Source organism: Cupriavidus sp. 8B (genome assembly GCF_054589115.1).
On the sequence record NZ_BAAILO010000288.1, the window covers coordinates 15,238 to 61,653 of the forward strand.

Consider the following 46,416-nt stretch of genomic DNA (forward strand, 5'->3'; position numbering starts at 1 on the left):
GGACAAGGCCGTGTTCTCGGTCAGCGCCATGATCGGGGCTCTGGTGGTGTCTCGGGTGATGGCCGACGAAAAGCGCTCCGACGCAGTGCTGGCGGCGGCGAAGCGGGAGTTGCTCGCTTTGCAGCAAAAGGAATGAGCCACGCCGCCGCGATCAGGACGGCCCATGGGTTACTACGGGTTACTTGAGCGCCTGGCCATGGGTGCGCTCATAGACGGTGGTTAGCGTAGCGACCCTGACTCCTGCCTCGAATACTTCGAAGTCGCACTGGCACAAGGTGCCAAGCTGTTGACGCTGCACGGGCGAAACCGTTAAGGCTTCCCGCACCCGTGCACTCTGCCCAAAATAGCGGATGGTGAGCCATGCTGGACTTGTTGCCGCTTCTGCTTCTCCCCGAGAGTACTTGTCGCATAGTTGGGCCACCGCGAGGCACTGTGCAATGTCGTCGTCATGCCATGTCGTCACTGGCAGCATTCCGCTACGCCATGGCATGTAGCTGTTTGACGGTAGCTCGCCATCCAGGACAACATGCGCGCGACCTACGATAGCCCCTGCCTGCCTGAGTTCGGCCAACCATCGCTGCTGCCGACCGTCCCCGTGCTTCAGACGTGCGTCGACGTCGCATCTGCCCTCATACAATGGCCTGCCAACGTGGGCTGTCAGCATGACCGGGCTGAGTGCGCCGCACGTCGACTCCATCACAACACTTAGCAACAGCTCCGCCATACCCGGCTGTCCAAGGGTTGCGCGTGGCGCCTGCCCTTGTTGTGCGATTCGCAATGTTTCCCTAGACGCTCGTGGACCGGACGACGTGGAATCCATTTCTCCCTCCTGCCCTGTTGCAGGCGCCGCCAAGGCGCTTACTGGTCTCGACTATAGCGAAGAGTTATCTAGAAGAGCGATATTGGGGAAAATAGGGAAAAATCTGACACGGATTCGTCGTGAACGGGGGCGCTTCAGAAACGGACAATATTGCACGCTAAGCTTTCGGGAGCCCGGCCAGAAGCTGGCTACCGGGTGGCAAAGGCCTGATCCATCTGGCGCGCCCGCTTGACCTCATCGCTTTGCAGATAGATCGAGGTGGTGGCCACCGACGCGTGTCGAAGGTTATCGCGTCTTCAGGTCGTTGAACACCTTCATCCAGAACTTTGCCCTTTCGGTGGTCTCGATCCACAGGCCCAGGATGTCACGCGTGTCATCCCGCTCGGATTCAACCGGTCGATGCAACGAGGATCGCTGGCGCCAAGGCACGGCGTCTATCCGTGCGGCCCCGCGATACAGATCCGCTTAGGAACTACTCTGACACAAGGCTTGCCGGATCTGCCGTACCGCCTGCAGCAATTTCGGCCGCAGCTCCTCATGCAAGCGGGAGAGGGGGAAGTAGCTGGCAGCGCCGGCAAGACTGATCGCCATAAGCGGCAAGCCACGGCCCGGGGAGAACGGCACCGCGATACCGTGCACTTCCTTTACCCACCCTCCCGCTGAAGTCACGCATCCCGTGGATTGATACTCGGTTACGGATTCCTGGATGCCCCGCTCCACGACTGGCCATGTAGTCTCATCGAGTTCCTTGATCCGCTCCATCAGATCGGCGCGCTCGGCTGGGGTGGCGGCGGCGAGCAACGCCCGGCCGGCGGCGCTTGTCCCCAGCGGAATCCGGGAACCCACATCGAGGTTGAGGGTGATGATCGACGTGCTACGGCAGCATTCGAGGTACAGCGACGAGAGTCGGTCACGCGTGACTAACGCCACGACGGACCCAGTTTCCGCAGCCAGCAGCTGCATGTATGGACGTGCCACCTGGCGAACGTCGAGGTTGGCGAGCATGGAGCTGCCGAGCGCGCCGGTGGCCGTACCGAGACGATACTTGCCAGTTTCGGGCACCAGGTGGAGATAGCCGAGCCTCGTCAGCGTGTATGTTAGACGAGTAATCGTTGACTTCGGCAGGCCACAGCGCTCAGCAATCTCATGATTGGCAAGGAAGTTGTCGCCCGAATGGAAGCAACTCAATACTTCCAGCCCACGCGCCAGCGCCGTGACAAAATGCCTGTCCTGGCCTTCGCCGAGCGATGATTCCTCCTCAGGCTCATCGGCAATAGCGGGCGGCGCCATTCCTGGATTCTTCTGGATTGATTTCGGCATCGTGTTGATTGTCTTTCCGACCTGTTCTGTTTCCACCGGCTAACCGCGGACGATAGCATACTCGCCTAGGCTTGCGCCGCGTGGTTTTCCGCTTTGTGCTTCTCCGCCATGGATTCGACCAGCAGCGCCCGCTGGTATCCCGGCCTGGCTTTCAGCCGCGCGAGGTAGCGCGTGACGGATTCCGGAAACTCGTCCTGCAGACCGTTCATGGCGGCGAACTGAACGGCATAACCGACCGAGATGTCCGCCGCCGTGAAGCGATCCCCGCAGATGTACTCGTCGCTGGAGACGATCGCATCGACGCCCCGCAAACGCCCCAGGAAGAAGCGCTTGTAGTCCACGGCGGCCTGCGGCAGCTTGCGTTCCTCGGGTTCGAGGCGGGAGTACCGCATGAAAATCGCAATGGGAAACGTCAGCGTTGCTTCCCCAAAACTCAGGAAATTCAGGTACCGGCCGTACGCGGCCTCATCCGGGCGCACGCTGAGACGCCCCGATGCATGGACCTCCGCGAGGTACTGGCAGATGGCGCTCGACTCGGTCATCTTGACCGCGCCATCGATCATGCAGGGGACCGTCCCGAGCGGGTTGACGGCCAGATACGACTTGGCCAGGACGCGCGGTGGAAAGGGCAGCAACTGCAGCAAATAGGGAAGCTGCAGTTCTTCGAGCATCCATAGCGGCCGGAAGGACCGCGATCTCGCACAGTGATATAGCTCAATCATCGCTGACACTCACTCGGCCTCGAACGCCGAACGCGGGGTACCCTGCCCGGGCTTCTGGCCGTTGCCCGCCGATGCCCACTCGCGCAGCGTCGCCTTGGCCAGCTTGCCGATGCCGATTCGAGGCAGCTTTGCCACTACATGGATTTCTACCGGAATCTTGAACTGGGACAGGTTGCGCGTGCAATGCTCGCGGATGGTGTCATGCAATGCCTCAACCTGTTGACCCGAAAGCTCGGACGAATGGCCGACAAAGGCGACCACGGTCTCCCCCTGCATGTCGCACGGCTTGCCAACCACCGCCGCCTCCCGGACACCGAGCACTTTCAGGATGGCGGCTTCCACCTCGGCGGCCGAGACGTTCTCGCCGCGGACCTTGATGACGTCCTTGACCCGATCGGTGAACGCGTACCAGCCATCCTCATGAAGACGAACACGATCGCCGGTCTTGAGGTAGCCCTCGTCGTCGAATGCGGCCTCCGTGGCCGCGCTATCGCCATCGTATTCACTGAAGACCGACAACCCGCGGCGTCCCCTGACCAGCAGATGGCCCGCTTCACCGGGGCGCACTTGCCGCCCGTCATCGTCGACCACCTTGACATCGTAGTAGAGGCTCGGACGTCCAATGCCTCCCGTCAGGGAACCTTGCTCGGGGTTCGAAACCAGTACCTGGATCAGCACCTCGGTCATGCCCCACCCTGCGACCATCCCCACCTTGTAGTGCGCCGCCGCGGCGTGGTCGTGCGTGGAGGTTACCCAGAGGCGAAACGCATGCGCCGGCACCGGCTCGCTGCGCAATGCCGCGAGGGTGAAGTGAACATGAGAGCCGGCCGTGGCGTTGTGTTTCATGACCACCGGCCAGTACCGGCTGCGCGAAAAGCCCGGTTGCAGGACGATCGTCCCGCCCGCCCACATGGTCGAGAAGAAGCACCACGAGAGCCCGACCACATGGAACAACGGGAGAAACAGCACATGCGTGTCGTCCTCGCGAAGCCCCTGCTGCCGGGCATTCACTTCCGCCGCCCAGAGCACGTTGGCGTGGGTCCACACGACGCCCTTGGCCCGCGAGGTCGATCCGGTGGTGAACATCACCGAAGCGGGTGCGGACGGATCCGCTGGGCGTTGCGCAAGCGCGTCGCCCAGCAGCGCGGAAAAAGGCACCATCGATGCGACCGCCCTCTCCTGTGCGGGATCCACTGGCACGTGATCGACAACGGCAACCCATGACAGGCCGGGGCAGTGCTCCGCAAACAGCCCCGCGAACTTTGGCTGAGTGACGGCGCATACCGCTCCGGTGGCCTGTGCAAAGTACTCAAGTTCCGGTCCCGCGGAGAGCGGATTTGTCGCCACGCATACCGCCCCGGCCCAGGCGCAGGCGAAGCGCATCAGAATCGTCTCCGGACAGTTCTCCATATGCACGATCACGCGCTCACCCGGCTTCACGCCACGCTGCGCAAGGCCGCCCGCAAGCTTGCGGACCGTGTCCAGGAAACCGAGATAGGTATAGGTGCGCGACGTTCCTTCGAAAGGCTCCCATACCAGGAGAGGATGCTCACCGCGACGACGCGCAAGCTCAACGATCCAGCTCGCGATGTCATAGCCGTGGTAGGGATTTGCCAGGTCTGCAACCGATTGACCGACTGTCAGCGACGTCATCTTTGTCTCCTCGCGCCGGGCCTCGTGGATGACCGGCCTGGTCGCGCTAATGGTTTGCATCGCAGCTTGCAAGTCTGCACTGCAGTCCACTATACTGCCCCTCGGTTTGCATGACAAGTGAACGTTGGCGCAGATTTCGTTGAATCCAGCATTCTGCCGCCATCATAATGTTCTGCACTTCGGTTTATAGAACCGTTTTGTGCAGACAAAGGGGCTCAACCAACCTGAGGAACCGGATCCGTATGCGCCAGGCCGTCATCGTTTCAACCGCACGCACGCCCATCACCAAGTCACATCGTGGGGAGTTCAACCTGATGCACGGCCCGTCGCTGGCATCGCATGCGGTGCGCGCCGCCGTCGAGCGCGCGCGGATCGACCCCGAATCCATTGAAGACGCCATTCTTGGTTGCGGCTTTCCTGAAGGTATCGCGGGCAGGAATATCGCCCGGCAAACGGTCGTGCGCGCGGGCCTGCCGCTGGCTATTGCCGGCACCACGATCAACCGCTTCTGCGCCTCGGGATTGCAGGCGATCGCCACGGCTGCCGGCCAGATCGTGGTGGATGGCGCGTCGGCGGTCATCGCCGGCGGCGTCGAAAGCATCACCGGCATCCAGGCACACCCCGACGCGGAGAAGCACCTCGACCCCTGGGTCGTCCGGCACAAGCCGGATCTCTATCTGCCAATGATCGATACCGGCGATATCGTTGCCACACGCTACAAGATCTCGCGCGAAGCGCAGGACCAGTTCGCGGTGGAGAGCCAGCGCAAGACGGCAGCCGCGCAACTTGCCGGCCGATTCGCGGAAGAGATCGTGCCGGTGACGACCACGATGTCCGTCATGAACAAGGAAACCGGCGAAACCAGCGTCCGCGACGTTACCGCCAGTGCCGATACCTGCAATCGCCCGGGCACGACCTATGAATCGCTGGCCAGGCTCGCTCCCGTCAAGGGAGCGGATCGCTTTGTCACGGCCGGCAATTCCTCGCAGCTGTCGGATGGCGCGGCGGCATGCGTGCTGATGGAGGCCGGGGATGCCGAGCGCGCCAACCTCGATCCGCTCGGCGCTTTCAAGGGCATGGTCGTCGTCGGATGCGAGCCCGACGAAATGGGCATTGGCCCCGCGCTCGCCGTCCCCAGACTGCTTGCGCGGCATCGGCTGACCGTTGGGGACATTGGCCTGTGGGAACTCAATGAGGCGTTCGCCTCGCAGGCCATCTACTGCCAGCAGCGCATCGGCATTCCCGATGACCGCCTGAACGTCAATGGCGGCGCGATATCGCTTGGGCATCCGTATGGGATGACCGGGGCCCGCCTGGCCGGACACGTACTGATCGAGGGACGGCGACGCGGAATTCGTTATGCTGTGGTGACCATGTGCATCGCCGGCGGCATGGGCGCTGCCGCGCTGTTCGAAGTGTTCTGACGCCGGCCAGGCCAGACGGCACGCCAGACCACCACGCTGAATGACTCGACACACACCAGAGGGAGACAATCCATGCATGCACCCACTGTGCAATTCCTGCTCGATTTTGGCAGCCCCAATGCCTACCTGTCGCACAAGGTGATTCCGGCAATCGAAAGCCGAACCGGCGTCACCTTCGAATACGTCCCGATTCTCCTGGGCGGACTTTTTCGGCTGACGGGCAACCGCTCCCCCGCGGAAGCCTTCGCCGGCATCAAGAACAAGCAAGCATTTGCCCGGCTGGAAACGCAGCGATTTGTTGACCGCCACCATATTGTCGGCTACCGCTCCAACCCGCATTTCCCGGTCAACACGCTCCAGATCATGCGGGGCGCCGCGGCGGCCCTGATCGAAGGCGGGTTCGAGAAATACGTCGACGTGGTGTTCTCTGCGATGTGGGAACGCGGCCTCAAGATGGACGACCCGGCCGTGATCGAGGCGACGCTGAATGAAGCGGGTCTCGATGGCGCACGCATGCTCGCACGCATTGGCGACCAGGCGGTCAAGGATCTCCTGCTTGCCAATACCCAACAGGCCTTCGAGCGTGGGGCCTTCGGCTCGCCAACGTTCTTCGTCAACGACGAGATGTACTTCGGCAAGGACCAGTTGCGTGACGTCGAAGAGGAAATTCAACGCGTTCTGGCCAGATAACATTCGGAAATGATGTGCGCGCCGACCCCGACGGGGTCGGCGCGCAATACCTCTCGGCGCCTCAGCTCAGAGCCGGTTCACGCGACACCTGTCTCGCGACGCGCCGCAGATGGTAGGCAGCGTTGCCAAGGGTCTGCTCGATGGCCGTCAGCCGCCGGAAGAAATGCGAGATTCCCATTTCTTCCGTCATGCCCATCCCGCCGTGAATCTGGATGGCCTGCTGTCCGACGAATCGTGCGCCGATACCGACAAGCGCTTTCGCCGACGCGCAAGCCTGCGCGCGCCCGGCCTCGTCGTCGACAAACGCCAGTGCGCGCCAGACGGAAGACTTCGCCTGCTCGGCATGCACGAACATGTCGACGAGCTTGTGCTGCAGGGCCTGGAAGCTGCCGATGGGAACGCCGAACTGCTTTCGGGTGCGCGCGTATTCGGCGGTGTCCCGGATCATCGATTCCATAATGCCAACGGCCTCGGCGCACAGGCCAATGCGAGCAATGTCCAGCGCCAGTTCGAGATGCCTCAGCGTCTCGCGGCCATCGCCCAGCAACGCGCCGGCAGGCACCCTGACGTTGCTGAAAGTCGCCTCCGAAACCGCCGCGCCATCCACCGACGGATGGGTCACCAGTCCGACTCCCGGCGAGCCGGTCGGCACCATGAACAGCCGGAAGTCGTCACCCCGCCGCGCCAGCACGATCAATACATCGAAATTGCCCGCCAGAATGCCCTTCTTGCGGCCGTTGAGCACGTATCCGCCCTCGCCCTCCGCCTCGGAAAAAGTGGTATCGATCCTGGTCGGGTCGTAGGCGGAGCTGACCTCCTCATAGGCCACCGCAAAGCGCACCGAGCCATCAATGATTCGCGGGAGGATTTCCTGCTTCTGCAGCTCGCTTGCGCCGGCCTGGATCAGCGCGCCGGGAAACACGATCGAAGCCAGATAGGGTTCATTGAGAAGCGCCTTGCCGAACTCTTGCATCACCAAGGCGACGTCATTCCAGCCACCGCCCCCGCCGCCGTATCGCTCCTCGAATGGCAATGCAAACATGCCCTGCTCGGCAAGCGCTTGCCAATGCCTGGAATTCCCCGAGGTTGCCGCCGCCCGTTCCGCGAGGCTATATTCGCGGGTCAGATATCGCGAAACGGCGTCAATCACCAGTCGCTGGTCTTCAGTCAGGTCGAAGTTCATATTGACGCCTTACAGATTCAATTCGAGCTTGGCGAGGATGTTCTTCTGAATCTCCTCGGAACCGCCATAGATCGTGAGCTTGCGCAGGTTGAGATAGTTCGCGGTCTGGGCCGGCGCGTCATCGGGCAGCCATCCGCCGCCCGACCAGTCGAGCTCACGTGCCCCGCGAGGATAGGGCAGCGCGTCAAAGCCCAATACATCGAGATAGAGCTCCGATACCTGTTGCGCAAGCTGGCAACTGCGAATCCGGTAGAGCGACGCTTTCGTGCCCACATCCCCGCCCGCATCGGCTTCGGAGAGCGCACGAAGCAGCGTGTATTCGAGCGCGTCCACCTCGATCGTGATACGTGCCACCCGCTCGCAGAAGCTCAGATCATCGCCGAGCAAACCATCGGGGCCGGTGCGCGTCGATGCGCATTCGACCAGTCGCCGGAGATTGCGCCGGATTTGCCCGATCATCCCCGTGCTGAATCGCTCATGCCTGAGCAGGTATTTGGCACAATCCCACCCGTGATGCAACTCCCCTACCAGATTCGAAGCCGGAACACGCACCCCATCGAAGAAGACTTCGTTGACTTCGTGCTTTCCGTCGAGCGTGATAATCGGTCGCACGGTAATGCCTGGCGAGCGCATGTCGATCAGCAGGAAGGAAATGCCTTGCTGCTTCTTCGCATCGGAATCGGTCCTGACCAGACAAAACATCATGTCCGCATGCTGCGCGTATGTTGTCCATATCTTCTGGCCGTTGACGACAAACGTGTCGCCATCGAGCCGCGCGCTCGTCGACAGGCTCGCCAGATCCGAGCCCGCACCCGGCTCCGAATAGCCCTGGCACCACCAGTCGTCGCCGCTTCGGATACGCGGCAGATAGCGTGCCTTCTGCTCGGCTGTGCCAAACGCGAGCAGCACGGGCGCCACCATGCGAACGCCAAACGCAATCGGTTCGGGCGCTCCGGCGAGCGCGCATGCCTCGGCGAAGATATAGCTCTGCACCGGCGTCCATCCCGTTCCGCCGTACTCGACCGGCCAGTTCGGCGTACTCCAGCCCTGTGCTGCCAGGATCTTCGTCCAGCGCACAATGTCGTCCTTTGTCAGCGGCCGGTTCTCGACTACCTTCCGCCTGATGTCATCCGGCAGATTCGCGCGCAGAAACGCCTGGACCTCCGCGCGGTATGCCCGATCCTGCTTGCTATAGGTCAGCTCCATGGTGGGTTTACCAGGCCTCGATCCACGGACGCAGGTCGAGTTCGTGCGTCCACGCATCCCTCGGTTGCTGGTGCAACATCCAGTACATGTCCGCAATGTGCTCGGGGTTGAGAATGCCGTCGCGCTCCTTCAGTGCATAGCGCTCCGGGAACGTCTCCCGGATAAATTCCGTATCGATGGCCCCGTCGATCACCGGGTGCGCCACATGAATGCCTTTCGGTGCGAGTTCCTTTGCCATGGCCTGGGACAGCGCGCGCAGGCCGTGCTTGGCGCCGGAGAATGCCGCGTAGCCGGCACGGCCACGCAAGCTGGCCGTCGCCCCGGTAAAGAAGATCGACCCGCGTTCGCGCGGCACCATGACCCGGGCCGTTTCACGCCCCATCAGGAAACCGGCGAAGCAGGCCATCTCCCAGACCTTGAAGTACACGCGTGACGTTGTTTCGAGGATATCGAAGCGCACGTTGGCGCCGATATTGAAGACGGCGACCTCGATCGGCGCAATCTTGGTTTCGATCTCCTGGATCAACGCCACCATTTCCTCCTCCTTGCGGGCATCCGAGGAAAACGCGTGCGCGGCACCGCCTTCGCTCTCGATCTGCGCAACCAGCGGGGCGAGCTTTTCCGCATTGCGGCGCGTCATGCACGCAATATAGCCCTCCCGCGCAAACCGCCGCGCAATGGCGCCGCCGGTGGCATCCCCGGCACCGATCACGAGTACCGCCTTCTTTTCCGACATGCTAGTCTCCTATTGATTTTGCGGAACACTGTACTGCATTGCGGTTTAGTATGGTCCGGCAGATGGTCATCGTCAACTTCATTTTGCGGAAATTTTAGATCTACGTCGCCTGGTCGTCTTGTATTTGAGAACCGATACGCAGTAATATGGACCGCATAGCAGCACATAATTCAGGAGACAAAGGAGCCGGATGTGACGAAACAGCACGCGCAACCTTCCAGCACGATGAACCGGATCCACGAGGTCATCAGCCCGTGGGTGCATGCCCAGCCGGAAGCCCTGGCACTTCAGGACAGCCGGATCAGGCTGACCTATGCGGAACTGTCCCAGGCGATCGACGCGGTTGCGGAACGTCTGCGAAACCTCGGTGTACGCCCCGGAGATCGCGTCATGCTGGTTGCCGAGAATTGCGTCGCGCTGGCGGTGATGGTGCTCGCCTGCAGCGCCTGCGATGCATGGGCGGTCGTCGTCAATCCTCGCCTGTCACCCAGGGAGATCGACAACTTCCTGGAACATTCGGATGCGCGCAGAGCGTTCTACGCCGCAAATGTCTCGCGCGAAGCGCTGGACCATGGCCAGCGTGTACAGGCGACCATGGAGACGTTCCCCTACCTTGGGGAACTCGCGGTTGGCCCGCTGAACCCGACGGCAACTGTCGAACCGGTAAGCAGCGATCCCCGACAGCAAGTGGCGGCGATGATCTACACATCGGGAACGTCAGGCAGCCCGAAGGGCGTCATGCTCACGCATGCGAACTTCCTCTACATGGCGTCACTTGCGACGACGCTTCGTCGCCTGAGTCCCCAGGACGTCGTCTACGGCATCCTGCCGATGGCTCACGTGGTGGGACTCTCTTCGCAACTGCTGGGATCGGTGTCGTGCGGATGCACGCTGTTGCTGGAAGAACGATTCTCGCCAGAGGTTCTCCACACCGCGATCTGCGCGAAGGGCGTCACAGTCTTTCTTGGGGTGCCTGCCATGTTCGCGCGCCTGTTGGACTGGTGCGCGAAGACAGGCGCGTCGCTCGCCGGGCATCGGCTCAGGGTCATTGGCGCTTCCGGCTCGCCGTTAATGCCGGACCTCAAACACGCCGTGGAATCCGCTTTGGGCATACCGCTGCAGAACGGCTATGGCTTGACGGAGTTGTCGCCGACCGTCGCGCAGACCCCGCTGGACGCGCCGCGCACTGACTGCGCTGCGGGCATGCCGATTCCCGGACTGGAGATTCGCATCGTGGATAACCTTGGCAATGACGTCCAGCCACGCGAAACGGGCGAGCTATGGGTCCGCGGCCCCAACCTCATGAAGGGCTACTACAAGGCGCCGGATCTGACGCGCGCCGCTGTCAATGCGCAAGGCTGGTTCAACACAGGCGACATGGCGCGCCTGGCCGATGATGGCGCGCTGTTCATCGTCGGCAGGACCAAGGAGTTGATTATCCGCTCGGGCTTCAACGTCTATCCGGTGGAAGTCGAACAAGTCCTGAACAGCCATCCGTCCATTGTCCAGTCGGCGGTTGTCGGCCGGCAGGTCGAAGGCAACGAGGAAGTCGTCGCGTTCATCGAGCTGGCTTCCGACATGCCCGTCAGCCGCGATGCGTTGATGAGCTTTCTGCGTGCCCGCCTGTCGCCGTACAAGGTGCCGGCGGAAATCCGCGTCATGCGCCCGCTACCGGCCGCGCCGACGGGAAAACTGCTCAAGGGCGAAATCAAGAAGCTGGCCGCGGTGGCGACGGACGCGCGGCAAGTCACGCTTAGCTAAGTGCGTTCGCTCGCCTCGCATTACATAAAGCAATCATGGAGACATGCAGTGATCAGGAAAACGTGTATCAACGGACTGGGCGTCGCGGTTCTCGGACTCCTTTCGCATCCCCTGCTGGCCGCTGACCAGAACTACCCCACCAAGCCGATCCGCCTGGTCGTCCCGTTCTCCGCGGGGGGCGCGCTCGATACGACGGCAAGAGTGTTGGCGGAGCGCATGTCCTCCCATATGGGCCAGGCGGTCGTGGTGGACAACCGAACCGGCGCCGGCGGCATTATCGGCGTGGACAACGTGGCAAAGGCGGCCCCCGATGGCTATACGCTGTCCATCTCCCAAAGCTCCCAGTTGCTGGTCAATCAGTTCCTCTACAAGAAGCTGCCCTATAACCCGAATCGGGACTTCACGCTTGTGGCCAAGATTGCGGACTCGCCGCTGGTACTGCTGGTAGGCGAAAAGGTCCCGGCCAAGGACGCCAAGGAACTCCGCGCCTACCTGAAGGCCAACCAGGGAAAGCTCTCCTACGGCTCCTGGGGCGTCGGAACCGTCGGCCATCTGAGCGCCAACAAGCTCAATGAAGTCACCGGCGCGCAAATGACGCACGTCTCCTATCGGGGCGAGGTACCAATGGTGCAGGACCTGATCGCCGGCAACGTTCAACTTGCCTTCGCGACGGGATTGCAAGCGAACATGTTCCTGCCGAGCGGAAAGCTGAAAGCCATCGGCGTCACCGGCACGTCCCGCCTGCCGACCTTGCCCAATGTGCCCACTCTCGGGGAGCAAGGCTTCGACAGCGATGTATTCAAGACCGTGGGCTGGTCCGCCATTGCCGCACCTGCCGGCACGCCCAAGCAGGTGATTCAACGCGTGGCGGACGAGGTCAAGCTGGCAACGAATCTCCCCGACGTCAGGAAGCGAATCGGCGATCTCGGCTTTGTCGCCAACTACGCAGGTCCGGAGGAATTTACCGCCATGTATCAGAAACAGCTGCCGATATGGCAATCAGTCGTGAAGGAGTCCGGTGCGTCCCTTGACTGAGTGGCGTTCGCTTTGCGCATCAAAATGCGCCTGGATCATCCGCGATCGCAGAAAGGACTGATGCGCTCTGCCAGAGAGAACTTCATGCGCGTGGCGACGACAACGATGCGTAGCCGCGGCATCCGGGCGATTACCGTCGGAGAGATCACCGGCAAGCTGGGACTCTCGCGGAGTTCGTTCTATCTACGCTTCGACTCCCGGTCGCATCTGATCGAAGAGGTGTTGCTCGCATACTTCGACGGTTTACGATCCGATGCCGCGGCGAGCGTGCTGGGAGTACCGATCGGACTTGCGCGACTGGTGCGGATTCTCGAGTTCTGGATTCGTGACCATGTGGCGCAACGCGGCGGTTGCCTGATCCTGAGCGGCGCCACCGAATGTGCGACATATGGCGCCGATCCCATCCGACAGGCCGTGCACCGCGTCACGACAAACTGGCGGACCTATTTGGCCGAGCAACTCAGGGATTCGGTGGCGACCCGGCAGATTCCGGATACCGTCGATATCGAGCAGTTGACCTTCGAGATCTTCAGCTTCGTGCTCGGCATTCAACACGACTGCGTCTTCCTCGGCGAACCGGTTTCGTTTCGCGGGCGCTTGTTCCAGCGGATTCTGGAACGAAACGGTGTGGTCCTGTGCAAGAAGCTGGCGCTTCGAATCTAAACCGCCATCGGGCATGCCGTGCCGATGCCTTGTGGCAGGTAGTGACAATATCTTGCAATCATGACTGAACTCCTTTGGGTCGAACTCGGCCATCGGCCTGCGCGAGGCTGCATCCCGCAGTTTGACGATCAACAAGGGGAAAAAGGCCCCGTCACCAAGGTGGCGGGGCCTTTGCGTTGCAGGCCGCCGAGGCAGCACAACGAGCATATGATGCATGCACGCGAGCATTCCACAAGACTGCCTGCACCACTGCGCAAGAAAGCCTTTGTCACATACCGTTGGACTGTCTTTAGAACTTGTGGCGAATACCTGCGGCGACACCGAGCATATTGCTTTGGCCGCTGGCTAGCGTGTAGCTATTGCCAAGGGAAAGGCTGTTCGCGTAGCCGATCATCGCAGAATCCAGTCCCAGACCCGCATTCTTTGAATATGCCGTGGTCAGGTAGACATCAGTCCGTTTGGAAAGCGTGTAGTCCGCGATAAACGCAACTTGCCATGGGTTCGGCACCGACTTGCTGGCGAAGAAGCTCTTGACGTTGTCGTAGTTGTACTCAAGCGTCAGGCCGAGCGCCGGCGTCACCTGGTAGTTGGCACCGATCCAGTAGAAGTCGTCGCGCTCGATCAGGCTGCCATTCTGGTCCTTGTTCTGGCCCCAGCGATAGCCGCCCATGATCTTTGCCGGGCCGAACGCATAGTTTGCCGCGACCGTCGCCTTCTTGAAGCTGCCGCTGCCGAGGGCAGCAGCAGTTAACGGGTTGGAAATGGTCGGGTTGAACTGGTCGTAAGCAACGGCCACACCGACAGGGCCGGAAATGTAGGTCAGAGCCGCGCCATAGGCGGTGTCGCGGCGGAACTGGCCCGGTACTTCGCCGTTGCCGCCGAGGAGCGGGCCGTTGGCCACCGTCGTCGGCAACGCCAGGCCGGTACCGAAGGACCAGTGCGCCAGTGCGGACACCGGCCCGAACTGGCCGGAGTATTTGATGGTGTTGTCCTCGCGGAAGTTCGCGCCGGTCAGCATCACGATCGGTTCATATTGCGTGGCAAAGGAGGCCGGCACGAAGTTCGCGATGCTCTCGAACATCGAAGTGTACTGACGGCCGAAGGTCACTTGGCCAAACTGCGTGCTCTGCACGCCTACATAGGCCTGGCGACCGAACAGGCGGCCGCCTTGCTGCGACGTGCCGCTATCCAGGTTAAAGCCGCTTTCCAGAACGAAAACGGATTTCACCCCATTGCCAAGATCCTCCGCGCCGCGCAAGCCCCAACGCGAACCGGACAGGCCGCCGGAGTTCATGCGGTAGACATTGTTGGATGGGCCCGCATTGAACTTGTTGGCTGCGCTGGGAACGGCGCCGACATGGTTGGCGAACTCAACGTTCATATCCGCCACGCCATACAGCGTCACACTGCTCTGTCCGTGTGCGCTGCCGGCGCAGATTGCGCCCGCAGCGATGAGTGCATGATTAAGCTTGCTCAGTTTGCTGAATGATCTCATTGGCTCTTCTCCTCTAGTTCATTTTTGTACACCTGTCACGAACGATGTCATCAGCCACGCGTGTCGTGGCCATGGCAAAGAACATCCCAGGCTTTTTTAACGGCTTCCCCCAACAGCAACTGCACCGACAAACTGCTCGACCTCACCTCTGAAGCTGTTGCAGCAGCTCGCTCGTCTCGCGTTTGAACCGGCCCAAGCCGGATGCTGGTACGAAATCCGCTTTGCACTCGATCACCGCGACCGCGATGACCTTCGTACGCTGCATCGCCCACCTACCTGGTGCTCGCGGGTTCACGCCGCAGCGCCTGGCCGCGTCGTCCGAATAAGCTCCGCATGTTCAAAGAGTTGTCTCCTCGCTTCGAGCTTCTCGGCCAGGAAGTCCGTTCCCTTGAGTTCGATCTTGACGCCGGGCGGGATCATTCCGATCACAGTCGGGGTGCCGCCCCGACCGAGTATCGCGAACGCCTGTTCGGTGGTCTGCTTCAGGCCGATCGCCGCGAAGGCATGATGCACGCCGCCACGGGGCTCTACGCTTCGTTGGCTAACCTCAGGAGGGAGTTTGCTTGCTTCTGGATCATGACGGACTCCTTTATCGAGAAATGCTCGGAGTCCGTTCGATGGTGGAAACTTCAACTTCAGCTTGAGTCCGTCTCTAGAAAATGCTGGTCGCCTCATACAGCATATGCTGTCATTTCCCCCCAAAGGCTTTAGTCTGGCTTACGCAGGAATCCTTGGTTGCCACCGTTACGATTGGGTGCGAAGCCATTGGCTTGAAGCGTTTCTTCCACGGTGTCGTAGAAGACCCCAAGCTTCAAGATCTCTCGCGTCTGCTTCGCTGTCGCTATGGGGCGACCGAATTCGCCGGCGATACGCACCAATTGCTTGATCTGCTCGACGGAGCTCATCTTTCCCGTGCGGGTCTGGTTCCAAAGTACATCCTCGATGCCGCACCGCACGTGCAGGCCCAAGGCCATGCCGATCATATTCACGGGCAGCACATTTAGCACCGAACTCTCCACCGTAATCACGGCTCCGTCCGGCGCAGCACGCAGGAAGTTTGCCAGGTTGTAGATGTTCGCTTGATCCATGCCGCCGCTGATAGCCACCCAGTTCATCACCAGTGGCCCCTTGTAAACGCCGCGGCGAATCATCCGCTCAATTGTTTCAAAGCTATTGATGTTGTAGCACTGAAACTCACTTTGGATTCCAGCGGCTGTCAAACGTCGGATGTGCTCCTCGGCCCAGCTGGGATTCGAGGGCACGATCATGTCCCTGTAGGTGTTGTAGAGGTGCGGGAATCCCCGCGAAACTCCCTTGAAGTCATCCAGCCCAGCATGCTCCGTCACATTCATCTGCGTGGTGTTGACGGTCACCGTCACCTGGTCGGGCTTCGGATCGAGTTCCGCCAGCATATGCCGCGTATCATCGCTAAGCCATTTGGCACCCTGGCCTTCTTCCGGCGCGAAGCTGATAGAGCCCCCCACTTGGATGACCATTTCTGGCACGGCGGCGCGCACCCCGGCGATCAGCTCATTGAACATGGACAAGCGCTTGCTGCCCCTGCCGTCGGGCTCACGCACATGCAGATGCAGCACTCTCGCACCGGCTTCGTAGCAATCCACCGCCTTCTGGATCTGCTCCTCCATGGTGATAGGGATATCTTCCGGGAAGTCTGAGGGAATCCAGCCCGGCGCATAGGGAGCGGCTGTGATGATCAGCGGCTGCTGGTTCTCGGGATACAGGTGGCCGTCAAGGAAGTTCATGATGATGGATCTCCAAGTTGAAATGCGAATACAACGTGTGAATCATCTGTCCTCGCGCCACTTCCCGCTTTACATTGGATGTCTCGAACTTGACTCTTCATGACAACAACGCGGCGCCCTGTCCGGTGAGCCACCGTCAAGGCACATACGCCCGTCAACCTGGAAGACGACGTACGCGAGCAAAAATGGAAGGGAGCCACCTTCCCTCCCCGACACGCCGTGCCCGAAGTACTGTGCGCGCAAGCTTGTCTGCATGATGCTTGCGCTGCAAGCGACCGGCCAATCTTGCGATTACCCACATCCTTCGATCCGGTTTCCGTTAACTTTCCATGACCTTGGACTGAGACTGGACGGAATGCAGAAGAACCGGCTGGTGGACGATGAACCTGGTTGGATGGCGAGGTTGCCGACAGCAACTTCCGGGACTTTCGGCTTCACAAGCGCTTCCGGACCTTGCTTGGCCGACTATGGCGGCGAATGGGTGAAATTATTCCCTTCGCTTGCGAGGATTGGGCCAGCACTAATGCTGAAAAGTGGCACAGGTTCAAGTCAAGGGCTGCATCGTGTCGAATTGCGTGATTCGAAGGGCCGTCCCGTTGAGGCACTACTCGAAATCCGGTATCGTCGGATCAAGGTCTTGCCGCCCATCGGTGAGCAAAGGCGCTATCCCGAGCTGCGACGGAATTGTCGCGATAAGGGTGCGTAGGCGGTCGAAACTTGGCGGGATTGGTCTTGCTCATGCGTCCAGCGCGAAGAATTGCTGAGCGGCGGACGCAGTGCCCCTCTCTGGCGGTGCTGCCATCGATGATCACCGTCACGGGGGCGCCGTTCTGGTCAATCGCCTTGTCGAAGAAGCGCCGTGCGGCGGCGTAGTCCCGGGTGGCACGCAACAGAAAATCAACCGTATCGCCATGCTTGTCCACCGCGCGATAACGATATTCCCTAGCAGGCCGCAAGGCCGCGCACGACACATTTCATTCTTCGACTTTGATCCCTGCGTCGTTGGCGATCGTCGTCCAGACTTGCAGATCGTGCTTGACGACCTCGGCCAACTGCGCGGAGGACTTTACCGGGGGCGGCTCGAAGTTCAGTTTCTTCATCAGGTCCGCGATCTCCGGCAAGGCCTGCACCTTGTTGACCTCATCGGACAGCCGCTTCACGATCGCCGGATTAGTTCCGGCCGGCGCGAACATGCCGAACCATCCCACCGTATTGAACTTGTAGCCCTGTTCCGCCAACGTCTTGACGTTGGGAAGCTGGGGAGACCGCACGTTGCCCACAATGGCAATGCCGCGCACCTTCCCGGAACGCAGGAAAGGAACCGCCACGCTGGGATCGGTCCAGCCGATCTTCAGCACACCCGAGGAAAGCTCGGTGAGTAGTTGACTGGATGTCCGATATGCGACGTGTTCGGTCTTCATGCCGGTCTGATTCTTCAGCCACTCCATCGTCAAATGCGCGGACGACCCGGTGGCCCAGCTGCCATAGCTGTACTTATCCGGATTCGCCTTCACATACTGGATGAGTCCAGGCAAATCGTGCACCGGCAGATCCGGGCTCACTAGCAGCAACACCCCACCCACAGCTGTCTGCGCGATCGGCACGAGGCTCTTTCTCGCCTCCTGGGAAATGGACTTCATGACGGCCGGCGCAACCACCATGTTGCTTGCCGTTGTGTAGAGAATCGTGTAGCCATCCGGTGCCGCCTTGAGGACGGCGTTAGTCCCGATCACCCCGCTGCCGCCCGGCCGGTTCTCCACGACCACAGCCTGCTTCAGCGATTCGGAAAGACGCTGCGCCATGACCCGCGCCAGCGCGTCGGTTCCCGATCCGGGAGACGACGGCACGATCATTTGAATCGGGCGCGCGGGCCAGGCTGCCTGTGCTTGCACCGGACCTGGCGCGCACAAGGCAATGATTGCCTCGGCGCACACCGTGACTGCGACCAGTTTTTTCAGTAATGACATTGTCGTCCCCATGTATTTTAACTATTAGCCAGCCTGCTACTTGTTGTCTGCCTCGCCAACCAACTGTGCGACAAGGAATTTCCACCGGCTCAGGCTATCGAGAGCACGGTCATAGTGGTGTCATTTTTCCGAAGCGCGGATCGGCGACCGCAAGGCGATCACCACCACCGCTACCGTTCGTAAGATCGCGGCGCTCTTCTGCGACACGGCTCGAGGGGAAGACTCAAATCACGAAAATGGACGAGCCGGTGGTCTTTCGAGCCTCCAGGTCCCGATGTGCCTGCACCGCATCCGCCAGGGCATAGCGCTGATTGATCTCGATGCGGATGCGGCCTGCCGCCACATGGCCGAACAGCTCATCGATCAGTTCGGCCTTTTCGGCAGGATCGGCGATATAGTCGGCCAGGCCCGGGCGGGTCAGGTACAGCGAGCCCTTGCGGGCCAGAATTTGCGGATCGAACGGCGGGATCGTGCCGGAAGCGGTGCCCACGCAGACCATTAGGCCCCGGCGCTTGAGGGAGTCCAGCGAGGACATGAAGGTGGCCTTGCCCACGCTGTCGAAGACCACGGACACACCCACTCCGTCCGTCAGCTCCCGCACGCGCTTGGCCACGTCCTCATGGCTGTAGTTGATCGTGTGATCGCAGCCGTGGGCGCGCGCCACTTCGGCCTTGGCATCGGTAGAAACCGTGCCGATCACCGTCAGCCCCAGCAGTTTGGCCCATTGCGAAACGATAAGGCCGACACCACCTGCCGCGGCATGCAGCAGCACGGCGTCGCCCGCCTTGAAGGGGTAGATCCGGCGCACCAGGTAGGCGGCGGACAGGCCCCGCATGGTCATGGCCGCCGCGGCTTCGCAACTGATTGCCTCAGGCAGCTTGATCAGCGGTGCGGCAGAGATCAGCCGCTCAGTGCTGTAGGCGCCCAGCGTGTTGATGAAGCCCGTATAGGTCACACGGTCGCCGACCGCCAGATGGGTTACCCCGGCACCGACGGCCTCGACTACGCCGGCGGCCTCGTTGCCGAGGCCGCTGGGCAGCGGAACCTGATAAGTACCGCCGCGGAAGTAGGTGTCAGCAAAATTCAGACCCACGGCCACGTGGCGGACGCGGACCTCTCCCGGGCCCGGTTCACCAACGCCAACGTCCTCAAAACGAAGGACCTCGGGCCCGCCCGTTTCATAAAATTTAACGACTTTCGCCATGTTGTCTCCTGTTCTGTATCAAATATCACAATTGCCACAGGCGGCTTGAGAATGCCGCCTGTGGCCTCTCCCGGTTGGCAGTAATGCTTAAGCCATCATCTGGCCTGGCGCCACTTCCCGCTTTACCTTGCACGCCCTGAACTTGCCTTTTCATGACAGTCATCCGCTGACGCAGGAGGGCTCTGTCGCTGTAAGCGTTCGGCGGAATGTAGCGGTCTTGAGAGGCGAGTGGAAATATCGCTATCGCGCGGTGGACAAGCATGGCGATACCGTTGATTTTCTGTTGCGTGCCAGGTCCTTCCGGGTGGCATCGAACTGATGCATATGATCGCCAGGGGTCAGCCCACGTAGAAGGCTGGCCAGCGCAGCGCATCCGTTCAGGGTTGCGCGACATCTTCGCGCAACCCCACATCAGCCTTATGAAGGTTTATGCACTGCTCGCCCGCTGAGGTGCTGTCTGTCGGTGCACGGCGCCGCGAGCAGCCCTGCTCTCCTTGGGGCTGCAGCCGAATTGCGCGTGATACCAGCGCGAGAATCCGCTTGGCGCGGAAAAACCAAGTAGGGTCGCCACCTCGGTCAACGGACGATCGCTCTCGATGACATGACGCGTCGCAAGTTCCATGCGGATGTCGTTGACGATCGACGAGAAGCTCTGCCCCTGTTCCGCCAGCCGGCGCTGGACCGTGCGGCACACCACGCCCAGATGCTCGGCAACCTGTTCGATGCTGCAGCGCCCACTGGGCAACAGAAGCAGGATCGTGCGCCGCACGTCCTCAAGCATTGTCGCCTGCTGCGACATGGCAGACGCGTCTATCAACTGCTGTGCATAGCGCACCATGGCCGGATCGGCCGACGGGTTGCGTGCATCGAGATCGGCCTTCGCGCAGATGATGCAGTTGAAGTCGTAGTCGAACTCGACGTGAGGGCCAAAAAACCGTTGGTGCACACTAAGGTCGCGCGGCGCTGGGTGCTCGAAGCATACGCGCCGCGGCTCCCAGTCGGGCTTGAGGAGCTGGCGTATCAACCGCACCATGACCCCTAGCGCCAGTTCAACCCTTTGGCGTGTTGGCTGATGTGCGTTCCCAGCTATTACCGCCTCGCGAATAATGACCACTTCGCCGCATTCCTCGACCGCCAGCGACAGCGCACCATTGAGCATCGCTTGGTAGCGCATCAGCATGCTAAGCGAGTCGCGCAGCGTTGCCTGGTCGCGGATCAGTAATCCTACCGCCCCAAGATTGGACAATAGGCGCGACTCGGCCATGCACAGACCGAAACTCTCGTTGCCTGACATGGTTGCGGACGCCTGGAGCAGGCGTCCGAAACGCTCGACTGGAATCATGAGGTCCGGCTCGCGCAGTACGCTCGGACTTATCCCTGCGTCAAAGAGCATCCGCACCGGATCCAGCCCGGCGGCACGAGCGACCTCGCTGAAATTGGTGAGGGCCGCAGCGCGGACAAGTAACGACATCGGGGGGAGCTGACGTAGAAGATCGACATAGAATGATAAGTGCCTGTCATGTATTGTCAAGCGGGAGAAGCCCGCGACGCCCAAACTCCCCATGATCGAACGGGCTAATCGGCAATGGGAGACAAACGTTCATGATTCAACGCCTCAATGCGGCACCCGCAGTGGTCCGCGCAACCTCTCTGGGCAACTCGATCCGGGTCGAGCCAGTCACTTGCACGATCGGTGCGGAGCTCAGCAACGTCAACCTGGGCGCGGCTGCCGAGGACGACCAACTGATGGCAGAAATCCGGGCCTTGCTCTTAAAGTATCGCGTGCTGTTCTTCCGCGACCAGGACATCACTCGCGCACAGCACGTGGCTTTTGCGCGCCGCTTTGGCGAGCTGGAGGACCATCCAGTCGTGGGCAGCCATCCCGATTACCCCGGACTGGTTCAGATCTACAAAACCCCGGACAGTCCTCCCGAACGCAACGAGAATTCCTGGCATACCGATGCCACCTGGCGCGAAAAGCCTCCGTTAGGCTGCGTGCTGCGCTGTATCGAATGCCCGCCTGTGGGTGGAGACACGATGTGGGTCAACATGGTCGAGGCGTACAACCAGTTGCCCGAGGATATCAAGACGAAGATCGCCCCGTTGCGCGCGCGCCACAGCATCGAGGCGAGCTTCGGCGCCGCGATGCCGATCGAGAAGCGTCTTGCACTGAAGGCTCAGTACCCCGACGCCGAGCACCCGGTTGTGCGCACCCATCCCGAAACCGGAGAGAAAGTGCTATTCGTCAACGGGAGTTTTACGACGCACTTCACCAATTACAATGTGCCGGCCAACGTGCGCTTCGGGCTCGACAAGGCGCCGGGCGCCAGCAATTTGCTTAACTACCTGGTCAGCCAGGCCACTATCCCCGAATACCAGGTGCGTTTTCGATGGAAGAAAAACAGTGTCGCGTTCTGGGACAACCGTTCAACCCAGCACTACGCAGTGATGGATTACCCGCCGTGCCACCGAAAGATGGAGCGCACCGCGATCATCGGTGACGCGCCTTACTGAAAGATCGATATGGCCTCTGCGACACCGACCGTTCTCATCATCCCTGGCCTGCGTGACCATGTGCCGGAACACTGGCAGACCCTGCTGGCGGCGAAGCTGCCTCGCGTAGTCAGCGTCGCCCCGCTTGAGCAAGACAAGCTGAGTTGCGCTGCCCGCGTCGACGCGATCGATCGCGCTCTGGCCACCATCGAGGGGCCGGTGATCATCGTGGCGCACAGCGCAGGCGCGATGATGGTCGCCCATTGGGCGGCGCGAGGCGCCACACGCGGGATCCTCGGCGCACTGCTTGCAGCGCCCGCGGACCTCGAGACGCCCATGCCGGCAGGCTATCCGACAACCGACACACTGAGCGACCACGGATGGCTGCCGATCCCTCGCGGCACATTGCCGTTTCCGAGCATCGTTGCGGCAAGCAGCAACGATGCTCTGACGCCTCTCGATCGCGCCCGTGACCTGGCGCAGGCGTGGGGCAGTCGCTTCGTCGAACTCGGCGAGGTCGGGCATCTGAATCCCGCTTCAGGTTATGGCGAGTGGCCGCAGGCCGAAGCGTTCATTCGCGAACTCTCGTGATCGACACCCGGTCGGGCGCCACCGGCCGGGAGAAACAAAGGGGCCTGGTGCAATTCCAGTCGACAGGCCCCACGGACGACCCGGCTGAGCTGGTATCCGCCAGAAGTCAGCCGGGACGAAAGCCCGCCCCCTCCCCCGATAAGAGGAACTCGCCGGATCGGCAATGCTGCATCCGCTGACCGATGATTGCGCAAAGCTCATCGGTGGTGCCGTGGGCGAGTTCGCTCAAAGTATCTTCTTATTTACTCCGGCTGGTAGTTAATGGACTTCAGCAGCGCGGACTGTTGCTGGTATGCCTGCTTCAGGTCCGCCATCAACTCTTCCGAGGTGGCACCCCCGCCCTGCTCCATGCCCATGTCCTTGACGCGGTTCTGCACTGCGGGTTGCTTGAAATATGCCTGCGTCACCTCGCGGATTTTTTGCTGGACTGCCGGAGCGACATCCGGGCGGGACCACACGGCGAACCAGCCTGCTTCCGCCAGTTGCGGGTAACCGAGCTCCTTGAAAGTAGGCACATCCGGCAATCCGGCAATCCGCGTCGGATAGTTCACCGCAATCGCTTTGATCTTTCCCGCTTTGATCAGCGGCAAAGAGGTAGTCACCCCATCGAACATCAGGGGCACATGGCCGCCCATCAGGTCGTTCAATGCCGGGGGAGAGCCTTTGTAGCCCACATGCCGCATTTGCACATGCGTGAGTTGCCCGAGCAGCATGCCCGAAGTGTGGCCCTTCAATCCCGCAGCGTAAGAAGCGAAAATGAGCCCGTCCTTTCGCGATTTGCCGTAGTCCACCAACTGCTTCAGGTTGGAGACGGGCACATCCTTGTTGGCAACCAGCACTAACCCCGTGCGACTGATCTGGGCCAGAGGCTTCAGGTCCTCAAAGGGTTTGTAATGGACCTTGTAGGCCAACGGAGCTTCGCTCACGACGCCGCCCTGGATGACCAGGAGGGTGTGGCCATCCTTGCCGGTGGACTGCAAATCGCTGATCGCCAGCGCGCCGGCGGCACCGGGCTTGTTTTCTACGATGACCGGCTTGCTCAATTTTTGCTGCAGGCCTTCCGCCAGCAACCGCGCCAACGCGTCGGCACTGCCGCCGGCAGGCCCCGCCACCACCAGACGGATCGGCTTGCTCGGCCAAGCCTCCTGGGCCTGAGCCATGGGCATCCCGCCGGCGACACCAACACCAATCGCCAAGGCGTAACCGCGCCACCAGAAATTATTGGTCTGCTTCTTCATGTCTATCCCTTTTGATTGCTACGCTTTGCGTGTTAGGAAAGGTTTGTCGCCGATGAGCTCGATGCCGCATTCAGCGCGGCGCAGCTCCCCGTGGGCGGCGTTTCATGCCACCGGCCATCGGCGTGAAAGGTGTTTTCATAGTTCTCGCGCTTGCCACTGCGCGAGGCTGACATTCCACATGCGCAGGACCTCCGGCACCCCTGTCTGCTCAAATCTGATTGCTTGCGCCAATGCTATTCCCTTGAAGTGCGCTGCAGCAGTGCTTTGCGATACATTCACCCTTTGTCTATTCTCGGATCGCACCGGGTCAACCTGCTTGGCCGATCACGACAAGTTGTTTGCAATTCGCGAAAACAGAGGGAAAACCCTGCCAAGACATAGTGAGCGCCATAGTCACCAGGCATGGCTCCTTTCAGGTCTGATGCTTACGTGCCGCGCCTGTGACGTCGAGCCATATGCGTACCTGCACCACTTGCTCACCGAGCTGCCGCAGCGTGCGCTGTGCTGATGTCTGCGCCACCGTGCACTTCCCTCATCAGCGTTATCCGGCAACACACCGTGCTGGAACGTTACGGGTAACCACCGACTCCTCGAGATGTGCTGAATCTGGCGCTTATGGTGATCCAGTGCTCCCTGTGTCAGCGGATGACTGTCATAAATGGCCAAGTTCATGGCGTGCAAGGTAAAGCGGGAAGTAGCGCCAGGCTAGATGATCCGCTGCGAGAAGTCCTTATCGAGGATCGTGTCGTCGAACGTGATGCAACCTTGCTCGTGGGCGTCGATCTGTTCACGCACGGGTCGGCAGGTTACCCGCGTTTGTCCGCGCAAGCAGACCCGTGAAGTTGGTTCCGCAATTGTGCGCCGATGCCCGACGAAATCGAGACGACGAGCCACGACGCGGCAGCTGACATCAGCAACCACGGCCTCTCATGCTGAGGTTCATCATGTTAGTGCCCGCCTTCGTTCCGTGTGTTCTGGTCATAGATCGATGATCTCCCGCGCGGTGAATCCGACTAGCGGTGTCAAGGTACAACGCATTCGCCGGCTGGGCCGCAGCGAACATCGGTTTTCCGTGAACACCCGATTCTGATCGAGGGGCAAAACGAGTCAACTTCAACGTCCCCACACAAGTCATTGAGATGCTTGAAATGAGCGTCGAATTCCAAAGCGGGCACAGCGAAACAAAGAAAGCGCCCCGCGATGCTGACGGCCAGCAGGAACCGCTGCCGGCCCTAGCCTAAAGGCCTTGCTTTACACCGGCCACACAACCGCATGCGCCACCATTAGCCATGAGTTTCGAGAATCATTAGAGGAGACAAAATTGAACCTGTATACGAGTAACGCGATGCCGGCTGAGTCGGCTGCGGCTACCACGGGTGCCCGACCCTACGCGTGGGTAGTATTTGCATTGATGTTTTGCCTGTTACTGTCTGACTACATGTCGCGGCAGGCGATCAATGCCTTGTTTCCACTCTTGAAAGTGCAGTGGCAGATTTCCGATACACAACTTGGTTCGATTAGCAGCGTGGTGCCGTTGACGGTAGGCGTGCTGACCCTCCCATTTTCCATAATCGCGGACCGCTGGGGACGTGTCAAAAGCATTGCACTGATGGTTGCGGTGTGGAGTGTTGCCACGCTCGGGTGCGCCATTGCCAGCACCTACCACGAGATGTTCGTCGCGCGCTTGTTCGTTGGTGTCGGCGAGGCTGCCTACGGAAGTGTCGGATTCGCTATGCTCGTGAGTATCTTCCCAAGGCATATGCGGTCTACCATTGCCGGCGGCTTTACGTCTGCCGCTGCTTTTGGTTCCGTGCTCGGTGTTTCGCTTTCCGGCATCATTGCGTCGCACTTTGGCTGGCGCTGGTCCATGGGTCTGATGGCGATCGTTGGCTTTGTGCTGGTGATCATGTACCACTTCGTGGTCACGGAAAAAAAGATCGCAAGTGCGCAACCGGACAATGCCAACGGAACTCTGGCGTACGGGCATGTGAAACTGACACCGCGTGCGTTTTTCTCTGGCCTGTTTCCGTCCCGTTCCGTCTTTTGTGCGTACCTCGGCTGCGCCCTGCAGATCTTCGTTCAGGGCACGCTTTTCGTGTGGCTGCCCAGCTACCTGAATCGCTATTGGGGCATGCCTGTCAGCCAAGCGGCCGTAATGGCGGCCGGCCTTGTCCTTGTCAGCGGCCTTGGCCAACTCATGTGCGGTGTGATGACCGATCGGATCAGCGGGGATTCGTCGCTTAAGAGGTGGAACATGGCCATTGGCTATTGCCTCGTGTTAGGCACTCTGCTGGGGATCGCGTTCCGCTTGCCACAGGGTAATCTGCAACTCGCGCTCCTTGCGCCCGGGGTATTCTTCCTTGCGAGCTCGTTCGGCACATGCAGCGCGATCATTGCTGGGGCCACACCGCCGGCTATTCATGGCTCGGCATTTGCCACACTGACGTTGTTTAACAATATACTAGGCCTCGCAGCAGGCCCCTTTATCACCGGTATGGTGGCGGACGCGGTTGGTCTTCAAGTCGCCTTGCGCTGGCTACCGCTCGCGGCAGTTCTGCCCTTCACCGTGTTCCTCATTGGCAGATGGTGTTCTGTCGCCGAAGCGCGACGCTGCTGAGCGCGCTGCCGGTGTGGCGACCCTCATGAATGTCCATGTAGCGGGCCTCCTGCCGCGGTTGTACTCTCCGCGGCGCGGCCGCTCAATTGCTGTCGGCATTCAATCCATCGTCCCCACGCCCCGCCATTGCGGGGACGATGCAGGATCCCGTCGATCGATTCAAGGTGGGTGAACGGGACGCTTACGAGTCTAGGATGCACGGCCTTTGAATGCCTCAGTTCCGAGTTGCACAAATGCTCGTACCGCTGGAGATATTTCCCGACGCCTATGCGCTAGCGCCAGGTGCACTGAGAGTTTAAAGTCGGCGATCTGTGTGTAGAAGATACCTGGCTGGGAGAAGTTCTGCATTGACTCTGGCACGATGGCCACTCCGTATCCCGCAGACGCGAGGCAAATTGCGGAGATGAAATCCTGGACGCGATACTCCAGATGCGGCGTGAACCCTCCGGCTTTACCCAGGGCGGATAACGCAGACCCGAATCCTTCCTCGTCTGCAAACTGAGGGACGATGAACGATTGATCGGCTAGCGCACGCGCTGGAACTGTCCCTCGCCTTGCAAGGGGATGGCTTCCTGTCATTGCAACCAGTAGACGTTCAGTCTGTACGACCTTCGCGATTACGCCAGCCGGATAGAGCCGTCTGGGCCTGACAATTCCCACATCAATCTGGCCATCGCTGAGCGCTTCGAGCTGCCTTGGAGTTTCCATTGGCACGACTTCGATCCGGACCATCTCATGTGATTTCCGAAACTCGCCCAGCATCATGGACAAAAGGCCGCTGCTTGCGCCAGATGCCACATAGCCGACACGGATGACGCCAGCCAGCCCTCGGGCAGCCAAGCGTCCCACCTGGTCGGCTCGCTCAATGTGCCGCAACGCAGCGACAGCCTCGGCATGGAACAGGTGCCCCGCGTCGGTAAGTGACACCGGCTTCCTTTTGTTGCGGTTCAAGAGCGTGACTCCCAAATCTTGCTCAAGGCGTTGGATCTGGGTGCTGAGCCCTGATTGTGCGACACCTAAGCGATCTGCCGCCTTCGCAAAGTGAAGTTCTTCCGCCACGGCGAGGAAGCACTGCAACTGGCGAACGTCAATCATCGTTTTAATCTCAATTTCGGAACAAAGATTACTGTTTTCTATCTGGATCATATCAAAGAATCCAGATGAAATAGCGCCATACAACATCCCGGAGAGCTATCGATGAATGCCCCGCTTCCTGCGGCAGTGCTTGCCAGCAATGACGAGTCCCGTTTCCAATTGTCTGCCCACCCAGATCACCATCGGATCCTGCATGTGACCGTTGAGCGCGATGCCCTTCTTGGGTTCCTGCATGACGTACGCAGGGTCGATGTTCAGAACCTCGAGTATGTTCCCTTCATGCGCTACGATCTCGCGGATGTACTCGCGAAGCATGTCGGCGAGGACTTCGCTACAACCATCAACGGCATTGTGAAGGATCGGCGGCACGGTGGCTTTACGGTAGGCCTCCAGGGACTGACGACGGACGCCGACGATTTCGTTCGCTTCGGCACCGCCATTGGGCACCTCTTGGGCCCCAGCAACCACGATGCAATGTCGGGCACTTACTATGCTCGCTTCGTGGTCAAGCACACGGACGATAGCGACTCCTATTTGCGCCAAGCCTATCGACTCTTCACGATGCACACCGACGGCACCTTCGTTACCGAAGCGACGGACTGGCTGTTGATGATGAAGTTTGCCGAACAGAATGCAATTGGCGGCGAGTCCCGATTCTTGCATCTGGACGATTGGGAGGGGCGTGACCGGTTTGTCAGTCACCGTCTCGGGACGCAGCCTTTCCTCTACAAGGCGCCGGGGTCCAAGAATGTCAGCGATGATGTCGAGCGCCCGCTCTTCTTCCAGAATGCGTTTGGGTTGTCGATGTCCTTCATCGATCAGTTCGTACAGCCTCGCAATCGCGAGGAGGCTGCATTCCTCAACGACCTGTCGACTTCCATGGAGGCGTCGCCGGGAACAAAGGAAGTGTCGCTGCCCGTCGGCGATCTGGTTGTCCTGAACAACTATTTCTACCTCCATGGACGCGCGCCGTTCGAGAAAAATGTGGCGCTGTTCCGTGAGTTGATGCGCCAGCGAGGCACGTTCGCCTGATTATCGATGTGATCCGGCGTGGCTGATAGTGACAACGGTTGGGCCTGATAGACGTTCCAAATCAAGATGACATCTCAAACAGAAGTTGCGGAAATCCAGGCCGTTCCGAGCGCCGGAATGCCCGCCAAGCCTGCCTATGGCGCCAACCGTCGGATTCACCGACGACTGCGCCCGATCCTCTCGCTTGCCGATTTTGAATTCGCGGCAAAGAGGGGGCTTCCGCGCCCGATCTTTGGCTATATTGCCGGCGCCGCGGAGGATGGAAAGTCGCTCGCCGCAAACAGGACGGCGTTCGACGAGGTCAAGTTTCGTCCCAAAGTCCTTGTCGACGTGTCGGGAAGGTCGCAAGCGACTGAGATCTTTGGGCAACGCTACGCTTCTCCCTTTGGCGTGGCGCCCGTTGGAATCAGTGCGATTGCCGCTTACCGCGGCGATGTGGTCCTCGCGCGAACGGCGCGGGAAGAGCAGATACCTGCAATCATGAGCGGCACGTCCTTGATTCCGATGGAAGCCGTTCACGCGGCCGCACCAGGCACGTGGTTTCAGGCATACCTGCCAGGTGACGCCACACGCAGGGACGCCCTGATTGAGCGGATTGAAGCGGCCGGGTTCGCTACACTCGTCCTTACGGTTGATATTCCCGTCTGGGCCAACCGGGAGAATAACGTCCGTACCGGCTTCTCCTTGCCTTTGCGACCATCTGTCCGTTTGGCATTCGATGGCATATCTCGGCCGCGCTGGCTGGCCGGGACGTTCGCCAGAACGCTCATTTCCAGTGGGATGCCGCATTTTGAGAATTCTTTTGCGTCTCGCGGCGCACCGATCTTGTCGGCCTCCGCTATTCGCGATACGACGGGGCGCGATCACCTGAGCTGGACGGATATCGAGCGAATCCGGCAAAGATGGCGCGGCAACTTGGTCATAAAAGGCATTTTGCATACATCCGACGCCGAACGCGCCGTCGCTTTGGGCGCGGACGGCATCATTGTCTCGAATCACGGTGGGCGCCAATTGGACGGTGCCGTGGAACCGCTTGCTGTTTTGCCGGAGATTTGTGAGGCTGTCGCACACAAGACAACCGTCATGATGGACAGCGGTGTGCGGCGAGGCGGTGATGTTCTGAAAGCGCTGGCACTAGGAGCCCGCTTCGTCTTCCTGGGGCGACCTTTTATTTACGCTGCGGCCATTGGGGGAGCCGAGGGCGTTCGCCACGCCATAACCCTCTTGCGCGATGAAGTCGATCGAAACATGGCCATGCTTGGCGCGAAAACCATCGCGGACGTGAACAACACCGTCATCGTCTAGGGCAACAGAACCGGCCGAATTGCGTCTGGGTAAGCCAACTCGCTCCAATGCGCAGGTGTGTGCGACGTTCCGACCGACCTTGCTGCCTATCGGAAGCGGGGAAGCTTAGCGATCGATTCAGGTCCGCCAGGTAATTCTCGTAGCTGTAGTTCCGTTGTGAATTCTGGTATCCAGGGTGGGAATGGGCATTCACCAGGGTCGGCATCACCGTCTTTCCTGAGAGGTCGACGCGTGCCGCGCCTTTTGGCAGCGTCATATCGCCCTTGTGGCCGACCCTGGTGATTTTCTCCCCCCTCCACGAGAAATGCCGATTTGACGATGGCGGCTCGACCGTCTCCCGGGATCAGCGTGGCGCCCTCGTATGTTCATTGCTTGGGCGCCTTGGTCCGCAAGCTTAATCTGCAAAGCAGAATGTCCCGGCAGGATCAGTCAGTGTAGGTCGCTTCCCGGCCAATTAAAGTCACCCGATGCGCCCCATTGCAGCATGATCGCAACTCGAGCAACAGCAGACCGGGGCAATCCGGCCCCGCCCCGAAGTCATCAGAACTTTTACTTGACCCCACCGGAGATTGCGCGGCCGACACCCGGATAGAACAACGAGGTAATGTTCGAAAAGTTCGAGCGTGAGTACAGTTTTACCTGCATCGCTGTCCTGCTCTGGCCGCAAGTCATCAAATTCACAGTCACTCGATACAGCTACGGCTCCGTCCTTCAGCGGTTCATCTCGGCATTGATTTTCAAGTCCCACCGGGCCATCGGCTTTCGAAGTGGGAGAACCCAACGCTACTATTTGGGATGATGGTTTGGACCGGAACAGTTCGCAACCCATTGTGAAGTCAACAAGTGTGGCAGCACGCTGAGCAGTGGATCGTGGTAAATCGGCACCGAGGCCAGCGGGTCTGCCGCGACTCACTGAGAACAAGCACTTGAAAAAACCCGCTCGCGAGTCGCCGCGGTGCATCCCGCTACCGCAGATTCTGTGTTTCCGGCAATGCAGTACGCAATTCGATGTGGATAGCGGCGGCAAAATCAGCGAATTCCACGGCCGGCTTCCTCTTATGCTGCATAGCATGAGCACGACCGATGCATCCTTGCGCGACGCAGCCACCATGGCGAACGACCACGCTAACCCTCGCCTGGAGGCAGCGCTCACGTATATTCACCGGCACTTGGGCGAGCCCCTTCCGCTGCCGCTGCTTGCAAGCCTTGCCCAACTGAGCGTTGGGCGTTTCGTGACTGTCTTCCGGCTTACAGTTGGCATGACCCCGCATCGCTACATCAGCTTGAAACGAATCCATCGCGCGCAGTGGCTGCTCGGGCAGGGCCACTCCCCGGCACTGACCGCCCACGAGTGTGGCTTCTATGACCAGAGCCACCTGACGCGCTGTCTGAAGAGCGTTTGCGGCATGACGCCACGGCAGTTCCAGACGGCGAGCGCTCCGCTCCCCGCCAATGCCGGCTGCAGCCTGCCCATGCCCCTGGCTCAGGTGGTCGATGGGAACAGCCGTTCTATCGGATAGTGCGTCTTTATGAAAGGCGACTTGATCACGATAAAACTGAAGTACTTCTCGATGCCGATATCGCGCTCCAGCAGGCTTTCCATCAGTTCCTGGTAGTGGTTCACGCCACGAGTTATGAACTTGAGCAAGTAGTCATAGCCGCCGCTGACAAGGTGGCATTCGATGATCTCGTCCACCGCGCACACCGCCTTCTCGAAGCGCGCAAAGTCCTCGCGATGGTGGTCCTCCAGCGTAATCTCCGTGAATACCGTGAGGATATCGCCCAGTTTGTCCATCCGGATCTGGGCGCTGTACCCGCCGATATAGCCGGCCTGCTCCAGCCGCTTGACGCGGATCAGGCACGGGCTGGCAGACAGACCCACCGCATCGGCGAGGTCTACGTTGGTCATGCGTCCGTTCTTTTGCAGTTGAGCGAGGATGCGTAGATCGAGTCGGTCAAGTTTGATGGGGGCGTACATGGGCTTTCAAGGCTGGAATGACTGAATCACATTGTCCCCGCATGGGTCGGCGAGAGCAATCCGGGTGTCGAAAATGTAGGCGCCGCATCGCCTTTCAGTACCCTTTCGCACGGTCCACCAGCCCGATTAGTGGCTCGCCCCGTTGCAGGCGGCGCAAATTGTCGAGTACGACCCTCGCCGCCGTACCTGGCTGCGTCATGCTTGCAATATGGGGCGTGAGCCAGACTTTAGGGTGGCGCCACAGCGGGTGGCCGGCAGGCAGCGGCTCGGGGTGCGTGACGTCGAGAATGGCATCGCCGATCTGCCCCGCATCCAGCGCGGCCAGCAGGTCGGCATCGTCCAGGTGCTGCCCGCGCCCGACATGCACCAGCCCTGCCCCATGTGGCAAGGCGTCAAACACGCGAGCGCTCAATACGCCACGTGTTTCGTCGGTCAGCGGCAGCAGGCAAACCAGGATATCGGTGCGCGCGAGGAACGCATCCAGGGTCTGCGGGCCGGCATAGCACTGCACCCCTTCCAGACTGCGCGGCGACCTTGCCCAGCCGGCGCAATCGAAGCCGAACAGCCGCAGCCGCTCCAGCACCGCCTGGCCCAGCGAGCCGAGGCCGAGCACGCCCACGCGGCGCTCGATTGCCGGACGCACCTGCAGGGGCTGCCACGCTTCCTGCGCCTGCTGCCGCCGGTACGCCGGCATGTCGCGATGCAGGGCAAGCACCGAGAACACGACGTACTCGACCATCCCGTCGACGATGCCGGGCTCGATCATCCGCACCAGCGGTACGTGCGCAGGCAGCGCATCCAGGTCGAACTGGTCGATGCCGGCCCCCGTCGAAAACAGTACCTGCAGGTTCGGGAACCGATCTGCAATGCGGTCCGGCGCCTCCCAGGCTGCCAGGTATCGGACCTTCTCGACATCGCCGATATCAGGCCAGATGCGGAAATCGATGCCAGGCGCCTCGCGCGCAAAGACCCGGGCCCAGTCCCGGCCGCGCGCGGGATCCGCTTTGTACAGAAATGTCGTGTCTTGATGCATCATCTTTATCCGAGGGCCTTGTCGGCCAGTGCAAAGTGAAGAAATGGTGCCGTTGGCGAAGCCGGGGAGCCGCGGGCCAGCACAGTCGCGTCGGCGACGTGCGCCAGGCCCAGGCAGCCCAGCCAGTCCTCGAATTCGCCATCGGCATGGACGTCCAGGCGCAGCACCCGTCCGGTCACCAGGCCGGCCAGGTGCGCGATCATGGCCTTGGCCGACATCGCACAGGGTGCGACCACGGGGCCAACCATCGCGCCGCGGCCGAAGCGCCGAATGATCGCGAAGCCGCGGGGCCCGTCGGGGTGATCGAGCACCACCGTGCCGATCGACTGGCGCAGCCAGGCCTGGATCAGCGACGGGCGTGCAACACCGCGGGCCCCCTCCTCCATCCCGACCAGCAGTTGCAGGTCATTGCGTCCGCCAGGCCGCAGGCGGCAGCCTTCAGGCAGCGCCATCAACGGCGCCGGCAACGCTTTACCCTCGTATTGATGCACCTCACCGATGCGCTCGAACCCCCTGCGCGCATAGAAGCGATGCAGCTTCCCGGGGGCGTGAAGCAGCACGGTGCGGTCTTCCAGGCCGGCACACAGCGCCTCCAGCAACATGCTGCCAATCCCTCGTTCGCGGAAAGCCGGGGCTACGATAAGCAGCCCGACCGACGCGTCGCGCTCGTCCCATAGCCAGCGCATGCCGACACCGACAACCGCCCCGCCGACTTCGGCGACGCGGCCCTCGCCCATCTGGAACAGCCGCTTCCAGTCGCTGGGGCGATGCGGCCAGCGTACATCTTCGGAAAGCGAAAGCGCGACTGGCAGATCGGACTGTGCCATCACGCGGATGGCGGGCGGTCCATCGCTTGCATGGAGTGGTAGCTGCGCGAAGTTCATTGCAGTAAGGGCCAGCGTCGGACGAAAACAGAGAGCCATGATGATGCGATGAACAGGCAAGGCCCGGATAGGAAAAATTTGCTGCGTCCGACGACGCACCGACGCTGTGCCAGGCCTAGGGTAATCCCGAGGATTGTTGCAGTGCACATGCACGCACTCAGTGCACATGGCAGGCAATGCCAAACCGCCCACGCGAAACCGCAGGTTTTACCGCCACGGCTTGCAATACCCCACAAAACCATCGGTCGCACATGCTTCAATGGCAGGGAGATGACACGCTGCGCGCCCGTGCTGCCACAGCAAGAGACTGCCCCGCGCCGCATGGTCATGAATTTCCACTTTCGCGATCCCCGAACTCCGGTCCCCATCAGGAACTATTGCAATGTCAGAGAAGAAGCTGCTCGACGGCCTCATCGGCCCTGCCGAATCCACCCGGATCATGAGCGCCCTGCACCATGGCGCCAGCAGGTGCGACGTCCTGAGGATCCTGGCTGCCGCCGGCATGCAGCTAGACCTTGCCGGCAGCCTAGCTGGCGCGGCCGTGTCGGCGCATGCGCAAACACGCCGAGGCGGTCGCATCCGCTTAGGCAGCGATAATGCGTCACCCGCGCGATCGACTTCCGCACGGTGCTGCCGAGCGCCAGTGCCGACGCGCCGCTCACGCAGTTCTTCAAGTCCGACGCGGCGTGGAACGAGTCGCGCTACAAGGACCCCAAGTTCGATGCGCTGCTGCTTGCCTCGCGCGCTAAAAATCGGCTACTCGTTCGCCGAGCATCTCTGGCTGCCGGCCTGAACCGAACTAGAAAGGAGACACCGTGAACCCCTTCATCTTGCGTCTGCTGGCGCGTCGCGTCGGACTGGCGCTGATCTCATTGCTGGCCGTCTCGGCCATCGTCTTCGCCATCACCGCGGTATTACCCGGCGATGCCGCGCAGGAACAGCTCGGCCAGGACGCCACACCCGAAGCCCTGGCCGCGCTGCGTACCCAGATGGGCCTCGATGTCCCCGCGCCGGTGCGCTATGCGCACTGGCTGGGCGGCATGGTGACCGGCAATGCCGGCGAGTCGCTGGTGACCCGCATGCCAGTGTCGGAGGCCATCGGCAGCCGGCTGCCCCAATCGCTGCTGTTGGCCGGCCTGACTGCGCTGATCTCGGTGCCGGTAGCACTCGGCCTCGGCATCTTGGCGGCGGTCTACCGCGGGACCTGGTTTGACCGCAGCGTCAGCCTGGGCGCGGTGGCGGTGGTCTCCGTGCCGGAGTTCCTGATCGCCACGCTGGCGGTCTTGCTGTTCGCGGTACAACTGCGCTGGCTGCCCGCGCTCGCCTATATCGGCAACGACGATTCGTGGGACAAGATCCTGCGTTCGCTGGCCATGCCCGTGCTGAGCCTGTGCTGCGTGATTGTCGCGCAGATGCTGCGCATGACCCGCGCCGCGGTGATCGACCAGCTCAACGCGCCTTATATCGAGATGGTGCGGCTCAAGGGCGCCACCTCCACCCGCATGGTGCTGTTCCACGCCCTGCCCAACGCCATCGGCCCGATCGCCAATGCCGTCGCGCTGAGCCTGTCTTACCTGCTTGGTGGCGTCATCATCATCGAAACCATCTTCAACTACCCGGGGATCGCCAAGCTGATGGTGGACAGTGTCGCCCAGCGCGACATGCCCGTGGTGCAGGTGTGCGCCATGATCTTCTGTGCTGCGTACCTCACTCTCGTCACGCTTGCCGATGTGTGCGGCATCGTCGCCAATCCGCGTCTGCGCCACCGCTGATGCCTTGAATGCCATGCAGGAGCCGCAATTCATGTCCACTACCTCCAACACGCAAGCCACCGCCGCCGTGAGCGCCCCCGAACCAGGCTGTCGCCGCCCGCGCCTGCCCCGCCTGGGCATCACCGGCTGGATCGGCTGCCTGATCCTCATCGGTTGGCTGCTCGCCGCCATTCTCGGCCCGATCCTGATCAACCATGACAGCACGCCCACGGGCGAGATCCAGGTCTTCGGCTCGATCAGCGCCCAGCACTGGCTTGGCACCGACTACCTGGGACGCGACATGCTGACGCGCGTGATCGTGGGCGCGCGCTATACCGTCTGCGTGGCGCTGGTCTCGACCCTGTGCGCCAGCGGCATCGGCATCACGCTGGCATTGCTCGCCACCGTCAGCGGCCGCTGGATCGATGCCGGCCTGAGCCGCGGCCTCGATACGCTCACGGCGATCCCCAGCAAGATGTTCGCGCTGATCATGGTCGCGGCCTTCGGCTCGTCGGTGTGGATGCTCGCCGTCACGGCGGCGATCATCTACGTCCCGGGTGCGTATCGCATCGCGCGCTCGCTGGCGGTCAACATCAATGCGATGGACTACGTGACGGTTGCCCGCACCCGCGGCGAAGGCACCGCCTACATCATGCGCCAGGAGATCCTGCCGAACATCCTCGGGCCCATGCTGACCGACCTGGGGCTGCGCTTCGTCTACGTCGTGCTGCTGCTCGCCAGCCTCAGCTTCCTGGGCCTGGGCATCCAGCCGCCCGATGCCGACTGGGGTTCGCTGGTGCGCGAGAACATCGGCGCGCTATCCGACGGCAGCATGGCCGTGGTGGCGCCGGCGCTGGCCATCGCCAGCCTGACCCTCGCCGTCAACCTCGTCATCGACAATCTGCCGGGTCGCTCGGCACGTACCGGAGTCAAATAATGGGCACGTCCGTAAAGGTCAGCAATCTGCGCATCACCGCAGGCCAGGCGACGTTGGTGGATGGTGTGGACTTCGAGATCGAACCCGGCAAGGTGCTGGCACTGATCGGCGAGTCCGGCTCGGGCAAGACCACCACCGCGCTGGCGCTGATGGGCTTTGCACGCCACGGCTGTGAGATCTCGGGCAGCATCCGCGTCGGCGCTACCGACGTGCTGCACCTGTCGCCAGGCGACCAGCGCCGGCTGCGCGGGCGCGAGATCACCTATATCGCACAGAGCGCGGCGGCCTCGTTCAACCCGTCGCGCACCATCATGGACCAGGTGGTCGAACCGGCGCTGATCCACCGGCTTATGGATCGCAAAGCCGCCGAGAAGAAGGCGGTCGCGCTGTTCCGCGAACTGGCGCTGCCCGATCCCGAGTCCATTGGCGAGCGCTATCCCCATCAGGTCTCCGGGGGCCAGTTGCAGCGCCTGATGGCGGCAATGGCCCTGATCACCGATCCCGACCTGGTGATCCTGGACGAGCCGACCACGGCGCTGGACGTCACCACGCAGGTCGAAGTGCTGCGCGTGTTCCGCCGCGCGGTGCAGGAGCGCCGCACCACCGCGGTCTATGTCAGCCACGACCTGGCCGTGGTGGCGCAGGTCGCGGATCATATCCTGGTGCTGCGCGACGGCAAGATGCGCGAGCTGGGCGAGACCGACCAGATCCTGTACCAGCCGGCCGACGACTACACGCGCTGCCTGCTGGCGGCTGCCCGGCCGACGGAACGTCCGGGCGCACCGGTAGACCCGGACAAGAGCCCCCTGCTGCTCGAGGTCCGCGATCTGTCCGCCGGCTATGGCGTCATCGATGCGCATGGCCAGCCGGCCTCGAAGATCCTGGAAGGTGTGGACCTGAAGCTGTACCGGGGCCAGGCGATCGGCGTCATCGGCGAATCGGGTTCGGGCAAGACCACGCTGGCGCGCGCGATCGCCGGGCTGGTGGCGCCCTGCCGCGGCAGCATCGCGTTCGACGGCCGCCCACTGAAACCGACGGTGGCCAAACGCAGCCACGACGAGCTGCGGCGCATCCAGATCGTGTTCCAGATGGCCGATACCGCGCTCAATCCTGCACGCACCGTGGAGGAGATCCTGGCGCGGCCGCTGCAGTTCTTCCATGGCCTGCGCGGCGAAGCGAAACGGGCACGGATTCGCCAGTTGCTCGATCTGGTGCGGCTGCCGGCCGGCGTGGCGCAGCGCACGCCTGGCGGCCTATCCGGCGGGCAGAAGCAGCGCGTGAACCTGGCCCGGGCGCTGGCGGCCGAGCCGGAGCTGATCCTGTGCGACGAGATCACCTCGGCGCTAGATACCGTGGTCGGCGCGGCCATCCTGGACCTGATGGCAGAGCTGCGCAAGGAGCTCGGCGTCTCGTACCTCTTCATCAGCCACGACCTGCACACCGTGCGCTCAATCTGCGACGAGATCGTGGTGATGCAGCATGGCCGCAAGCTGACCCAGGTCGCGCACGCGGACTACGACCGCGGGCCGCACCACCCCTACTACGCGCTGCTGGCGCGCTCGGTGCCCGAGTTGCGCCGCGGCTGGATCGATGAAGTCGATCTGCATACCGAGGGCGCGGTGCGCGCCGTTGCCACCGCCTGATCCCATTCTTAAGGAGAGTTTGTCCATGCCTTTGTCCCTCCAGAACCAGACCTTGCTTCCCGGCCGCAACTTTATCGGCGGCGAATGGTGTGGCGCCGCCGACGACCGCACCTTGTCCGTGGCGGACCCCGCCACCAACGAAGTCTTTGCCCTTGTGCCGGACAGCGGCGCGGCCGACGCACTCCGCGCCGTCGATGTCGCGCACGCGGCCTTTCCGGGCTGGCGCAAGACCCCTGCCAAGCAACGCGCGCAGATCATCAAGCGCTGGAACGACCTGATCGTCAGCCACATGGAAGACCTTGGTCGCCTGATCTCGCGCGAGCAGGGCAAGCCATTGGCCGAAGGCAAAGGCGAGGTGCTCTATGCCGCGAGCTATGTCGAATGGTTTGCCGAAGAAGCCACGCGCGCCGATGGCGACGTGATCGCCGCGCCTGTTCCCGGCCGGCGCATGCTGGCACTGCGCGAGCCCGTTGGCGTCATCGCCGCGATCACGCCGTGGAACTTCCCCGCCGCGATGATCGCGCGCAAGATCGCGCCAGCGCTAGCCGCTGGCTGCACGGTGGTGTGCAAGCCCGCCGAGGATACGCCGCTGACCTCACTCGCGCTAGTGAGGCTCGCCGAACAGGCGGGCGTGCCGCCCGGCGTTCTGAATATCGTCATCACCTCTCGCGAACGGGCGGCCGAAGTCGTCGACGTATGGCTGGACGATGCCCGGGTGCGCAAGATCACCTTTACCGGCTCGACGCCAGTGGGCAAGCACCTGGCGCGCCGCTCCGCCGATACGCTGAAAAAGCTGTCTCTGGAACTGGGCGGCAATGCACCGTTTATCGTTTTCGACGACGCCGATCTCGATGCCGCCGTCGATGGTTTGATGGCCGCCAAATTCCGCAACGGTGGACAGACTTGCGTGTGCCCGAACCGCATTTACGTCCAGGACAAGGTGCATGACGCCTTTGTCGAAAAACTTGCCGCGCGCGTCGGCGCACTGGTCGTCGCCCCTGCCACGAACCCGGCCGCGCAGATCGGCCCGATGATCAACGCGCGGGCGGTCGACAAGATTGAACGCCATGTCAAGAACGCGATCAGCCGCGGTGCCCGCGTGGTCGTCGGCGGCGAACGCATCTGCAACGAGCAGTGTCCGGGGCCGAACTACTATGCGCCCACGGTGCTGGTCAATGTGGATGCGTCGATGGACTGCTCCTGCGAGGAGACCTTCGGCCCAGTGGCGCCGGTTACGCGCTTCAGTAGCGAGGCGGATGTGGTCGCGGCGGCTAACGCCACACCGTTCGGGCTGGCGGCGTATTTCTACTCGAATGATGTGCGGCGGATCTGGCGCCTTGCCGACGCGCTTGAGTCGGGCATTGTCGGTATCAACGAGGGTGCGCTAGCCGCGGAAGCGGCGCCCTTCGGCGGCGTGAAGGACTCCGGCTACGGCCGCGAAGGGTCGCGCCATGGCCTCGAAGAGTATATGCATATCAAGTACGTCTGCCAGGGGCTGCTGGACTGATAACGCTCCTCTTCCTCTGGAGCGGCCGGCGCAAGCCGGCCGGTTTGCATTTCGCGGCTTGCCGGCAAAGGCCTCATCCATCCCATCGAAGGAACTGCTGTTCCTCCCGCCACAAAGATGTTCGGCTTCCTGCATGCGGGCATCCAGCCTGACCTGGTCACGGCGGCGAAGAGCCTGGCCGGCGGCATGCCGCTGTCCGGCGTGGTCGGGCGCCGAGATCATGGCCCTGCCCGCGCCTGGCGGCCTGGGCGGTACATATGGGGGCAATCCGCTGGCCTGCGCCGCCGCGCTGGCGGTTCTCGACCTGTTCGAGGAAGATTGCGCGCGGCGATTGCCCTGACCGGCAACCAGGCCCGCGTTCACCGGGACCGGCGAACCGGCCCCCGGCTACTTGAAGTGGGCCGGGAGACTTTGGGCAAGTATGGCCGGCCTGACCGCCAGGGCGCAGGAGCGAACGCTTGCGAAGAAGGGCACAGCCCTGTCCCATCAGGCCTCGAGCCAGACATGCTCCGCAAACGAATAGCCCATCAGCCCACCCAGCGGGATCGGTGACAAGCCCTTGAGCTTCGATGAATGTCCGTCGATGCTGGCCAAGAACAGCGGGATACCGATGCCGGCGTCCTCGTGGATCATGGACTGCATGTCGGCATACATTTGGCTGCGTTTGGCGGTATCGGTTTCGGCCCGCGCCGCCAGCAGCAGCTGGTCGAACTTGGGGTCTTTCCAGCGTGACTCGTTCCAGGGCGCATCGGACTTAAAGAACTGCGTGAGGATGGTGTCGGCGCTGGGGCGCGGGTTGACGTTGCCGAAGCCAACGGGACTGTTGAGCCAGTGGTTCGACCAGTAGCCGTCGGCAGGCATGCGCTTGATGTCAAGGACCAGGCCCACACGTTGCGCAGTCTGCTGCAGCACGGTCGCCATCTCGACCGAATACAGGGCAGCAGGCGAGGTTACCACCGGCACCTTGCCTGTCACGCCGGACTTGCCCAAATGGTACTTAGCTTTGTCGAGGTCGAAGGCGCGCTGAGGCAGGCCCTTGAAATAGAAGCGGTTGGTGGGGTCGATCGGCTGGTCGTTGCCGAGCACCGCATAGTCAAGCGCGATAGCCTTCTTCATCTGCGCGCGGTCCTGCAGGTACTTCATCCCCATCACAAAGTCCGGGTTCATGCCAGGACCCGCGTCCTTGCGCAGGATCAGGTCTGTGTACTGCCCCGATTGCGTGACGAGGACGCCGAAGCCCGGCGTACCCTTGACGCGGGCCACGGAGCGCGGGTTGACAGAGGCCACCAGGTCCATGCCGCCGGACAGCAGCGCGTTGACGCGCGCGCTCTCGTCGCCGATACCGACGAACTCGATCTCGTCCAGGTAGGGCCTTCCCTGCCTCCAGTATGCATCGTTGCGCACCACCACCGTGCGCACGCCCGGCCTGAACTCCTTGATCTTGTAGGGCCCCGTACCGATGCCCGCGTTGAAGTCGGTGGTGCCGTCCTTGACGATGAGAAAGTGAAAGGTGCCCAGGATCACCGGCAGGTCGGCATTGGGGCTGGTAAGCACCACCGTGACCTCGTTAGGACCGGTGCCTTTCACGCTCTCGATCTGCTCCGCCAGCACCTTGGCCTTGGAAGCGGTGGCGGGGTCCTTGTGGCGCATGATCGAGTACACCACGTCGACCGGAGACAACGCCTTGCCGTCGTGAAAGGCGACACCTTTGCGCAGCGTGAAGATCCAGGTCTTGGCATCGGTGGTGTTGAACGATTCGGCCAACGCCGGCCGCGGCGTCAGGCTGCCATCGAGCGAGGTCAGGCCGTTGTAGACCATGCTGCAGCGCACGTAGTCGTTCTGGTTCGATTGCTTGGCCGGATCGAGCGTATCGGAGGCAGCTGCCGTGGCGGCCGCCACGCGGATGCGTCCGCCACGCTTCGGCGTCTGCGCATGGGCCTTGACGGACAGGCCGGCGAGGCTGCCGGCCAGCGTGGCTTGCATGCCGCCCGCCAGCAACATCGCCAGCACGTCACGCCGCGTCGCGCCGTGCTTGAGCAGATCCATCACACGAAGGCTCTCGCCCGGGCCAACAAGGTTCTCGAACTCTTTACGGCTTTCGCTCATCGTAGTGCTCCTGGTTGGTCTGGAAAGGCCGGCAGGCGCGGACTTGTCATGACACACCGCAAATGGCTGCAGGTCATTTATGCTAGTCATGATAGCTCAGCATTTCTCTCTGTTACCGCCTGCGCTACCGCATTGAATTGCAAAACCGGCACCTCCCGCAGACGAATCTTGCAAGTTTCGGATAAACCCCAACTCGTTCTGGCTGGACCGCCCGATGTCGTCCAAGATAAATGCCGGAGCCAACCTTTTGCCACGAGGACAACGCCCATGTTTTCCCCGCTACCTCATGCCCGGGACACCATTGCCGACGACGACGTGGTGCTGCGCCCGATGACCGCCGACGACCTGACGCGGGCCCACGCCCTGTCGCAGGAACAGCGCTGGCCCCATCGCCTGACCGACTGGAAGCAGATGTTCGCGCACGCCGAGGGCATCGTGGCCGAACTCGATGGCCAGCTCATCGCCACCGCCCTGCGCTGGCGCTGGGGCAAGCGCCACGCCACCATCGGCATGGTGATTGTCACGCCGGCATGCCAGGGCCGGCGCATCGGCTACCGGCTGATGCGCGCGCTGCTTGAAGGCCTGGACGACTGCACCGTGCTGCTGCACGCCACGGCCGACGGCCGCGGCCTGTACGAGCGACTGGGCTTTGCGCGCACTGGCGAGGTCTGCCAGCACCAGGGTACGGCCCAGCCTGCCCCGCTGATCGCCCTGCCCGACGGCTGGCGCCTGCGCCCCGCGGGTCGCAACGAGGCCGCCGCACTGCACCGGCTAGACACCCAGGCGCGCGGCATGCCCCGCAAGGCATTGGTCGACGACCTGCTGACCAGCGCCGAGGCCTGCGTGGTGCTGGACTTGGAGAGCGAGCCGCGCGGCTTCGCCATGGTGCGCCGCTTCGGGCGCGGCCATGTCATCGGCCCCGTGGTAGCCCCCGACGCCAAGGGCGCCAAGGCGCTGGTCGCGTACCTGGCCGGCCAAAATGCAGGCAACTTCACGCGCATCGACATCGACTGCGCCAGCGGCCTGGGCGAATGGCTGGAGAGCATTGGCCTGCCGCGCGTGGATGTTCCCACGACCATGGTGCGAGGTGCGCCGCTGGTCACGCGGCCGGGCGCCGCGGCGCTGTTCGCGCTCGTCACCCAGGCCATGGGCTGAAGCCGCGCCAGGCCGCGGAAAGCGCACTGCCAAACAATCTGCTGCCACGGCCCGCATAACAGCAGCGTACTTCGTTCAGCCCCCTCAATGCAGCACCACGCCATGTGCCACCGGCCCTAAGCTTCATGCAAAGGCCAGCCAGTTGTGCTGGCGCATGATTAGACGAAAATGACGGACGCGAACGGACCCTGCCATGACCCAACTCACCGACCTGCCCCAGCTCGCCGCGCTTGACGCTGCCGATCGCGCACACCTGATCCACCCTGTGTCGCCCTGGCGCACGCACGAGCAGCGCGGCCCCACCGTGCTGTCGTCGGGCCGGGGCGCGTGGCTGACCGACGCCACCGGCCACGAAGTGCTCGACGCCTTCGCCGGCTTGTGGTGCGTCAACGTCGGCTACGGCCAGGAAAGTGTGGTGCAGGCCGCCGCCGAGCAGATGCGCCGCTTGCCCTACGCCACCGGCTACTTTCATTTCAGCAGCGAGCCGGCGATTCGCCTCGCTGACAAGCTGGTGCAGATCACGCCCCGCTCGCTGAACCACGTGTATCTCACGCTCGGCGGCTCCGAGGCGGTCGATACGGCCGTGCGTTTCATCACGCAGTACTTCAACGCCACCGGACGCCCGTCGAAGAAGCACTTTATCTCGCTGGAGCGCGGCTATCATGGCTCCTCGTCGACGGGCGCGGGTCTCACTGCCCTGCCCGCGTTCCACCGCGGCTTTGACCTGCCGCTGCCGACGCAGCACTACATCCCCTCGCCCAATCCCTACCGCGCTGTGGATCCCACCGATGGGCAAGGCATCATCGACGCCTCGGTGGCGGCACTGCGCGCAAAAGTCGCCGAGCTCGGCGCGGACAATGTGGCCGCGTTCTTCTGCGAACCCATTCAGGGCTCGGGCGGCGTGATCGTACCGCCCAAGGGCTGGCTCAAGGCCATGCGGGACGCAGCGCGCGAACTGGACATTCTCTTTGTGGTCGACGAGGTTATCACCGGCTTCGGCCGCACCGGCCCCATGTTTGCCTGCGAGGCCGAAGACGTCGACCCGGACATCATGACCCTGGCCAAGGGCCTCACCGCCGGCTACGTCCCCATGGGCGCGACACTGCTCTCCGACCAGGTCTATGCTGGCATCGCCGACGGCGCACCCGGCGCAGCGCCCATCGGTCACGGCGCCACGTATTCGGCCCACCCCGTCAGTGCGGCAGTGGCCCTGGAAGTCCTGCGCCTGTATGAGGAAGGGGGCATCCTGGTCAACGGTCAGCGTCGCGCGGCCACCTTCGCAGCCGGGCTGGATGCGCTGCGCAACCATCCGCTGGTGGGCGACTCGCGCCATCGCGGCCTGCTGGGTGCGCTGGAGCTGGTCAGCGACAAGGCCAGCAAGCGCGGCTTCGACGCATCGCTGGGCCTGTCAGATCGCATTGCCGCTACCGCCTACCGCAACGGCGTCGTGTTCCGCGCCTTCGGCGACAATATCCTCGGCTTTGCCCCGGCGCTGACGTACACCGAAGACGAATTCGAGCTGATGTTCGCGCGCGTAAAGAAGACGCTCGACGACGTACTGGCCTTGCCCGAAGTGCGTGCCGCGCTTGCGAGCTGAGATTGCAGCAGCCAGACCATTGTTTCCAAACCAACGCCGAGCCGCCGCCCCATGCCCGACAACGCTCCCCCACTGCCCGCGCGATTCATGCGGCTGGCAGAATCCGACCGTCCCACCATCACACTGCACATCGATGGCCACAGTGCCACCGCACTGGCGGGCGACACCCTTCTGGTCGCGCTGCTGCTGAATGGCCGGCGCCTACGCGACAGCGAGTTCGGTGACGGCCCGCGCGCGGGGTTCTGCCTGATGGGCGCCTGCCAGGACTGCTGGGTATGGACGCCTGCCGGCGAGCGCCTGCGCGCTTGTTCCACGCTTGCCGAGGCCGGCATGGAGGTGCTGACCCGACCGGCCGCGCACCACTGGCCCGTGACACAAGACCTGCAGGAATCGCTCGCGCGCCACGCGCCAGGAGCCGCCACATGAGCGCGCCGTCAGCATTGCCCCGCATCGTCGTGGTCGGCACAGGCCCCGCCGGCGTACGCGCGGCCCAGGCACTGGTGCAGGCCGGGCTGCGCCCTACCGTGGTCGATGAAGGCCGGCGCGACGGCGGCCAGATCTATCGCCGGCAGCCCGAGGGCTTCAAACGCTCCTACGCCAAGCTCTACGGCAGCGAGGCCGACAAGGCCCAGGCGCTGCACCGCGATTTCGACGCACTGCGCGCGCGGATCGACTACCGGCCTAACACGCTGGCGTGGAACCTGACCGAGGGTGAACTGCATGTCGTGTGCGGGGACGAGCCGCAGACGCTGCCCTTCGACGCACTGCTGGTGTGCTCGGGCGCGACCGACCGGCTCATGCCGGTGCCCGGCTGGCACCGCGCCGGCTGCTACAGCCTGGGCGCTTCGCAGATCGCGCTGAAGGCCCAGGCCTGTGCCATCGGAGCGCAGGTCGTCTTCCTGGGCAGCGGGCCGCTGCTCTACCTGGTGGCCTCGCAGTACATGCAGGCTGGCGCGCGCGTGGCGGCCGTACTTGACACGTCCCCCGCCAATAAATCCTGGGGTGCCGTCGCCGGGCTGCTGGCACGCCCGCGCCTCGCGCTGCGCGGGCTCGGACTGATCCGCGCGCTCAAGGCGGCCGGCGTACCGGTGCTGCAGGGTGTGACGCCGCTGGTCATCGACGGGGACGACCGCCTTGGCGTGCAAGCCGTGGCCGTGCGCGATGCGCGCGGGCGCGAGCAGCGCTTTGCGTGCGACGCCGTGGGCCTGGGCTGGCACCTGCGCGCCGAGACCCAACTCGCCGACCTCGCGCGCTGCGAATTCGCCTTCGAACCCGTGAGCCGCCAGTGGCTGCCGCGCATCGACGTGGACGGCCGCAGCAGCACGCGCGGCGTCTACCTGGCCGGCGACGGCGCCCGCATCCTCGGTGCCGATGGCGCCGAGGCCGCGGGCCGGCTCGCGGCGCTGGCGGCGCTGGCCGACCTGGGGCATGAGCGGGGTCGCTCGCTATACGCCGCGGAGTCGGCTGCGCTGCGCCGCACCCTCGACCAGATGGACCGCTTCCGCCAAGGACTGGCGCGCGCCTTCCCGTGGCCGCACGCGCAGGCCGCCGCACTGCCCGATGCCGCGGTGGTATGCCGCTGCGAAGCCGTGACCGTGGGCGAGTTGCGCCGCTGCGTGACCGAACTGGACACCCAGGAAGTCAATCGGGCCAAGGCCTTCAGCCGCGTTGGCATGGGCCGCTGCCAGGGCCGCTTCTGCGGCCATGCCGCGGCCGAGATCGTGGCGCAGGCCTGCGCCATCCCGATCGAACAAGTCGGTCGCCTGCGTTCGCAGGCGCCGGTCAAGCCACTGATGATGAATACACGTGAGG

At 62.4% G+C, this 46,416-nt stretch carries 38 protein-coding genes and 7 pseudogenes; 23 read left to right on the top strand and 22 right to left on the bottom strand.

Going from position 1 to position 46,416, the window contains the following annotated elements; all coding sequences use genetic code 11:
- Positions 1-1,008 precede the first annotated feature (1,008 nt).
- The 5 genes and pseudogenes from ACYP5B_RS28250 to ACYP5B_RS28270 form a co-directional block, all read right to left on the bottom strand.
- Positions 1,009-1,113: pseudogene (locus tag ACYP5B_RS28250) on the bottom strand (integrase); the annotation flags it as partial.
- Positions 1,109-1,198, bottom strand: a pseudogene (locus ACYP5B_RS28255) (transposase); the annotation flags it as partial. The pseudogenes ACYP5B_RS28250 and ACYP5B_RS28255, both read right to left, overlap by 5 nt.
- A gap of 87 nt (positions 1,199-1,285) precedes the next feature.
- Complete coding sequence (locus ACYP5B_RS28260) at positions 1,286-2,176, bottom strand: IclR family transcriptional regulator (protein ID WP_400101838.1); 891 nt, start codon at positions 2,174-2,176, stop codon at positions 1,286-1,288.
- A 29-nt stretch (positions 2,177-2,205) separates the two neighbouring features.
- The gene (locus ACYP5B_RS28265) at positions 2,206-2,862 is read right to left on the bottom strand and encodes a glutathione S-transferase family protein (RefSeq protein ID WP_400101839.1); all 657 of its coding nucleotides are present in this window, start codon (positions 2,860-2,862) and stop codon (positions 2,206-2,208) included.
- 9 nt (positions 2,863-2,871) lie between these two features.
- Positions 2,872-4,515, bottom strand: coding sequence for a class I adenylate-forming enzyme family protein (locus ACYP5B_RS28270; RefSeq protein WP_459571908.1), 1,644 nt, complete (start codon positions 4,513-4,515; stop codon positions 2,872-2,874).
- 242 nt (positions 4,516-4,757) lie between these two features.
- Here ACYP5B_RS28270 and ACYP5B_RS28275 point away from each other — a divergent pair, with 242 nt between their 5' ends.
- Together ACYP5B_RS28275 and ACYP5B_RS28280 are read left to right on the top strand one after the other, a co-directional pair.
- Positions 4,758-5,939, top strand: coding sequence for an acetyl-CoA C-acyltransferase (locus ACYP5B_RS28275; RefSeq protein ID WP_459571909.1), 1,182 nt, complete (start codon positions 4,758-4,760; stop codon positions 5,937-5,939).
- 72 nt (positions 5,940-6,011) lie between these two features.
- Positions 6,012-6,629 carry a DsbA family protein gene (locus ACYP5B_RS28280; protein WP_459571910.1) on the top strand — a complete coding sequence of 206 codons (618 nt, stop codon included), beginning with the start codon at positions 6,012-6,014 and terminating at the stop codon, positions 6,627-6,629.
- 61 nt (positions 6,630-6,690) lie between these two features.
- Here the strand turns inward: ACYP5B_RS28280 and ACYP5B_RS28285 are convergent, their stop codons facing one another.
- Genes ACYP5B_RS28285 through ACYP5B_RS28295 form a run of 3 tightly spaced genes read right to left on the bottom strand, consistent with a single transcriptional unit; the run spans position 6,691 to position 9,754 of the window.
- A complete protein-coding gene (locus tag ACYP5B_RS28285) occupies positions 6,691-7,812 on the bottom strand; it encodes an acyl-CoA dehydrogenase family protein (RefSeq protein WP_400097167.1) in 1,122 nt (373 codons plus the stop codon).
- A gap of 9 nt (positions 7,813-7,821) precedes the next feature.
- The gene (locus ACYP5B_RS28290) at positions 7,822-9,018 is read right to left on the bottom strand and encodes an acyl-CoA dehydrogenase family protein (RefSeq protein ID WP_459571911.1); all 1,197 of its coding nucleotides are present in this window, start codon (positions 9,016-9,018) and stop codon (positions 7,822-7,824) included.
- Between the two features lie 7 nt (positions 9,019-9,025).
- On the bottom strand, positions 9,026-9,754 hold the full coding sequence (locus ACYP5B_RS28295) for an SDR family oxidoreductase (RefSeq protein WP_459571912.1): 729 nt from the start codon (positions 9,752-9,754) through the stop codon (positions 9,026-9,028).
- A gap of 192 nt (positions 9,755-9,946) precedes the next feature.
- Here ACYP5B_RS28295 and ACYP5B_RS28300 point away from each other — a divergent pair, with 192 nt between their 5' ends.
- From ACYP5B_RS28300 to ACYP5B_RS28310, 3 genes are read left to right on the top strand one after another with little or no spacing between them, the layout of a single operon-like run.
- Positions 9,947-11,515 carry a class I adenylate-forming enzyme family protein gene (locus ACYP5B_RS28300; protein ID WP_459571913.1) on the top strand — a complete coding sequence of 523 codons (1,569 nt, stop codon included), beginning with the start codon at positions 9,947-9,949 and terminating at the stop codon, positions 11,513-11,515.
- 48 nt (positions 11,516-11,563) lie between these two features.
- Positions 11,564-12,550 (top strand): Bug family tripartite tricarboxylate transporter substrate binding protein, encoded by a 987-nt coding sequence (locus tag ACYP5B_RS28305; RefSeq protein WP_459571914.1) that lies wholly within the window; start codon positions 11,564-11,566, stop codon positions 12,548-12,550.
- Between the two features lie 12 nt (positions 12,551-12,562).
- Complete coding sequence (locus ACYP5B_RS28310; protein WP_459571915.1) at positions 12,563-13,213, top strand: TetR/AcrR family transcriptional regulator; 651 nt, start codon at positions 12,563-12,565, stop codon at positions 13,211-13,213.
- Positions 13,214-13,502: 289 nt separating this feature from the next.
- Here ACYP5B_RS28310 and ACYP5B_RS28315 read toward each other — a convergent pair whose 3' ends face one another.
- From ACYP5B_RS28315 to ACYP5B_RS28325, 3 genes and pseudogenes are all read right to left on the bottom strand, one after another.
- A complete protein-coding gene (locus tag ACYP5B_RS28315; protein ID WP_459571916.1) occupies positions 13,503-14,708 on the bottom strand; it encodes a porin in 1,206 nt (401 codons plus the stop codon).
- A 363-nt stretch (positions 14,709-15,071) separates the two neighbouring features.
- Positions 15,072-15,227: pseudogene (locus ACYP5B_RS28320) on the bottom strand (alcohol dehydrogenase); the annotation flags it as partial.
- 188 nt (positions 15,228-15,415) lie between these two features.
- Positions 15,416-16,471 (bottom strand): beta-keto acid cleavage family enzyme, encoded by a 1,056-nt coding sequence (locus ACYP5B_RS28325; RefSeq protein ID WP_318233728.1) that lies wholly within the window; start codon positions 16,469-16,471, stop codon positions 15,416-15,418.
- Between the two features lie 390 nt (positions 16,472-16,861).
- On the opposite strand from ACYP5B_RS28325, the gene ACYP5B_RS28330 reads away from it, so the two are divergent.
- Entirely contained in the window at positions 16,862-17,050 is a 189-nt protein-coding gene (locus ACYP5B_RS28330) for a transposase DNA-binding-containing protein (RefSeq protein WP_400097155.1), read from the top strand.
- Between the two features lie 209 nt (positions 17,051-17,259).
- On the opposite strand, the pseudogene ACYP5B_RS28335 reads toward ACYP5B_RS28330, so the two are convergent.
- The 3 genes and pseudogenes from ACYP5B_RS28335 to ACYP5B_RS28345 all read right to left on the bottom strand — a co-directional run.
- A pseudogene (locus ACYP5B_RS28335) lies at positions 17,260-17,412 on the bottom strand (DDE-type integrase/transposase/recombinase); the annotation flags it as partial.
- 33 nt (positions 17,413-17,445) lie between these two features.
- Entirely contained in the window at positions 17,446-18,438 is a 993-nt protein-coding gene (locus tag ACYP5B_RS28340) for a Bug family tripartite tricarboxylate transporter substrate binding protein (protein ID WP_400097153.1), read from the bottom strand.
- A gap of 223 nt (positions 18,439-18,661) precedes the next feature.
- Positions 18,662-19,642 (bottom strand): quinone oxidoreductase family protein, encoded by a 981-nt coding sequence (locus ACYP5B_RS28345; RefSeq protein ID WP_400097151.1) that lies wholly within the window; start codon positions 19,640-19,642, stop codon positions 18,662-18,664.
- A gap of 217 nt (positions 19,643-19,859) precedes the next feature.
- Here ACYP5B_RS28345 and ACYP5B_RS28350 point away from each other — a divergent pair.
- Positions 19,860-19,955: pseudogene (locus tag ACYP5B_RS28350) on the top strand (DDE-type integrase/transposase/recombinase); the annotation flags it as partial.
- A gap of 114 nt (positions 19,956-20,069) precedes the next feature.
- On the opposite strand, the gene ACYP5B_RS28355 reads toward ACYP5B_RS28350, so the two are convergent.
- The gene (locus tag ACYP5B_RS28355; RefSeq protein ID WP_400097149.1) at positions 20,070-21,113 is read right to left on the bottom strand and encodes an AraC family transcriptional regulator; all 1,044 of its coding nucleotides are present in this window, start codon (positions 21,111-21,113) and stop codon (positions 20,070-20,072) included.
- A 131-nt stretch (positions 21,114-21,244) separates the two neighbouring features.
- Here ACYP5B_RS28355 and ACYP5B_RS28360 point away from each other — a divergent pair, with 131 nt between their 5' ends.
- Positions 21,245-22,156 (top strand): TauD/TfdA dioxygenase family protein, encoded by a 912-nt coding sequence (locus tag ACYP5B_RS28360; protein ID WP_400097148.1) that lies wholly within the window; start codon positions 21,245-21,247, stop codon positions 22,154-22,156.
- Between the two features lie 9 nt (positions 22,157-22,165).
- Positions 22,166-22,726: an RBBP9/YdeN family alpha/beta hydrolase gene (locus tag ACYP5B_RS28365; RefSeq protein WP_400097146.1), complete on the top strand. Its 561-nt coding sequence runs from the start codon at positions 22,166-22,168 to the stop codon at positions 22,724-22,726.
- Positions 22,727-22,968: 242 nt separating this feature from the next.
- Here ACYP5B_RS28365 and ACYP5B_RS28370 read toward each other — a convergent pair whose 3' ends face one another.
- On the bottom strand, positions 22,969-23,964 hold the full coding sequence (locus tag ACYP5B_RS28370; RefSeq protein ID WP_400097144.1) for a Bug family tripartite tricarboxylate transporter substrate binding protein: 996 nt from the start codon (positions 23,962-23,964) through the stop codon (positions 22,969-22,971).
- A gap of 406 nt (positions 23,965-24,370) precedes the next feature.
- On the opposite strand from ACYP5B_RS28370, the pseudogene ACYP5B_RS28375 reads away from it, so the two are divergent.
- Positions 24,371-24,472: pseudogene (locus ACYP5B_RS28375) on the top strand (transposase domain-containing protein); the annotation flags it as partial.
- A gap of 197 nt (positions 24,473-24,669) precedes the next feature.
- On the opposite strand, the gene ACYP5B_RS28380 reads toward ACYP5B_RS28375, so the two are convergent.
- Positions 24,670-24,885 (bottom strand): hypothetical protein, encoded by a 216-nt coding sequence (locus tag ACYP5B_RS28380; protein ID WP_400097142.1) that lies wholly within the window; start codon positions 24,883-24,885, stop codon positions 24,670-24,672.
- A gap of 400 nt (positions 24,886-25,285) precedes the next feature.
- Here ACYP5B_RS28380 and ACYP5B_RS28385 point away from each other — a divergent pair, with 400 nt between their 5' ends.
- The gene (locus tag ACYP5B_RS28385) at positions 25,286-26,581 is read left to right on the top strand and encodes an MFS transporter (RefSeq protein ID WP_400097140.1); all 1,296 of its coding nucleotides are present in this window, start codon (positions 25,286-25,288) and stop codon (positions 26,579-26,581) included.
- A 189-nt stretch (positions 26,582-26,770) separates the two neighbouring features.
- Here the strand turns inward: ACYP5B_RS28385 and ACYP5B_RS28390 are convergent, their stop codons facing one another.
- Entirely contained in the window at positions 26,771-27,727 is a 957-nt protein-coding gene (locus ACYP5B_RS28390) for a LysR family transcriptional regulator (RefSeq protein ID WP_400097139.1), read from the bottom strand.
- A gap of 51 nt (positions 27,728-27,778) precedes the next feature.
- Between ACYP5B_RS28390 and glaH the strand changes: the two genes are divergently transcribed.
- The 3 genes from glaH (at position 27,779) to ACYP5B_RS28405 (ending at position 31,533) form a co-directional block, all read left to right on the top strand.
- Complete coding sequence (gene glaH / locus ACYP5B_RS28395; RefSeq protein ID WP_400097137.1) at positions 27,779-28,708, top strand: glutarate dioxygenase GlaH; 930 nt, start codon at positions 27,779-27,781, stop codon at positions 28,706-28,708.
- A gap of 66 nt (positions 28,709-28,774) precedes the next feature.
- Positions 28,775-30,013, top strand: a complete 1,239-nt coding sequence (locus ACYP5B_RS28400) for an alpha-hydroxy acid oxidase (RefSeq protein WP_400097135.1) — start codon at positions 28,775-28,777, stop codon at positions 30,011-30,013.
- A 926-nt stretch (positions 30,014-30,939) separates the two neighbouring features.
- Positions 30,940-31,533, top strand: coding sequence for a helix-turn-helix domain-containing protein (locus tag ACYP5B_RS28405; protein ID WP_400097133.1), 594 nt, complete (start codon positions 30,940-30,942; stop codon positions 31,531-31,533).
- On the opposite strand, the gene ACYP5B_RS28410 is transcribed toward ACYP5B_RS28405, so the two are convergent.
- From ACYP5B_RS28410 to ACYP5B_RS28420, 3 genes are all read right to left on the bottom strand, one after another.
- Positions 31,497-31,991 (bottom strand): Lrp/AsnC family transcriptional regulator, encoded by a 495-nt coding sequence (locus ACYP5B_RS28410; RefSeq protein WP_400097132.1) that lies wholly within the window; start codon positions 31,989-31,991, stop codon positions 31,497-31,499. The genes ACYP5B_RS28405 and ACYP5B_RS28410 overlap by 37 nt on opposite strands.
- Positions 31,992-32,085: 94 nt before the next feature.
- On the bottom strand, positions 32,086-33,024 hold the full coding sequence (locus ACYP5B_RS28415; RefSeq protein ID WP_400097170.1) for a 2-hydroxyacid dehydrogenase: 939 nt from the start codon (positions 33,022-33,024) through the stop codon (positions 32,086-32,088).
- Between the two features lie 5 nt (positions 33,025-33,029).
- The gene (locus ACYP5B_RS28420; RefSeq protein WP_400097130.1) at positions 33,030-33,908 is read right to left on the bottom strand and encodes a GNAT family N-acetyltransferase; all 879 of its coding nucleotides are present in this window, start codon (positions 33,906-33,908) and stop codon (positions 33,030-33,032) included.
- An 815-nt stretch (positions 33,909-34,723) separates the two neighbouring features.
- On the opposite strand from ACYP5B_RS28420, the gene ACYP5B_RS28425 reads away from it, so the two are divergent.
- The 5 genes and pseudogenes from ACYP5B_RS28425 to ACYP5B_RS28445 all read left to right on the top strand — a co-directional run.
- Positions 34,724-35,680: an ABC transporter permease gene (locus tag ACYP5B_RS28425; RefSeq protein ID WP_400097128.1), complete on the top strand. Its 957-nt coding sequence runs from the start codon at positions 34,724-34,726 to the stop codon at positions 35,678-35,680.
- Positions 35,681-35,711: 31 nt separating this feature from the next.
- Complete coding sequence (locus ACYP5B_RS28430) at positions 35,712-36,596, top strand: ABC transporter permease (protein WP_400097127.1); 885 nt, start codon at positions 35,712-35,714, stop codon at positions 36,594-36,596.
- Positions 36,596-38,239, top strand: a complete 1,644-nt coding sequence (locus ACYP5B_RS28435) for an ABC transporter ATP-binding protein (protein ID WP_400097125.1) — start codon at positions 36,596-36,598, stop codon at positions 38,237-38,239. The genes ACYP5B_RS28430 and ACYP5B_RS28435 overlap by 1 nt, the downstream gene beginning before the upstream one ends.
- A 25-nt stretch (positions 38,240-38,264) precedes the next feature.
- On the top strand, positions 38,265-39,746 hold the full coding sequence (locus tag ACYP5B_RS28440; protein WP_400097123.1) for an NAD-dependent succinate-semialdehyde dehydrogenase: 1,482 nt from the start codon (positions 38,265-38,267) through the stop codon (positions 39,744-39,746).
- A gap of 138 nt (positions 39,747-39,884) precedes the next feature.
- Positions 39,885-40,065: pseudogene (locus ACYP5B_RS28445) on the top strand (aminotransferase class III-fold pyridoxal phosphate-dependent enzyme); the annotation flags it as partial.
- 167 nt (positions 40,066-40,232) lie between these two features.
- Here the strand turns inward: ACYP5B_RS28445 and ACYP5B_RS28450 are convergent.
- Positions 40,233-41,852 carry an ABC transporter substrate-binding protein gene (locus ACYP5B_RS28450; RefSeq protein WP_400097121.1) on the bottom strand — a complete coding sequence of 540 codons (1,620 nt, stop codon included), beginning with the start codon at positions 41,850-41,852 and terminating at the stop codon, positions 40,233-40,235.
- A gap of 267 nt (positions 41,853-42,119) precedes the next feature.
- Here ACYP5B_RS28450 and ACYP5B_RS28455 point away from each other — a divergent pair, with 267 nt between their 5' ends.
- The 4 genes from ACYP5B_RS28455 to ACYP5B_RS28470 form a co-directional block, all read left to right on the top strand.
- Positions 42,120-43,007, top strand: coding sequence for a GNAT family N-acetyltransferase (locus ACYP5B_RS28455; protein ID WP_459571917.1), 888 nt, complete (start codon positions 42,120-42,122; stop codon positions 43,005-43,007).
- Between the two features lie 193 nt (positions 43,008-43,200).
- Positions 43,201-44,604 (top strand): aspartate aminotransferase family protein, encoded by a 1,404-nt coding sequence (locus ACYP5B_RS28460; RefSeq protein ID WP_400097117.1) that lies wholly within the window; start codon positions 43,201-43,203, stop codon positions 44,602-44,604.
- Positions 44,605-44,655: 51 nt separating this feature from the next.
- On the top strand, positions 44,656-45,030 hold the full coding sequence (locus ACYP5B_RS28465; RefSeq protein ID WP_318234364.1) for a (2Fe-2S)-binding protein: 375 nt from the start codon (positions 44,656-44,658) through the stop codon (positions 45,028-45,030).
- A partial coding sequence (locus ACYP5B_RS28470) for an FAD/NAD(P)-dependent oxidoreductase (protein ID WP_459571918.1) occupies positions 45,027-46,416 on the top strand: 1,390 nt, incomplete at its 3' end. The genes ACYP5B_RS28465 and ACYP5B_RS28470, both read left to right, overlap by 4 nt.

Excerpts from the sequence above, each read along its gene's own strand:
- ACYP5B_RS28295 (WP_459571912.1), bottom strand. The coding sequence starts at position 9,754 with ATGTCGGAAAAGAAGGCGGTACTCGTGATCGGTGCCGGGGATGCCACC.
- ACYP5B_RS28455 (WP_459571917.1), top strand. The coding sequence starts at position 42,120 with ATGTTTTCCCCGCTACCTCATGCCCGGGACACCATTGCCGACGACGAC.
- ACYP5B_RS28460 (WP_400097117.1), top strand. The coding sequence starts at position 43,201 with ATGACCCAACTCACCGACCTGCCCCAGCTCGCCGCGCTTGACGCTGCC.
- ACYP5B_RS28285 (WP_400097167.1), bottom strand. The coding sequence starts at position 7,812 with ATGAACTTCGACCTGACTGAAGACCAGCGACTGGTGATTGACGCCGTT.
- ACYP5B_RS28365 (WP_400097146.1), top strand. The coding sequence starts at position 22,166 with ATGGCCTCTGCGACACCGACCGTTCTCATCATCCCTGGCCTGCGTGAC.
- glaH (WP_400097137.1), top strand. The coding sequence starts at position 27,779 with ATGAATGCCCCGCTTCCTGCGGCAGTGCTTGCCAGCAATGACGAGTCC.
- ACYP5B_RS28325 (WP_318233728.1), bottom strand. The coding sequence starts at position 16,471 with ATGAACTTCCTTGACGGCCACCTGTATCCCGAGAACCAGCAGCCGCTG.
- ACYP5B_RS28360 (WP_400097148.1), top strand. The coding sequence starts at position 21,245 with ATGATTCAACGCCTCAATGCGGCACCCGCAGTGGTCCGCGCAACCTCT.
- ACYP5B_RS28315 (WP_459571916.1), bottom strand. The coding sequence starts at position 14,708 with ATGAGATCATTCAGCAAACTGAGCAAGCTTAATCATGCACTCATCGCT.
- ACYP5B_RS28280 (WP_459571910.1), top strand. The coding sequence starts at position 6,012 with ATGCATGCACCCACTGTGCAATTCCTGCTCGATTTTGGCAGCCCCAAT.
- ACYP5B_RS28370 (WP_400097144.1), bottom strand. The coding sequence starts at position 23,964 with ATGAAGAAGCAGACCAATAATTTCTGGTGGCGCGGTTACGCCTTGGCG.
- ACYP5B_RS28265 (WP_400101839.1), bottom strand. The coding sequence starts at position 2,862 with ATGATTGAGCTATATCACTGTGCGAGATCGCGGTCCTTCCGGCCGCTA.
- ACYP5B_RS28290 (WP_459571911.1), bottom strand. The coding sequence starts at position 9,018 with ATGGAGCTGACCTATAGCAAGCAGGATCGGGCATACCGCGCGGAGGTC.
- ACYP5B_RS28400 (WP_400097135.1), top strand. The coding sequence starts at position 28,775 with ATGACATCTCAAACAGAAGTTGCGGAAATCCAGGCCGTTCCGAGCGCC.
- ACYP5B_RS28420 (WP_400097130.1), bottom strand. The coding sequence starts at position 33,908 with ATGAACTTCGCGCAGCTACCACTCCATGCAAGCGATGGACCGCCCGCC.
- ACYP5B_RS28275 (WP_459571909.1), top strand. The coding sequence starts at position 4,758 with ATGCGCCAGGCCGTCATCGTTTCAACCGCACGCACGCCCATCACCAAG.
- ACYP5B_RS28355 (WP_400097149.1), bottom strand. The coding sequence starts at position 21,113 with ATGTCGTTACTTGTCCGCGCTGCGGCCCTCACCAATTTCAGCGAGGTC.
- ACYP5B_RS28345 (WP_400097151.1), bottom strand. The coding sequence starts at position 19,642 with ATGGCGAAAGTCGTTAAATTTTATGAAACGGGCGGGCCCGAGGTCCTT.
- ACYP5B_RS28450 (WP_400097121.1), bottom strand. The coding sequence starts at position 41,852 with ATGAGCGAAAGCCGTAAAGAGTTCGAGAACCTTGTTGGCCCGGGCGAG.
- ACYP5B_RS28465 (WP_318234364.1), top strand. The coding sequence starts at position 44,656 with ATGCCCGACAACGCTCCCCCACTGCCCGCGCGATTCATGCGGCTGGCA.
- ACYP5B_RS28410 (WP_400097132.1), bottom strand. The coding sequence starts at position 31,991 with ATGTACGCCCCCATCAAACTTGACCGACTCGATCTACGCATCCTCGCT.
- ACYP5B_RS28270 (WP_459571908.1), bottom strand. The coding sequence starts at position 4,515 with ATGACGTCGCTGACAGTCGGTCAATCGGTTGCAGACCTGGCAAATCCC.
- ACYP5B_RS28430 (WP_400097127.1), top strand. The coding sequence starts at position 35,712 with ATGTCCACTACCTCCAACACGCAAGCCACCGCCGCCGTGAGCGCCCCC.
- ACYP5B_RS28440 (WP_400097123.1), top strand. The coding sequence starts at position 38,265 with ATGCCTTTGTCCCTCCAGAACCAGACCTTGCTTCCCGGCCGCAACTTT.
- ACYP5B_RS28340 (WP_400097153.1), bottom strand. The coding sequence starts at position 18,438 with ATGTCATTACTGAAAAAACTGGTCGCAGTCACGGTGTGCGCCGAGGCA.
- ACYP5B_RS28415 (WP_400097170.1), bottom strand. The coding sequence starts at position 33,024 with ATGCATCAAGACACGACATTTCTGTACAAAGCGGATCCCGCGCGCGGC.
- ACYP5B_RS28435 (WP_400097125.1), top strand. The coding sequence starts at position 36,596 with ATGGGCACGTCCGTAAAGGTCAGCAATCTGCGCATCACCGCAGGCCAG.
- ACYP5B_RS28390 (WP_400097139.1), bottom strand. The coding sequence starts at position 27,727 with ATGATCCAGATAGAAAACAGTAATCTTTGTTCCGAAATTGAGATTAAA.